Origin of the sequence: Phyllobacterium trifolii (assembly GCF_014192095.1) — a bacterium.
Lineage (GTDB): Bacteria > Pseudomonadota > Alphaproteobacteria > Rhizobiales > Rhizobiaceae > Phyllobacterium > Phyllobacterium trifolii.
The window spans coordinates 57,672-113,838 of sequence record NZ_JACHXN010000019.1; the positions used below are offsets into that span (position 1 = coordinate 57,672).

Genomic DNA, 56,167 nt, shown 5'->3' on the forward strand with positions numbered 1-56,167 from the left:
CACCACTGTAGCTGTTATTGGCGGCCAGGATCGTGACGCCGCTGCCGATCTGTTCGAGCGTGCCGGTGCCTGAGATCAAGCCGGCAAAAGTGTAGCTGTCATTCCGATCGAAGGCGAGCGTGCCATCATTGACCACGTCGCCGGTAATCGAGCCCGATGCCCCGCCGTTGCCAAGCTTTAGCATCCCGGACTCGATCATCGTACCGCCGGCATAACTGTTTGTATTTGTGAGCGTCAGGACACCGCCGCCGTCCTTGGTGAGCCCACCCGCTCCGCTGACCGTGTTTGCCAGCGTCAGCGCTGTCCCATTGTCCGTGTCGAAGGTCCCGCCGCCGGCATTGAGGGTTACGTTGCGCGCGGCGGTGAAGGTGGCGGTGCTGTGCAGCGTGCCGCCATTGAAGGTGAGCGGGCCGCTCGCATTGCCGAGATTGGCGTTGGCCGAGACCTCGACCGTGCCAGCGTTGACGATGGTGCCACCAGCGTAAGTGTTGGCACCGTTCAGCACCAGCGTGCCGGTGCCCGACTTGGTTAGCACGCCCGTGCCGCCGACCGCGCCGTTCAGGGTGAGATCAGCGAAGGTCTCGAAGTTACCGCCGCCGGCGTTGAGCGTTACGCCACGGCCTGAAGTGAAGGCCGCTGTGTTGCGCAACGTGGCACCGCCGAAAATCAGCGCACCCGTTGTATCGCCGAGGTTCGAATCACTCGAGACCTGAAGCGTACCATCATCGATAAAGGTGCCGCCCGTGTAGGTGTTGGTGCCGCCAAGCACCAGCGTGCCGAGATCGGACTTCACCAGCTGTGTGTTACCGGTCAGGTTGGCATCAATCGTCGCGACATAGGCCGCACCTGCCCCCGAGCCGTCGCCCACACGCACTGTCGATTGCGGGCCAACGAGAGTAATGTCATCTCCCTGCACCAGATACCCGCCGGTGGCGAATTGCATGCCCGCGGCCTGCACCAGGCCGTTCGTGTCATCGACGGTCACCGCGCCGGCAGCGCCAGCAAAGATGGCGAAGCTGGCATTGGCGAAGGGCGCTGCAAAGACGCCGGTGTCATCGGTCCAGTTCTGGTCGCCTGCCGCCCGCCAGGTGCCGCTGCCGCCATTGACGATGCTGTTGGAATGCGGCCCGGCTTCGCCGTCCCAGTAGCTCAAGGTCAGGCCCGCCGAATTGACCAGATTGACCTGGTTGGCGATCGAGGTCTGGACGAAATAGTCGGGCGACGCAACGTTGAGCCCGTTATTGGTAAGCGCACCGCCGTAGTTCATGACGCGATAGAGGCCCGGGCCGAGCGTGCCGCCAGGCGTCTGCGTGATGTTCAGCGTGCCGTCGAGCGTCAGATTGCCGCCGACATTGATAAGGTCGTTGAACGCGCCGCCGGTCACATTAGCCTGGCCGAAATTGTAGTTGAGAGTCGAATTGTTGTTGAGCGCCAGACTGCCGTTGATCGTCAGGGATCCGGCGGCATTGCCGACGCCGCCAGGATTGATGGCGCCGCCGTCGGCAACCGTGACACTACCGCCGATGATGCCGATGCCGCCCAGCGTGGCGCCGATACCGACCGAGGTCGGCCCGGTCGCGGCCGACTGGTTGCCGTTGACAAGCAGCGTGCCGGCATTGACGTTGGTCGCGCCGGTGTAGCTGTTGGTGCCGGTGAGCGTCGTCACCCCGGTGCCCAGCTTGTTCACCACACCGCTGCCCGAGATCGCACCGGCAAAAGTGTAGGCGCTGTCGAGGTTGAAGGCGAGCGTGGCGTTGTTCGCCACACTTGGCGTCGTCAGTGCGCCGACCGTGGCGCCATTGCCGACCTGCAGCGTGCCGGCCTGGATTGTCGTGCCGGTGCTGTAGCTGTGATTGCCAGCCAGGATCAGCGCGCCCGCGCCCTGCTTGTCCAGACTCTCGAAGCTTGTAACGTTGGCGCCGTCGAGGGTACGCCCTGCCGCGGTCACCACTTGCAGCCTGTCGCCCGTGCCTGTCTCGCCGCCGGTGCCGGCATTGACACCGGTGCCGCCGAATACGGCGGTGTCATTGAGCAAAAGCGTGTCGTTTCCGGCGCCGAGGTTCAGCGTGGCGGCGCCCGTGTTGAGGGTGCCACCCACATTGACGACATCGTTGCCGCCACCGAGGTCACCATTGGCCCGCAACGTGCCACCCGCATTGACGTTGATCGTGCTCGCACCGGCGTCGCCCGTAATCGTGGACGTGGCAGCAGTGGGCCCCTGCACCGTACCATTCACCGTCAGCGTGCCGGCACCGTTCATGGCGATGGTCGAGGTGGTCAGGCCGCCGTTCACCTGCAGTGTGCCGGCACTGATGCTGGTCGCGCCGATGGCGTTGCCTGCCGCGGTGAGCACGGTTGTTCCGGTGCCGACCTGCGCAATGCTGCCGGGGCCGCTCAGCGTTCCCGTGAAGTTGAAAGAGTCGCTGCGATTGAACGACAGCGTCGAGGTCGGGGAATTGACGATCACGTTGCCAGCACCGGCATTGCCTGATGTGCCACCATTGCCGATCATCAGATTGCCATTGTTGATAACGGTGTTGCCGGTGAAGGTGTTGTTGCCAGTCAGCACCCAGGTGCCGGTGTCGTTCTTGGCCAGCGTTGTGACGCCAGCGCCGGCATTGCCGATCGATCCGGCGAGCGTGTTGTTGCCTGTGTTGGTGCCTCCGAGCGCGATCGTGCGCGCCTGGTTGGTGCCCGCCAGGGTCACCGGTCCCGTGTCGGTGAAGACCACTGCGCCAGTGCCTGACGATTCGACGAAGGTGGTGCCAGCCGAAAGTGTGAACAACCGGTTGGTGGTATCGCCCGCGCCGGAGTAGCGTAGTGTCGAGCCATTGCCGATCACCAGATTGGACGCCGCGGCCGACGACCCACCGATGCTGCTCGCGATACCGCCATTGGAGAGCTTGTCGACTCCGAGCACGCCGCCATTAATGGTGGTGGCGCCGGTATAGGTGCTGTTCGCGTTGTTGAGAATCCAGGTGCCGGGACCGTCCTTGGAGAGTGATGTCACGCCCGTCCCATTGTTGGTCATCTGTGCGGCCAGGCTGTTATTGCCGGTATTGGTACCGCCGAGCGTGAGCGTCTGACTGGTGTTGGGAGTAGAGAACCCGATCGGCCCGGTGCCGGTAAACGCGATCGCCCCTGTACCGGAAGCCTCCAGCCTGTTTGCAGCTGAGCCCCCGAGCGTGAACAGGCGATTGGTGCTGCCAGCCGCGCCGGTGTAGAGCAGGGTTCCGCCATTGAGGACCAGATTGCTTGCGCTGGCGCTGGAAGCGCCAATCGCACTGTTGCTGCCGCCGTTGGCCAGGCATGAAACCCCGAGTACGCCGCCATTGATTGTGGTGCGGCCGGTATAGCTGCTGTTACAACCCGTGAGAGCTTGGGTGTAGCCCCCATTCTTGATGAGGCCGCCGCTGCCGCTGATAGCGCCGGCGTAGCCGGCGGCTCCGGAAGCGCCGTTCAGCGTCAGCGTTGCCGTGCGGAGTGTAATGTTGCCCCCGAGCGGACCACCACCATTTAGAGAGCCGACGCTGTTGCTGAAGTCGGCAAGATCTAATGTGACACCAGCGGCGTTTGCGAGCGTGACCGGTCCCGTCCAGAAGGCATTGATCCTGCCGGCGCGCAAGATGCCGCCGGTGACCGACGTTCCGCCAGTGTAGCTGTTAACACCGGACAGGACGAGCGTACCCGCGCCGTCTTTCCGAACGATTCCCGCCCCTACGACCGCGCCTCTGAATTCAAGCACGGTGGCGGCATTGGCGACGTTGATGGCGCCGGTTGCGGCGGTCGTGAATCCGCGATCGATACTCGTGCTGTCGCCGGTATAGGTGAGAACGCTGTTGTTCAGGACGAGATTGGCGGACGCGCTGCCCGATGCGCCGATGCCGCTGGCAAGCCCGCCATTGGCGAGGCAATTCACGGACAGGGCCGCGCCGACAAGCGACGTTGCGCCGGTGTAATTGTTGTTACAGCCGAGCATCACCTGGGTGCCGCCACCGCTGCGGGTGAAGCCGCCGCTGCCGCTGATCGTGCCGGTAAAGGTACCGTTGATGCCGCCTGCGGTCAGCGTGGCCGAACCCAGGATGACGTTACCGCCGCCATTGAGCGCGCCGACGGTGTTGGCAAAACCGGCAAGATCCAACGTCGCGCCTGTGGCGACATCCATCAGCGCGGTCTGATTGCCGAAGGCCTGAACGGAGCCGGCGCGCAGCGTGCCGGCACTGACCGTCGTTCCACCCTGATAGAGATTGGTACCGGACAGCACCAGCGTGCCGTCGCCTTGCTTGACCAGGCCGCCGGCGCCTGTCGCCACGCCGCTCATCGTCAGCGCGGTCGCAGCGTTACTGACATCGATCCGGCCATTGCCCGTTCCCAGCGTGAAGCCGCGATCGGTGCTGGCCGTTCCGCCGGTATATTGCAGTCCGCCCGTGCTCTGGAGCACGAGGTTCGTGGAATCCGCAGTCGACGCGCCGAGGCCGCTCGCCACGCCGCCGTTTGCCAGCGTATTGACCGAGAGGGTGCCTGCCGACACAGTCGTGACGCCCGGTAAAAATATTGGCGGCGTTCGCCAGCGTCAGCGTGCCCGCGCCGGACTTGATCAGGCTGGCGTCATCGGAGCCGACGACCACACCGCCGAAGCTCAGGTTGGCGCTGCTGTTGTTGACCTGGATCGTTCGGGATGGACCGCCGTTCGTAAGCGTGAAGCCGCGATCGGTCGTCCCCGCACCTATACCTGTATATTCCAGCGTGCCGCTCTCGATCACCAGATTCGCGGAATCCGCCGTCGAGGCGCCGATACTGCTTGCAACGCCGGCATTGGCGACGCTGGCAATGGCGAGCGTGCCGCCGCTGAGCGTCGTTCCGCCGGTGTAGGTGTTGGCACCGGTCAGCGCGACTTTACCGGTGCCGCCCTTGATGAAGCTGGTGGCGCCGCCATTGTTGACGATCGTCGATGCGATCGTGAACGTGCCGGTGCCCGTACCGTTGTGGAGGACGCCGAAGGGGCTGCCGCCGGCGCCGCCGGTGAGCGTTCCGCCAGTGATCGTCTGGCTGGCATTGCCAACGCTGGAAGCGACTATGATCGTGCCGCCCACGCCGAGCGTGTTGCCGCCGCCAATGGTGACCGTGGAATTGGTCGCGGCGGTATATTTGAGGCCGCCGAGCTGCACGTTGCCGGTGACGGTGTTGAAGAAAGCGGTATTGGCCGCCCCTCCGGCGTCACTGACGACATCTCCGGTCAGCCAGGTGCTCGCATCGTCTTTGTTCGCATAGCTAGTGAAAGCGGTGATGGTGCCCGCTAGCACTTGCGCATAGTCCATGCCATTGACTGTTGCCCACCCAAGGGCTCCGTCGCCATTGGTCGTGGTGATCGCGCCGCTGGCGGGCAGCGTGAAATCCATCAGGCCGCCCGAGTGCGTGAGCGCGCCAAGGTTCAGCGTCATGCTGCCGCCGGCGCCCGAAGTCGCAGTGATGCGGTTGTTGCCAGCGGTCACGTTCAGTCCGTTGAAGGTCTGGCTGTTCGCCACGCCCGCACCGGTGACGGTGAGCGTGCCCCCGGCCATGTTCAGTGTAGACGTGCCCGAGAGGATGTTGTTGGCCGGTGCTCCGGCCGCCGCGAAATTCAGCCCCAGCGTGCCGCCGTTGATCGTCGTGGCGCCAGTATAGTTGTTTTGCCCGATGAGCGTAAGCGTGCCGGTGCCCCGCTTCACGAGGCTGCCGTTGCCGGTGATACTGCCGCCATAAGTCGTGCTGGCGGCGCCGTTGACCGTCAGGTCGCCGCCGTTCAGCGCCACGCTGCCGCCGGTCCCCGCAAGCGAGGTAATAGTGATATCGTAGGTGTTGAGATCGAGCGTGCCGCCATTGACGGTCACAGCGTTGGGTGCGCCAAAGGCCTGATCGCTGCCGGCCTGCAGGGTGCCGCCCATGACGGTGGTCGCCCCGTTATAGGTGTTGGCCCCGCTGAGCAGCCAGACATTCCCCGCGGCGCCGTTCATGATCACGCCGCCATTGCCGGAAATCACGCCCGACAATGTGTTGTTGCCCGCAAAGCTGCCGCCAAGGGTGAGGCTGTCGGCCGGGGCTGCGGCATTGAATGCCACTGTGCCACTGAGGGCGAACGCGCCGGTACCGTCGTTGAGGACACTGTTGGCGCCGTTGAGCCACAGCCCGCGATTGGTGCCGCCGCCCGTGCCGGTATAGGCGAGCGCGCCGTTGGCGAGCGAGATTGTCGCGGCACCGGCACCCGTTCCCAGTGAACTGGCGGTGCCTTAGTTGGCCAACGAGTTCGCCCTTACGGTAACGCTCTGGATCGTGACGGCGCCACCAAAGGTGTTGGCACTATTCAATGTAATGTTGCGGTTTGTCCCGCCGCCCATGAATACGAACGGTCGAGCTGGAAGGTTGCTGCTGATGACGCCCAGCAGCGCCAAATCTGCGGTCTGCGCATCCAAAATGACGGACGCTGCATACCCTCCTCCTGCGGTTATGTCTCCAGTTACCGTTAGCGTGCCGCTTCCCTGATTTCTCAGAGCGGAGGAGCCGGTGAAGGGCGCCATGCTCCAGCCACGGTTTGATGTATCGCCGCTACCGATATAGATGGCGGAAGCGTTGCGGACGTAAACTGCGCCGTTGGCCGCCGTGGTCGCCGCTCCCAGGGCGCTCGCCTCGCCAAGATTGCGGATCGATGTAAAGATCAAGTGGGAGCCATCGGTACCTACCGGACCGGTGAAATCGTTGGTGTCGTCGCTCAGCGTTGTCTGCGCGACCAGGGAAAAGCCGCCGGTCCCAGTGATGTGGGCAGAGCCGACACCCCCACCAATGTAGGAGGAGCCGGAGAGCAGTGTGACAACGCGACTGCTGGCCAGCGCGCCGGTGCTCTGCAGGGCTGCCCCCGAAGACAGATTGATGGTGTTGCTCGCGGCGCCGAGCGACGAATCGCCGCTGACGTTCAGGGTCCCCCCGGTGACGTTGATGCCGCCGGCGAAGGTGTTGGCACCGGTGAGGTTCAGGGCGGCTGCGCCCGCCTTGGTCAGCCCCGCGCTCCCGGCTATCATCGAGTTGACCGTGGCGGTGCCGTTGGTGGTGATCGTCGGTGTCGCGCCTCCGAGCGTCAGGGTGCTTCCGGTGAGTGTATATGTCGTGCTGGTATCAAAGGTCAGGTTGTGGACAGTGATCGGCACTCCCAGGTTCACCGTGCCGGCGGCGGCCCCGCCGAAGAAGGCGTCGTCCAGTGCGCCATTGCTCCAGGCGCCATAGGGGCCGCTGACGCCATCCCCGTTGGGGCTCCAGAAAGACGAGCTTGTATCCCATGTGCCCGTACCGCCGCGGTTGGCTGCGGTGCCGTTAGGATCCCAATATCTGTCGGCAGCACTCGCCGAACTTGCCGCAAGAGCCAGAAGCATTGCGGCCGGCAGAAGCCGGGCGCTCCACCTGCGTGCGACAGACGAGACAAGGTGCGCCACGTTCGGCGCAAAGCTGGCGGCCTCGCCCTTGGACTTGGTCATGCGACCACCGCGCATGACGCGCCAGTCGAAGGCCGGGGCATTCGAGCGTCCTGCCGATGCGCCTAGCCCGTTCGTGCGAGCCTGTGTTTCACTTTTCTTGTTCTGCCGAATTTTACACATGTCGCCTCTGAGGTCTCCCTTGGTCGTCGGGCATATAACCTTGAGCACAACGAGGCTGGTCGATTGTGATTAGTTCCACATGCGCAACGGTGTCTGAAACGCCGATCGCGGTGTCACCTGAAATGTTATTTGTGGATGAGGCGCAGTCGACATCGGCGTACAAAATAAATGTACCAGTTTCCCGTTTCGCGCCACGCCTCATGGTCGGTTGCGGGCGGACGCTCATGATCGGGTTTCCACGACCAAGCCGACCCGCCAAAAGCGCTGACCGAAAAAGTTTAATTGAGCTTGCCGATGAAAGTATCCGATTGCCGTTGAAGAAAAATCCGGCAACAACTTATATGAGTCGGCGTACGACTTCATCGGATACGAGGTTCATGGGCTTTGGATCGTGGCTTTGGCGACCAAAACGACAGCGCCGATCGCCGCGACACACAGCAAGCTGAGTCAAATCTAGTGAAGTCCCGCCGCGACATAAGAACCCCCGATTCTCACTGTAAGGATTAGACCAAAATAATATGGGTATGCAACCAGAAATTGTATATTGGGGTCATTCGCCACTGTTCTCAGTTGAAGCCAACCATATTTACGGAATCGCGCTTGAAGGCGCCTCGTTCAGACGCCCCGAACACTGAAGCGTCCTGACCATTTGAGTATTGCATTTGGTTAACACTAAGATGACAAAAACTATCAGGTTTGGCTTGCCGATCAGCAACTATTCCAAAGAGCTCACCCGGCTTAACTGCGCTAATGCAATTAATGGCTTCGATTTGGTCCTAAACATTTGCATTTGCCTCCGACGTACCAAATTGGCAATCGGCTATATGTCAGCATTCGATGCTGATTCACACATATCTTGCCAGACCCGAACTCACCTTTCGGACCAGGTACCAATTAGCATATGGAGGAATCGCTCTGCAGCCGGCGACAAGGTCCCTCCGCGACGCCTCACCACGCCTATTGTTCTTGAAATTGCCGGATTGCGTATCGGGCGGCTGATGAGAAAAGGGTGTTCCCCTTGGGGCGTGGCCATCTGCGGCAGCACAGATATGCCGAGCCCGGCTTCGACAAGACCAAGGGACGTCGAAAGGTGCGTGACTTCATAGAACCATCGAAGCTTGATATTCGACTTCGCTAAAGCCGCATCGAGAAGTGTGCGGTTCGCACTTGACCGGTGAACCGTGATCAAATGGTAAGGTTCCAGGTCAGCCCACCCCACTTCCTCTTTCTCCGCAAGCGGATGATCCTTCCGCGCCGCGAGAACGAACGGATCTTCGACAAGACGCTCGAACGTCAAATCTGGATCGGACGTACCCATGATGTTGATGCCGAACTCCACCTCACCCCGCGCAACGGCCTGCAAACCCTCGGTCGCAGGCAAATCAAGGATACGGAAACGGATATTCGGATGTTCTTCATTGAACTGCCGGATGACCGTCGGCAGGAAGTAAAACGCAGCTGTGGGAAGGCAGGCAATCGTGACCAGACCGCCCCGATTGACGCCGACATCGCGGACCGCAAACAGCGAACCGTCGAATTCTTCCAACATGCGGCGAACGAGTGGGAGTAATTCCGTCCCCAAAGCTGTCAAAGAGACGTGCCGTGTCGTCCGCTCCAGTAACGGAGCGCCGATCGCCATTTCCAGCTTCTGGATGCGCCGACTGAGCGCGGGCTGAGAGAGATTAAGCGCCTCGGCAGCCCGATGAAAACTCACCAGTTCCACGACACCCAAAAAGGCTCGCAGGTCAAGTATCTCACAATTGATGTTCATAACACATCAATCCTCCGAATCTTCGCATTTCACATATCAATCACTTTACCGCAAAAAGTGCAAGAAATCGACAGATTGATCTGTCAGGCGCATGAATAAAAGAGCGGCAAATCATGAATGACCTCATTCGTATCCCCTGTGTCTTGATGAGAGGCGGCACGTCCAAAGGCCCGTTTTTTCTGGCGTCGGACCTCCCTTCAGATCCGCGCCGACGCGACCAGATTCTGTTATCCGTAATGGGTTCCGGTCATCCGCTACAAATCGACGGCATCGGCGGCGGCAATCCCGTCACGAGCAAAGTCGCCATTGTTGGACCGGCGACTGTATTGGGGGCGGATGTCGATTATCTCTTTGCCCAGGTGCGCATCGATCAGCAAATGGTCGACACATCGCCCAATTGCGGCAACATGCTCGCCGCTGTCGGTCCCTTCGCTATCGAAGCCGGCCTCGTCAAGGTAACCGGACCGATGACGCGGGTGCGGATATACAATGTGAATACGGGCAAGCTCATCGAGGCGGAGGTTCCAACGCCAGAGGGCCAAGTCGCCTATCTTGGCGATGCCTCGATTGACGGCGTTCCCGGCCACGCCGCGCCGATCGCCTTGACATTCATGGATGCCGCCGGTGCTCGTACTGGCAGGCTCTTCCCCACCGGACAGCCACGCGAGACGATCGACGGCATAGAGGTGACCTGTATCGATTGCGCCATGCCGATGATAATCCTTGAGGCCGCGGCCATCGGGGCAAGCGGTTATGAAACGGCGGCGGAGCTCAATGCAAACAGTGCTCTCCTCGAGCGTCTGGAAAAATTGAGGCTGCAGGCGGGCCAGCGTATGGGCATGGGCGACGTAAGGACACAGGTTGCCCCGAAACCGGTACTGATCTCGAAGCCAAAAGCCGGCGGCGATCTGAATGTGCGCTATTTCATGCCGCATCAGTGTCATCCCTCGCTCGCCACGACAGGGGCCGTCGGCATTGCTACGGCCTGCATCAGCGACAACACCGTTGCGTCCAGACTGGTTGGCGGACGCAAGCCCCCGGTCGTTCTCGTTCTCGAACATCCAAGCGGACGCTTGGAGGTAAAGTTGGACTCCCGGGACGGCAAGACAGTCGCAGGCATTCTGCGTACGGCCCGCCGTCTGTTCGAGGGCCAGGTCTTTGCAAAACCTATCGCGCAAATGGTTTGCGCGGCATAATTGAAAGCGGTGGCCGGGAGGGCGCTGCACATCAGGGAGGAAATACCATGCGCAAACTTATGCTCTCGTTCGCGGCTACTGTTGTATTCGCCGGATCGGCTTTTGCGGATCCCGTCAGAATCAGCGTCGGCTCTTACAATCTAAACAATTTGCCCTTCCCAGTAGCATCGGGCCTTGGTCTTTATGAAAAGGAAGGGCTCGAAGTCACCGTCGAGAATTTCGCCTCGGGCGGATCCAAGACCTTGCAGGCGCTTGTGGCAGGCTCCACAGACATCGCCGTCGGCTTCTACGATCATACGATCCAGATGCAGGCACAAAGGAAGGACGTCGTGGGTATTGTGTTACTAGCGCGCAATTCCGGTCTTGTACTTGCGGGCGGCAAGAACTCGACATTTGATCCGGCAAAGCCTGAGACCATCAAGGGCGCGAAAATCGGCATTACTGCCCCGGGCTCCTCATCGGATTTCTTCGTTCGCTATTATTTGCAGCGCCACAAGCTTTCGGCAGACGATGTTTCGCTGATCGGCGTCGGCTCCGGTTCGGCGGCGGTCGCCGCCCTCGAACAGGGAAAAGTTGATCTGCTTGTCAACTATGATCCCGCCGCCACATTCATCGAAGCCAAGGGCGTGGGCAAAATCCTGATTGATGCGCGCAGCGATGAAGGCGCAAAGGAGATTTACGGCGGCATTTATCCGACCTCCGTTCTCTATGCCACGCAAGCCTATATTGATGAGCATCCGGAAACGATCCAGAAGGTCGTCAACGCGACGGTTAAGGCGCTGGAATGGATGAACAGCAGCTCACCTGAGGAGATTGTTCAAAAACTACCCGAAGCCTTCATTTCCGGTGACCGCGAGACTTACGTGAAGGCTGTCGCAAATGCCAAGCCGATCTTCTCCGTGGATGGGCGCTTCAACGAAGCCGAGGTTCAAACACCGCTCGCTGTTCTGAGAAGTTTCAACGACAAGGTTGCCGCAACGGAAATCGATCTGAAGAAAACATACACCAACGCTTTCGTCGACAAAGCGCCGCGCAAAAGCACGAACTGAGGAGGAAGCCATGGCCCTGGCAGTGGTAAAACCGGTGGTGGAGGAAACCGCCCCGCAACAAAAGAAGGCGATGGTTGCCATCGACTCCGTGACAATGTCCTTCGGAACTTTTGTTGCGGTGGAGGACGTCAATCTGACGGTGGCGGACGGAGAATTCCTTGCCATCGTCGGGCCGACGGGATGCGGCAAGAGCACGATACTGAACGCAATTGCCGGGCTGCTCAAACCGACTAGCGGCAGCGTCTCGATCGATGGCAACCGCGTCTCTGGTATTCAGAATGATATCGGCTACCTATTCCAACAGGATGCGCTGTTGCCGTGGAAGACGGCCATCGAGAATGTCGAACTCGGCCTGCTGTTTCGGGGCGTAGGCACGTCGGAACGGCGCGAGCGATCGACCGCGTGGCTCGCCAAGGTGGGTCTCAAGGGCTTCGAACAGCGATATCCCCATCAGCTTTCCGGCGGTCAGCGAAAGCGTGTCCAGATGGCCCAGGCATTGATCAGCGGTCCAAAGGTCATTTTGATGGATGAACCGTTTTCGGCGCTCGATATCCATACTCGCCATCTGATGCAAAACGAGCTTTTGCGCTTGTGGCAGGAAGAACGCAGGGCCGTGGTCATGATCACGCATGATCTGGAGGAAGCGATTGCCCTCGGCGACCGGGTGGCGGTGTTGGCTGCCGGACCGCGCAGCCGGGTTATCAACAGCTTCCCTGTCGATCTTGAGCGTCCCCGCGACGTTGCCGAAATCAAACTGGATCCGCGCTTCATGGATCTGTACCGCAATATCTGGGCGTCGCTGCGCGGCGAAGTGGAGAAAAGTTATGAACGTCGCGACTGAACGATTTATCCAACTGGGTTTGCTTGTTGTCATCCTTGGCGGATGGCAGCTCGGGGTTTCCATTGGCGTCATCGATGTTTTCTTTTTCCCTGCGCCTATGGACATCTTCAACCAGATCATCAGTTGGGTCCTGGATCCCAATTTCTATCGCCATGTGACGATCACGCTGACGGAAACCGTGCTGGGCTATGTGATCGGAACGGGTCTGGGTGTCGCTGCCGGCGTCTGGCTTGGCCTCAGCCGAAGTGCAGCCCGCATTCTTGATCCCTTTATCAAAGGCCTGAACGCCATCCCGCGCGTCGTGCTTGCTCCGATTTTCGTGCTATGGCTCGGTCTTGGCCTATGGTCGAAAGTTGCACTCGCTGTGACGCTGGTTTTCTTCATCACATTCTTCAACGCGATGCAGGGTGTGCGTGAAGTCAATCCGGTGGTGCTGGCAAACGCGCGTATTCTTGGCGCCAAGCGTTCAGAGCTCTTGCGCCACGTCTATTTCCCGGCAGCGGCAAGTTGGATCCTGTCTTCCTTAAGAACGTCGGTCGGATTCGCAGTCGTAGGCGCCATTATCGGCGAATATCTTGGCGCGTCGGCGGGGCTTGGCTACCTGATTGCCCAGGCAGAAGGCAATTTCGATGCAGTCGGCGTCTTCGCCGGCATTATTATCCTGGCAGTGTTCGTCCTCGCGATCGACCGAATACTGGATGTGGTAGAAAATCGCCTTATCAAATGGCGGCCCAATGCCGCGGAAGAACGGACGGCGTAGTTGGAATATCAGAGCTTTAACAGGTGGTCGCCACAAGAAGCGGCCATCTGCGTATGAGTGACGCGGATAAGCATCAGAGCCGTCCTTCCCAATAAGCACTCCGTGCCAAGACGGAGGGAGTTTCGGAAGGTGCGGGCGCCGATTGGCGGCGGCGTGCGTTCGATGCGCATCGCGCAGCGGGCAGTAGTCCTCTGTTCTACAATTTTGTTCTTCACGAGCAGGGTCTGTGCCATGATAAACCCTTAGCAGTTAATGGAGCTAGACAAGTTTTGCTATGCAGCGATTTCAACTCGGATCAATTGACCTTAATCTTCTCAAGGTGGTCTACGCGCTCGTCGTGAAAGGCAACATGACCAGCGCCGGTGAATATATTGGTCTCTCTCAACCTGCCATGAGCCATGCATTGAAGCGCGCCCGTGCGATAACTGGAGACGATCTGTTCAAAAAAACCTCGGGCGGCTTTGTGATGACGCGCTTTTGCACAGAGATATTTCCTGCCGTGCGGCGCATCATGGAGGACACGGAATCTGTCATGCTGTCGCGCCTCAACTTCGACCCAACCACATCGCACCGCGCCTTTAGAATTGGCATGAACGATTATTTTTCTGTCGTTCTGATGCCGCTCCTTGTCGAACGTGTGCGCGCCAAGGCGGAGCACTGCGTCCTTGAGGTTATTCATATGCCGCGCACCGGCGTTGCCAACAACCGAAACTATCTGCCGGTGGTGCAAGAGCACCTCGACGAGGGTTCAATCGATGTCGCGGTGATGACGGCGGACAATTTTCCAGCCCGTTATCGCTGTACGTCGCTGTTCACAGAAAGAAGGGTCTGCATCATGTCAGCCCATAATCCGGCGGCGGAAAAGCCTTTGACTCTCGACTCGCTGTTATCCATGGGACACGTGAAAGTGACGTCAGCGCCCAGCCGGCGCGGCTGGATCGATGAACGGCTCGATGCCATGGGGCTGGAGCGCAGCGTGGTTGCCGTGGTGCCGCATTTTTCCGCCGCAGTTGCAATCATCGCACGCAGCGACCTCGTCGCCATCATGCCGGAAAGTGTTGCCAAGCTGTTTGAACGCTCGCATGAACTATTGCTGCTGGAATCCCCGTTTGCAGAAGAAAAACAGTCAACCAGCATGATCTGGCTTGCCGAAAAAGAACGCGATCCGGCAAGCTATTGGTTGCGAGAGCAGATATCTTCCTGTTTCATTGAAGGCACGCCCTGAAAGGAGACGTGTCCTGTAGGACCGTCGATCAGGCAGCGCTCAGTTTTGCGTTGATAAGAAGATCGGCCACACTCAGGAAATCTTCCATGGTGACTGCTGCCAGTTCCTCCTTGAAGCTACCGTCATTGCGCGCAATGGCGAGCTCGTCAGGGAGCGCTCTGCGGTTAACGAACACCATGTCGAGCGCTGGCAGGCCCAAAATGAATTGGCCGAAATGGCCCGCGGCGACGAAAGCTCCCCGCCACTCAGGCGTATCGTTCGTGACGACCGGGATCCACCAGAGATAACTGTAGCCCGCAATTCTGGATTTTACGCTCTCATTCATCCGATCCGCAGGAACATGGACACGTGTGCTTTCAAAAACCCAGTCGGCTGGAACCACTTGATTATCACCCCAACGGCCTTTTCGCGCCATCGTCAGACCCAGCCGCGCCATATCCCGCGCAGAGAGGAAGAAGTGGTATGCCAGGTACCGGGATGCGTCTTCATACCCCATCATGCGCTGTCGAGAAGGATCGAAATCCTGCATCGCCATTGGGCCTGCGAAATCCTCTTCAAAGGCTTTGAAGACGCTTCGGCCAGTCAGTTGCTCGAAGGCGGCTCCGAGAACATTGAAGTCCCAGTTGTTGTAGTGGAAATAGGATCCAGGCGTCTTTGATCCGCGCGCTGGAATATTCTTGGTGTTGCTGCCGGGGCTTCCTGGCTGGTGGTAGACACCAGAACTGCTGACGAGGAGATCGCGCAAGGTCGCAGTTTTCTCGATGGGCAGGAGACCGTGATCCTCATCGATATTCAGATCTGCCATGGTGAGATCGAGGTCGATTTTTCCTTCGGCAACGGCTTTGCCCATGAGCATGGAGAGAATGCTCTTACGCGTCGAGGCGAGATAACTCACCTCGGCAATGTTGCCGTAGTTGTAGAGAATATCTCCTCCGACAACCGCCAGGAAAGAGGTGGTGGGCAAACCGTCCAGCGCGACTTCGATTTTCGAGCGGACATCGGCAGTAAGACCGTGCTGTTCCGGGGCCGTAACCATCTCCCAGTCCTGCGCGGGAAATTTATTACTGGAGTGTGCAAGCAAATGTTCCAGAGGTGCTGAAACGGGCATAGTTCATCCTTCTGAGATTTAAGATTATCAACTGCCGGAGTTCAGTCGTTCAAGTGACACGCACTGGTGTGGTGGGCGCCAACTGAACGAAGCTCCGGTCGTTCAGTTCGACAGCGTTCCATCGCAAATGGACAGCGAGGGTGGAAATGACATCCCGTAGGCGGTGAAAGGGGGCTCGGAATTTCGCCCTCGATTGCCGAAAAAAGCCGCTGTACAGGATCAAGGCTAGGTCTTCCTTGAAGGAGCGCGCGGGTGTAGGGGTGATTGGGATGAGAAAACAACTCGCCAACCGGCGCTTCCTCCACAACTCGTCCCAAATACATGACGACCACGCGGTCAGAGATATGTTCTACAACGGAAAGGTCGTGACTGATAAACATGTAGGTCAGGTCGAGATGTTCTCTCAGATCCAGAAACAGGTTCAAAATCTGGGCCTGGATTGATACATCAAGAGCTGCAACGGACTCGTCGCAGATCAACATATCCGGCTGGACAGCAAGCGCGCGCGCAATCCCGATGCGCTGGCGTTGTCCTCCACTAAACTGATGCGGAAAACGGGTTGACGTTGAAGGGTCAAGTCCACACCGTTCCATCTGTTGGCTTACATAGCCATCGAGTTCCCACGCTGTAGTCAGTCCGTGATGAAGTGGCGCTGCGCCAATAATTTCTCGTACACGCTGCCGAGGATTGAGAGACGATGAAGGGTCCTGAAAAATCATCTGAACTTGCAAACGCGCATCTTCAGCGTCTTTGTCTGTCATTTCGTCAAGCCGCTTGCCCCGGAACAATACTGAACCTTCCGATGCCTGCAAAAGACCAGCCACGACGCGACCCAAAGTTGACTTTCCGCAGCCAGACTCTCCGACAATACCGACAACCTCGCCCTGCGAGACGCTCAGGCTCACGTCGTCCAGAGCGCGTACAACCGGATTTTTCGCCTTCAGACCAATGTATTCGGCCCCGCGTTCCACAACGCCGGACTTCCGGCTGAAGCGCTTGCTGACGTTTCGAATTTCCAGTCGATTGGTCACAACGGCGCTCCTGCCGTGACGGGGTGAAAACAACGAAGAAGTCGACCGTCTATCGGCTCCAGCGGCGGGCGGCTGAGACAGAGTTGTGTTGCCGAGGAACAGCGCGGATGAAATGCGCATCCACTTGGCATACTGGCAACAGATGGTGTCGTGCCGTTTATCTGCTTCAGCCTCGAACCGCGCTTATTATGAGCGGGAAGGCTTGCGATCAGCCCGTTGGTATAGGGATGCATGGGGTGGCGAAGCAGATCGGCGGTCAAACCCTGCTCTACAATCCGGCCCCCATACATGACGGATAGCTTTTCGGCCAAACCGGCGACAACCGAAAGATCGTGGGTAATCCAGATCAAAGTCGTTCCCTTTTCACGAGCCAGCTTCTGCACAATCGAAAGAATTTGGGCCTGAATCGTTACATCGAGAGCTGTTGTCGGTTCGTCTGCGATAATGAGGTCGGGTGACATCAAAAGAGCGATCGCGATGGCAACTCGTTGTCGCATCCCACCAGAGAATTGGTGTGGATACGCGCTTAACCTTTCATCCGGACTCGGAATTCCAACCATTCCAAGAGCGTCCCGCGCCCGCTCGCGTGCTGCCTGTTTGCTTACGGCCTCATGTGCGTGGACCGCTTCCATCATCTGCGTATCTATCCGCAGGACTGGATTGAGCGTGGACATCGGGTCCTGAAATATCATGGCGACCCGGTTGCCACGGATAGATCGTATCTTACGTTCCGAGAGCTTGCGCAGGTCTTGGCCTTTGAAGAGTATTTGGCCACCTGTCACCTGCGCCGGATTATCGACAAGGCCCATTATGGACAAGCCGGTCACAGACTTTCCGGAACCGGATTCCCCGACGAGTCCCATGACTTCACCAGCGGCTAAGGTCAGATTGACATCGTCTATGAGTGTGACGCGGCCATCTGAAGTCACGACTTCCGTCTTCAGGCCTTTGATTTCAAGCAGAGCGGTCATTTCTGTGCAGCCTTCGGATCAAGTAGTTGCCGCAAACGATCCCCGACGAGGTTGATTGCAAAGATGGTCACAAGCAGCGCAATTCCCGGGAAAAGAGCGATCCAGTAGGTGCCCGAGAGCATGAACTCATATCCGCTCGAGATCAAAAGCCCGAGCGATGGCTCTGTTACCGGTACACCCAGACCGAGAAAGCTCAACGTTGCCTCAAGCGTGATTGCACGGGCAACTTGCATTGTCAGGAGTACGACCAAGGGAGAGAGACAGTTTGGTAGGAGCTGACGGAACAGAATATTGCGATGGGGAAGGCGTAGCGATCTGGCGGCCTCCACATATTCACGACGAAGCTCGGTTAGAGCTGCACCGCGCGCCGTCCGGGCATAGGTTGCCCATTCCACCAGAACGATTGCGAACACAACGTTTCCGACGCTTTTGCCAAGCAGTGCAAGGATGAGAAGCGCTGATAGAATTGTGGGGAAGGAAAGCTGAAGATCAACGATCCGCATCATCGTTGTCTCGATCTTACCGCCGACATAGGCAGCCGTCAGACCAAAGGCCGTGCCGATAATGAACGCTAGGGCTGCTGAGCCCAATCCCACGATCAGACTTATTCGCAAGCCATAGAAGATGGCCGACAGCATGTCGCGCCCCTGATCGTCGGACCCAATTATGAACGTAAAGCCAGCAGATGATTGGGTGCCTGGTGCCATACGCCCATCCATGATGTCCAACTGCATGAGGTCATAAGGGTTTTGCGGTGATATGAATGGCGCAAAGATTGCCAGCAGAACAATCAGGATGATGAGCACCAGACCGGCGAGTGCAATCGGTGACTGTGCGAACTGGCGGATGAATCTCATGCCGGAGCGGAATTTTGTTGGGCTAAGAATGGCTTGCACGTCATTCTCCCTGAAGGCGGATGCGTGGATCCAGCAGCCTGTAGGTGACATCCACGACGAGATTGATAATGACGAACATGATGACCACGAGCATGAGATATGCCACGATCACCGGGCGGTCGAGTGCGCTAATGCTGTCGATGATGATCTTGCCAACGCCAGGCCAAGCAAAGATGGTTTCTGTTACGACGGAGAACGCTATCGTCTGGCCAATATCCAGGCCAACTACGGTGACGACCGGGATCATGACGTTCTTCAAAATATGAACGCTGAGGATACGCCACGGGGCAAGGCCCTTGGCTTTGGCAAAACGGACATACTCACTGGACATTGCTTCGCGAACTCCTGCCTCCGTCAGACGTGTGACCATGGAAATGTTGAATAGGGAAAGACTGACGGCGGGCAGGAGCATGTGCTTGAGACCATCCAGCGTGATGAATGACCACGGTATTCCCAATATGGTGTTAATCGCCCCACGACCCGAGCTGGGAAGCCAACCGAGTTGAACGCTGAATATCATGATCAGAAGAATGGCGATCCAGAAGATTGGCAGGCTGAACCCGAAAATCGAACCGATCATGATGGTTCGTGAGAAGCGGCTTTCTGGCTTCCAGCCAGCGGCAAGGCCAAGCGGCACGCCAAGGATGAGCGAAAGCAGGACTGCTGCGAAGGCAAGTTCCAGGGTTGCGGGCAGGCGCGAAAGTATCAGGTCGACGGCTGGCTCCTTGTAGACGTAACTTGTCCCAAGATTGCCCTGCACAACACCCTTCAGAAACAGAAAGAATTGCTGATACAGCGGCCGATCTAGACCGAGGTCCGCGATCAAGCGAAGCCGATCTTCGTGAGTTGCTTCAGGAAGAAGAAGCGTTTCAATTGGGCTCCCAATCAGATGAAGACCAATGAATACGATTGCGGCCATTGCCAAGGCGACCAGTATTGCTTGCAGCAGACGCTGGATAATCCATAGGGTCATGAAGCCCTCTTGCTATTGATGATGGACTGCCGCTCTCGCGTTTTCTTGTGCGAGAGATGTACGATATGGCGTCGTTTCAAGCTATCGTAGCATGATGCGGCCGCTTCTGAGATGTCGCGACACCGCATGCCGAGGCCAGACTGGCCAGCGATGTATTTCGCCAGCCAGCTTCATTACCTACTCCGAGATGTCCTTGGCCAAAGTACGTTCGTCAATACGCGGAGCGTAAGACAGGCCCTTGCGAGTGACCCAGGCGTTGCTCTGCTGATAAAGCGGGATAATGGCTCCATCATTTACCGCAATCTTGACTGCCTCGATAAGCGCCGTTTCGCGTGCCTTATCGTCGTAGATCGTCATTGCGTTGGCGACAATTTCATCAAGAGCTGGATTGGAGTAGCCGCTATCATTGGCAGCGCCCAGTCCGCGCTTCGGATCGACAGTGCCAAGCACATTGACCAGCATCGAACTCGCATCATAGGTCGCGTTTCCTAGGCCGAGCAGCTTCATAGCAAATTCCGATTTGCGTGAAGAGAACGTCGTCCATGGGAGAGCTTCCACGTTGGTCTTCACGCCAATTCTTGTCCACATCTGAGCGACCGCCTGTACCACCGCTGGAGCGTTGGGATAGCGATCATTGGGAACGTGAACGGTCAATTGAAAGCCGTTGGGAAACCCGGCGTCTGCAAGCATCTTCTTTGCGGCGACAGCATCGGGCTTGGGCGGCTGGATATCTGCAGAATAAGAGAAGGCACCCTTGGGCAACCATTGCCCGGAGGCAGTTGCGGTGCCTTCCATGATCTTGTCTACGATACCTTCGCGATTGATAGCCGCGGAAAGCGCATTGCGGACACGTGGATCTGCAAGAGGATTTGCCTCCAGCGCTTCCCCGTTAGAACCCTTCACATTGGCTTTCCATGCATCCCCGGACGTGGACGGAGCTAGATAAATCACCCGCAAGCCGGGGGTGCTGACAAATGCGAGCTTTTCGGTTGACTTGAAGCGCGCGATATCCGTTGCGGCTGGAGCATCCACAATGTCGACGTCGCCTGCAAGGATGGCGGTGGTACGGGCACTAGCGCTGGAAATCATGCGATATTTTGCATGGTCCCACACAACCTTCTTGCCCCACCAATCGGGATTACGTTCGAGCCCGACCTCGATACCCTGCCGGAAAGTCGAGAAACGAAAGGCTCCGGTACCGATCGCGGCCTCTCCGGAATTGTAGTCCGCCGTGTCGGCACCCTCGCCTGCGTGTCGAGACACGATCGCAATGTTCGCGAGCTCCCCCGGAAGAGTGGGCGCAGGTGCTTTCGTGGTGATGACAACTGCCAGATCACCATCCGCCTTGACCGAGGCGATATTTCTCATGAAACCGCCGAAGCCGCCGGGACTATTGGGAACACTGCCGGCGCGCCCGAGCGTGAACACAACGTCATCGGCGGTGAAGGTCTTGCCATCGTGCCATTTTACGCCTTCGCGAAGCGTAAGGCGCCATGTAGTTTCTTCAACCGCTTCCCACTTGGTGGCCAGTCCTGCGACCAGTTGCCCCTCGGCCGTGCGCTCGGTAAGCCTGTCAAATACCTGCATTGCAATGCTGTTATTGGGCGACGCATTATAAAAATGCGGATCAAGCGAAGTAACCGTTCCGCTGAGACCAATCGTCAGGTCTTTGCCAACCACCGGATGAGAAACCAAGCTCAATGCACTCGCCAGTGCAAACACATAAACTCTCAAAGTCATATTGTTCCCTTTTTTGTCCTGCGTGTACTCCAACACACGCAGAATGAAACGTTTCCTGATACTGACTACCGCCTTCGATTTATCAAATGAATTTTTTTTCCTTCGTCATTCGTCAGACGAATAATCCGCTAAAAACGACGCTGAAGATAACAACTTTGTTCGATGAGGCGTCACCTGTTTCACACGGACCATAACACCGCACGTGTTACGATGTAGCGATCAGCTTTGTCTCGAATGAGTCAGCAGCTCTCGCGGTCGCGGCTGATGTAGAAGCTTTTGGACGCCGGCCGTTACCTATGCGGGCAGACAGCGCGGATCCAGATCAGGTCAATCAGCTGTTCACCGCCATCGACCGGAAGTTCGGCCGGATCGATCGGCTGGAGGATCTCGAACTCGAGCGAATGCGGCGCATCTCCTGTCTCGCTCGCGAAACAGGAGCGCGCCTGTCGCGGTAACAGCTTCCGGCATGTCGATACGAGCTGCGCAGCCGCACCGATCGCGACATCAATCGGAAGATCACAAGATTCGAAATGCCTTGCGCTCACATCCCCCGAGAGCTTGTAATGGCCTCGAAGAGCGCGCTTGGGAAGATGACAGAGTTGGCCAATTTTCCCGCGGAAGTCGCGAACGGGCCGCCGACGTTTGCGGTATAAATACCTCGAAAAGAGAATTCAAAGTCTCCGTCGATAAGCGCATATCGCCCAGCACCACCAACACCCAGCCGGCAACGCGGCCTCCAGGTGGTGACGTCCGATTAGATTATGTGCTCTCGGCTACCGCGCCGGGAGCAAGTGGTTGATCAATCGCGCCATCTCATATCTGCAGCTAATTCGGTGGTGCAGACTCAGCTCGACCTGCTGGCACCTTCGTTGCAAACTCCTTGCTGATGAGACTACGCGGATCGTACGGTGCGGCTGGCATATTCGTTGTGGAGGCGCTGTTGATTCAAAGCATCCTGTTTGGGCGCGACGCCAAAGGTTCTTGAATATTCTCGGCTGAATTGCGACGCGCTCTCGTACCCGACCTTATAGGCCGCTTCGGCAACATTGGCAGCCTGCGTGACCATGAGGCGGCGCGCCTCCAGCAGGCGGAGTTGCTTCTGGAACTGAAGCGGAGTCATCGAGGTCAGCGCCTTGAAGTGCTGATGAAACGACGACGGGCTCATCCGCGCCACATCAGCGAGCTGATCGACGCGTAAAGTATCCGCGAAGTTGGTATGAAGCATCGAAACGGCCCTTACCACACGTTCGATGTTTGATTCGGGGCAGGCAAGTTTGCAGATCTCACCTCCATGCGGGCCGCTCAGCAGCCAATAGCAAATCTCGCGCACGATCGAAGGGGCCAGAATCGGTATCGCCTTTGGGGTTGCCAGCAGTCGGACCAGGCGGAGAATACAATCGGCTAGTGGTTGGTCCACTTTAGCGACAAAAGCGCAAGGACCGGTCGTGTCCGACTGCGCTGGTGGTGTATCCAATTGTTCGAGAACTTCCCGCACAGTTGCCACGTCGAAGTCGACCATGACGCCGACATAAGGCGTTGCAGCACTGGCCTCCACGATCCTTCCGGTTGCCGGGACCCCGACACTGACGACCAAGCACTCCATGGTGCGGTAGTTGAGATGTTCGTCGCCAAACTGCAACTCCTTCGCACCCTCCAGCACCACGCATAGCGATGGCCGATAGATGTTTCGCATGGGCATCATCGACTGAAACGAGCGGACGATGTTGAAGCCTTCTATGGCCGTCGGGAACAGGCCCTGCCCGCCACCCTGGTCTTCGATGTAGGCCGTTACGGCAGAGAGCAATGACGTATTCAAGCGGGGCTCCGGTTGTTTCAGGGGCCACGGCAATACGTGGCTCCTCGCCGGCATCATCGCCTCTCCTGCAGGAATAGGCAAGTTTCTTGAAGGTTCGGGCATTCTTGTCATTGGACACTCCATCTAGCTTAAGGGTGCAACCAAGCGAGGAGTGACCTCAAGATGACAGAAATTGTCGCCCGGTCAATAGACCCTTCAGAGACACGAGCGCCGCCCGCTGCGTCCAGCGGGCAATACGTAAAAGGCCTCCGAATGGCCGCCATATGCATCGTGCTTCTGCTGATCAACGCGTTCTCGCAGATCGATCGAATACTGCCGTTCATCCTGGCGGAAAAGATCAAAGCCGACCTGTCGCTGACCGACACCCAGATGGGGCTCCTCACTGGGCTCGCGTTTGCGGTTTGCTACGCACTTCTCTCATTACCGCTTGCCCGCGCGGCAGATCGGGGATCTCCACGGCTCGTACTGGTGTCCTGCGTCCTGATCTGGAGCGTCATGACGACACTCGGCGGTTTTGCGGCCAGTTTCATGTTCCTCGCACTCACACGCTTCGGCGTCGCATTCGGCGAGGCTGGCGCAGTCCCGGCAGGCCATGCTCTCATCGTCCGCAAAATTGGGACCGAGCGACGCGGTCTTGCAATCGGTCTTTTCGCAATGGGCATCCCATTAGGCACGATGGTGGGATTTGCGGCAGGCGGCGCGATTGCAGACGTATTTGGCTGGCGTATCGTTTTGATGGGTGCTGGAGCCATCGGCATCTTGATCGGTTTGTTGACCATGCTTGTTGCCGGCCCCACCCCTCCGCTTCCAAATACGGTCTTTCGCGACGAACCCTTTCTGCGGACCAGCTTTGACTTGTTGTCGTCCCCGGCGTTCCGCTGGTTGTTCACGGGCGCCGTTTTCCTGGGCTTCGCAGGAGCGCCATTTTATGCTTTCTCCATACCGTTTCTGATCCGCACCTATGGTTTTACCGCGACAGAGGTCGGCGTTTCGTTCGGCATGTTGCAGGGGTTGATGGGGATCATCGGGACTTTGGGCGGTGGACGCTGGTTCGATCACGCCGTTCGTTCAGGCACCGGCAAGGTGCTCGGTCCCCCGGCAATTCTGTTTCTGATCGCCAGTGTAACGACGACTGCGGCGCTGTTTGCACCGACTGGCTGGATGTCCATCGCACTCTTTGTGCCCGGAATGCTGTCATTTTCGTTCATGTTGCCATGGGGCTTCGGAGCCGCGCATCTGATCGCCGGTCCCGGACGTCAGGCGCAGGCGACCAGTCTCGTCATGATCGGAAGCGGCCTCCTCGGGCCTGCACTAGGCCCTCTGATCGTTGGCATTGTCAGCGATGCTGCAAGCGCCGCCGATATTTCAAACGGCCTCGGCCTCGGCTTGTTGATTGTGCCTTTATCGGCCGTCCTAGCCGGCATCACCCTCCTGATCGCTAACCAAAGGATTGGCGCCTTCCTTCGCCAACGCTGACCGCAACCGCCGCTGCAGGCTGAAACATTCGAAACTTCTTAGGAGACTTCCAATGTCAAACACAGACAATTCCCGACGCACGTTCCTCGCCCTCGCGGCGGCCGTGCCATCCGCTATTGCCATGAGCGGCATTGCATCGGCCCAGTCGTCCGATACTGGCGTTGTCGCTCAACCGGGTGACAAACGCGGCGCGGTCGTCACTGGGTCTTCCCGCGGCATTGGCGCGGCCACCGCCCGGCGTCTGGCGCGGGACGGTTTCGCCGTGACCGTGAACTACCTTACCAATCGCGGATTGGCCGAACAGGTTGTTCGCGATATCGAGGCCGCCGGCGGCCGTGCCATCGCTCGCCGGGCAGATGTGGCGGATCCGGCGGCGGTCAAAGCTCTTTTCGACGCCAACGACGAAGCCTTCGGCGGCGCCGACATTGTCGTCAATAATGCCGGCATCATGAACGTCGGTCCCTTCAGTCAGATGACCGACGAGGCCTTTGACCGGATGATGGCCACCAACGTCAAAGGGAGCTTTAATGTGCTGCGCGAGGCGTCAAAACGCGTTCGCGATGGTGGCCGGATCATCAGCCTAAGTTCAAGTATTATCAAAATGAGCCCTCCCGGCACGGCAGCCTACGCCGCAACCAAGGCGGCGCAGGAGATCTACTCGAGCGTTCTTGCCAAGGAGTTGGGCGGTCGCAACATTTCGGTCAATGCGATATCGCCGGGGGCCGTCGATACCCAACTCTTGCGCCAGCATGGGGAAGACGCGCTTCGCGGCATACCGGAAGCGACCCCGCTTCGTCGGCTGGGCCAACCAGAAGATATCGCCAATGTCATAGGCCTTCTCTGCTCACAGGACGGGGCGTGGATCGATGGTCAAAACGTCTTCGCGAATGGCGGTATCGCCTGATGAATACTCGCCGCGGCGTACATGCGCCGCAGCAGGTTCACAACCGGACCCTTATAGGACACCCTTGTCATGAAATACAACACACTGGGAAACACGGGCCTCTTTGTCTCTGAGCTCTGCCTCGGCACGATGACATTTGGGGGCAAAGGGGTCTGGGCCAATATGGGCAACGCTCAACAGGACGGCGCTCAGGCTCTGATCGCCCGCGTACTCGAGCACGGGATCAACTTCATCGACACCGCCGACATCTATTCGAGTGGCACATCGGAAGAGATGGTCGGCCAGTCACTTAAGACCCTTGGTGTCCGGCGGGAGGACGTCGTCATCGCAACCAAGGTCCTCGGCCCGATGGGCCAGGGCCCGAACGACGCCGGCAATTCCCGCGGCCACATCTTCGATAGCGTCAAGGCCAGTCTGAAGCGACTGCAGATCGATCACATCGATCTGTACCAGCTCCATAACGTCGACAACGTAACGCCGATCGAGGAAAGCCTTGCCGCATTGGACGCCCTGGTCCAGCAGGGTCTGGTTCGTTATGTCGGCGTGTCGTACTGGTCGGCCTGGCAAATGGCGAGGGCGCTGGGCCACAGCGAACGCCTTCAGATCGCAAAGATCGCCACCTCGCAAAACTACTACACGCTCGCAGGTCGCGATATCGAGCGGGAGATCGTTCCGCTCATCAAGGCCGAAATACTCGGTCTTCTGGTTTGGAGCCCGCTTGCCGGCGGGCTGCTTAGCGGCAAGTTCGGCCGCGACAAGCAGGGCGAGGAAGGCAGCCGCCGGACCATTTTTGATTTTCCGCCGGTCGCTTTGGATCGAGCTTACGACGTGATCGATGTGATGGAACGCATTGGTGTCAGCGTTGCGAGGATTGCGCTGGCGTGGCTGCTGCATCAGGCGCACGTCACAAGCGTCATCGTCGGTGCGAAGACGGTCGCGCAGCTCGACGACAGCGCCGGGGCGTCAGAGGTCACGCTCAGTGCGGATGAGGTCGCCGAATTGGAAGCCGTCAGCAGGATCGCTCCCGAATATCCGGCGTGGATGCAGCGAACGCGCGAGGTCGCGCCTAGGCCGCCCCTCGGCAAGCCGATCAACGCAATCGAACAGGCTCGGATCCGGAACCGCCCCGTTGCGGATCCGCGAAAAGGTCGCCTCACCCCATGGCGACCTTCCGTCCGCCGAAGACGTCCCCCGGAACAATGCGTCTTCGGCGGACAATTTCGCCCCAACAGAAACAGAAAGGACTGACGATGCCGAAATCGTGGACACTCGATGATATGCCGTCTCAAAAGGGCCGAACGATCCTGATCACCGGAACCGGTGGCCTCGGCTTCGAAGATGGACTTGCGCTGGCCCAAGCCGGTGGCGACGTAATCATCGCAGGGCGCAACCCGATAAAGGGTGCTGACGCTGTCCGGCGCATCAAGGAAAAAGCGCCGCAGGCATCGGTCACTCTGGAGGTCGTCGACCTCGCAAGCCTCACCTCGATCGAGGCGCTTGCAAAACGACTAAAAGAGACACGCGACCATATCGACGTGCTCATCAACAACGCCGGCGTCATGACGCCACCAACGCGCGAGACGACCAAAGACGGTTTCGAACTGCAGTTCGGCACCAACTATCTCGGCCACTTTGCCCTGACGGGCCATCTCCTGCCGCTGCTCATGCGGGCACGAGCCTCACGCGTCGTCACGCTTTCCAGCATTGCTGTTCGAAGCGCAAACGTCGCCATTAACTTCAATGACCTGCAAGCGGAGCGCGGCTATAAGCCGATGCCTGTCTACAGTCAGTCCAAGCTGGCGTGTCTGATGTTTGCTTTCGAACTGCAGCGGCGAAGTGAGGAAGCAGGATGGGGTGTCACCAGTATCGCGGCGCATCCCGGGATATCGCGCACGGATCTGCTTCACAACGGTCCAGGTCGCAGCAGCGTTCAGGGCCTTCTCAGGTCGTTCACGTGGTTTCTGTTCCAGCCTGTGGCGCAGGGCGCGCTGCCGACATTGTTCGCGGCTACATCTCCAAGCGCCCGAGGCGGCGCCTATTATGGCCCCGATAGACTTGGCGAGACCCGGGGACACCCGACCGAAGCGCAGATCCCGCGACAGGCTATGGAGAAGCATGTGGCCCACAGGCTGTGGGAGACTTCTGAAGCACTGACGGGGATTTCGTTCAATGCGCAGGTTTCCCCGTCTGAACTTACTGGTCTGAATCCGACAACTATCCGACGGGAGGGGTGAGATTATGGATCCGCTCGGAAACCTTGTCGACTGGATTGCGGTCTACGGCATATTCGGCTTGTTTGCGATCGGGCTGGCGGAACGCTTTTTGCCTGCCCTGCCCTCCTATGGGGTCCTCGTTGCCATAGGCATTGCGGCCGAGGACGACGTCTGGGCCCTCCACACCGCTGTCATCGCGACGACGGTCGGTAGTTTTATGGGCGCCCTCGGTCTCTACCTTCTTGTACGTGCAGTCGGGAAAAAGCGGTCCGCAACGTTTCTCTACTCGATCGGCGGATGGGTGGGTCTATCGCAGCCACGTATCGACTGGACATTGTCCTCCCTGCGGGATCGGGAACGAGCGCTTACGATCCTGTCGCAACTCATTCCCACCGTGCGGTTGATTTCGCCCGTAGCGGCCGGGCTTTTAGGTACGAATACGCTGCGGTTCGTATCCGGCATAACGGTCGGCATCGTTCTGTGGAACGGCCTGTTCATCGCCGCAGGTTACCTGGCCGTGCTGGCCATTCCTGGCATCAATTCGTCCGCGCTCGCGCTGAAAATACTGGTCCTGCTTGTTGTCGCGGAACTACTCACAGCCTTCGTGTGGCGGCTTCAGCGACGATATTCGATGCGCGTGAATGCCGGAGCAAGCAAATGATGACAAATAAAACTGCTGATGCGCTTTTGTTTTTTCGGGCGTGGCTTTCCGCTCCGCTCCGGGTCGCCTCCGTTACCCCGTCTGGGCGCGCGTTGTCTTCTCTTATGACAGCCGAGATTTCCGCCAAGACGGGCACGGTCATCGAATTAGGTCCGGGGACGGGCGTTTTTACAGAGGCATTGCTGCAGCAAGGTGTCGCTGAAGAAAACCTTGTGCTGATCGAATATGGCGAGGATTTCGCGGCCGAGCTCAGCCTCCGTTTTCCAACCGCAAGAACCATCCAGATGGATGCTGCCAAATTGCGCAAGTTGCCGCTTCAACCATCTGCTCCCGTCGGCGCCGTCGTCAGTGGCCTTCCTCTACTGTCGATGCCGATCCGTAAGGTGCATGCCATTCTGGAGGGCGCATTCTCGCATCTTCGCCATAATGGAGCATTTTACCAATTCACTTACGGTCCACGTTGCCCGATCGCCAGACCCTTGCTCGACCGCCTCGGCCTGAAGGCGAAATATATCGGCTACACCCTCGCCAATATTCCACCCGCGGCCGTCTATCGCATCAGCCGACGACGACCGCGCAGGGTTTCCGATCGGACGCATCAGGATCTGTCGTTTTAGTCAGCATCAGCCCGACCCGCATGGCTCCTTTGTTCCGGGTGAGGCCGTTCGTCCCGGGACATGCCATCACAGCCCGACGCGGTCCTTCAGCACCCGGCCAAGCTAATCTGAGAGATCGAACATGCATCAAGCATTTTCCTACGTTTTGCTTGCCGCTGTTTCGTCGGTGTGCCTTTCGCTGCTATTTTTCCACGCATTGACGAGGGTACCGTCTTGGCCGCTGGCAGAATCGGAAGCAGCCGATGTCGTTGCTCTCTTGCGCGACGCGACCCTTCGTCGCTCGGCTATGATTTACGATCTGGGGTGTGGATGGGGCTCGCTCCTGATCGCACTCGCTAAAGCTTTTCCCGACATGCACGTGAAAGGCGTGGAGATCTCGCCTTTCCCGTGCTTCGTCGCCAAGATGCGGACCCAGGCGCCTCCCTAACGTCTCGGTCGTGAGAAAGAACTTTTATAAATGCGATCTGGCGGATGCCGACGCGGTATCGTGTTATCTCATGCCCAGCGCAATGCCGCGGTTATCGAAGTTCCTGGACGAGAGCGTGCGCCCGGGCACCGCCGTCATCACAGTCACATTCTGGTTTCGGGGAAGGTGGCCTGAGACGATAAAGACGGTCCTGGTTTGCGCGGTGCTGTTGCCTTGTATGTCTGGCCAGCGATATCTGCTCCAGACCACACCGGGTAATTTTCCCCACTTTGGATTCGCAACGACTGGGCAGCGCAGCCCTTGATACGGACACGAATCCCACGGTGCCTGGCAAGGCACCGAAGCCCCAAAAGTATCAGCCGTGGAGGATCAGGCACATAATTTGAGGTTTTCGACATTCTACAGCGGACGCCCCGGCCTTAGTTTTTCTCCGTAAGCGAAAAAGGAGGTCGATGTGCTGAAATCGAAAATCAGGAAGTTCTCACTGGCAGTCATGGTTACGGCTGGATTGACCGGATTACAAATCACCGCGGCTCTCGCTCAAGCTTCGTCGCCAAGCGAAATCGAGGGCGTTTGGGAAACAGAGGAAGGCAACTTCAAGTTCGAAGTGTTTGACGCTGGCGGGAGCTTTGCGGCGCGGGTCATTTATGGCGATCGGCTGATGGAAACGGACGGCAAGACTTTCAAGAAAGACACCCACAATCCTGACCCCAAGCTTAGGAGCCGGTCGCTCGAGGGCATCACCTTCCTCACCGATCTGAAATGGGATCCACAAGATCGCCGTTGGGAAGACGGCAACTTCTACGATGGATCGTCGGGGCGCACTTATTCAGGGCGGGCATCGATGCGAGATGGTGCGCTCGAACTGCGAGGATATGCGGGGACGCCACTCCTCGGACGGACTATGGTTTTGTATCGCGTACAATGACGGCCATCCCTAGGAACAGTCGCAGTTTTCACAGTCTGGCCGCGAGCTGGAGTGCAGGATTGCTTGTGGCGGTGAGTTGGCTGAGCGGCGTTATATTCGCCGCGTACATCATTGCCTTTTTCGGCGGAACCATCGTTGGCGGCGACGCCTATCGATGGAACGAAGCGTTGCCCGGTCTGTACGATCCGTCATCGCGACTCTCGACGAGCGCCATCGGCGCCCACAACGATCTTGCCGAATATGTCGTACCGGTCAACGCCGACATAGGCGCCATCGATGTCGATTTCATCGACCAACCGGACTTCAAGCTCAACCCATCGGGCGTCAAGGGTCTGGGAGAAGTCGCTATGGTCGGAGCGACCGCAGCCGTAGTCAATGCCGTCTACAATGCGACCGGCAGACGGATCCGGCATCTGCCAATTCGCATTGAAGATCTGCTGTAGCAGCCATTCCCAAACGGCAAGGCATGCGGGATCTAGAGGGCAAACAAAGCCCGAAAGCCTTTCGGTTCAAATGCCGAAGTGCCTCCGCCCTCAGAGCCTCATGATGTTGATTGGCTGCAGCACTGCCTCTTCCAGGGCCGACATCCGGATCGGATCGGCAACGGCGTAGGCAGGGTCGGCAATCATATCGACGAAAGCTGTCCGCTTCGGGTAGCGCACCAGCGCCACCGCGTCCCAGGATTGACCGGGTTCGGCGCACAGCGCTGGCGCGCCGTCGCCGGCGAAAAGGATATCAGCGCCATATCGGGCGACGATCGGTGCCGCCATGGCGAGGTAGTCGAGATAGCGCTGGCGTCCCCCATCTGCCTTGAACCGAAGCAGATTGAGCATGACGATGGGCTGGTCATCGTCTTCGGCGAGAAAGCGGTCAACATCAGCGGCGGTGACTTTAATCATCATAATTCTCCAGTAATGGGGCCACAGCCTCGTTCAGTCTTCCGGCAAATTATGCTATCGCGTCTGCACGTTCCATAACGCAAACCCCAGGATACTTTATCTAAAGCCCAAGAATGGATCCCTTCCTTGATATTATCCGACTGCTGCGGCCGCGCGCCGCCCTTCTGGGTCGCGGCATGGACGCCGCCGGTGACTGGGGCCTGAGCTTTCCAGCGCTGGGAGACCTGTTGTTTTGCTGGATAGAAGACGGCACTTGCCAGTTGATACGACCTGGTTGCGATCTGCTGTCGCTGGAAAAGGGCGACTTCGTGCTGCTGCGGACAACGCTTTCCTTTACGCTGACCTCAAATAGGGAAGTAGAGCCATTGGACAGCGTCGCGGCGGTGGCCGCCAAACAGGAGGGACGGTTGAAGCTGGGCTCCGGCCAGGAAAGACCGATTTCGCTCCACATGGGCAAATTTCTGTTTTCGACAGCCAACGAGAATCTCCTGACGGGGCTTCTCCCGCCCATCGTTCAGATCCCCTCTCGTTCACCCAAACTCCACCGCCTTCACAACCTGCTCACGCTGATGGAATCCGAAGGCCGCGATCCTGGACCGGCCAGCGAGTTCATCATCATCCGTCTCGTCGAACTGGCACTGGTCGAAATTCTCAGGATGCCGGCGTCGGATTTTCCGGAACAAAGTGTCGACCCCGCCAGCCGCGGTCTGCTCTCCGGCCTTCGTGATCCCGTCACGGCCAAAGCTATTCGGGCCATGCACGAAAATGTCGGGCAAGAATGGACGGTCGAGTCTCTGGCGAGGCTTTGCGGTGTCTCGCGGTCCGCCTTCGCCACACGCTTTCGTGCCGTCGTCGGGATCGGCCCGATCTCGTACCTGTTGCGGTGGCGCATGGCGCTTGCCAAGGAGGCGCTCACGTCCGGAACGGCAAGGATGGAGGAAATCGCCTTTTCGATTGGTTACAAGTCGGCGAGCGCGTTCAGCACCGCCTTCACACGTGCTGTCGGCTGCTCACCGAGCCGCTTCACAGAAAGCTCGTCCCGCTCCCCATAAGGGAGGAGCCTTGAAGCCCGCTACTGTTCTGATTGGCCTTCACTGCAAAGGGTCAGGCTTACTCTGCATGCTGTGATCGATGCTGCCGGTGATATTGTCCCAGCCGGAAAGCGCAATTTCCGCCACAGCATGCAGTTCGGCGCGATCCGCTCCATCGCGGGCGCGGATCGCCATGCCGCTCTGGACGGTCTGCACGAACCTCGCCAGTTTGGTCGTGTCTGCCGTGGCCTCAAGGTCACCATCGCTCTTCGCTCTGTCGAAGCGCGCCTTGAGGAGATCGAAGCCACCCGCACGAGTCGCTCGCATGAGTTCACCCAGTTCGGAGTGTCCTTCGCCGCCCACAGTGGCGAGCGTCGCCATGCAGCCATGCGGCAGATCGCAATCTCCACCGGTCATGGCGATCGCGGAATCCTGAAGAAATGCCAGCGCTGCCTCTCTCGCGGTCGAAGCCGCCCTGAAGCGCGCCCAGACCAACCCCTCGTAGGTCGTGTAGTAGTATTGGAGCGCTTCCGCATAGAGCGCGTCCTTCGAGCTGAAGGCTGCGTAAAGGCTCTTGGTTCCAATTCCCATTACGTCCGTCAGGTCGGCGATCGAGGTCGCTTCGTATCCCCTGATCCAGAACAGCCTTGTCGCGGCGGCAAGCGCAGTCTGGCGATCAAATTCCCGCGGCCGACCGCGTGACGGACGACTCGACGGTGAACTGGCTGTGGGCATCGGAAAACTATTTTTCATCGATCACTGCATAAATCAGTTGACGGCAGTTTGCAACGGCTCTACCTATTTATACATCGATCACTGCATAAAAGGAAAGAACATGGAATTGCTTGGAAAACGCGCCCTGGTGAACGGCGGCTCCCGCGGAATAGGGGCCGCGATCGCCATTGCGCTGGCCGAGAATGGTGCCGATGTCGCATTCACCTATCAGCGCTCGGCAGACAGGGCTGCATCGGTGGTTCAGACTATCGAGGAAAAAGGCCGGCGCGGGCTTGCCATTCAGGCCAACAGTGCCGACCCGGACGCCATCCGTTGCGTCGTCAGCCAGACGGTCGACACACTTGGAGGCCTGGATATCCTGGTGAACAGCGCGGGTATCGGAACCGCTGGCATGACCGCGGATCTGGCACTCGCCGACCTGCAATCCATGCTGGATATCAACGTTCGGGCCCCTGTCCTGTTCGCACAGGCATCGATCCCGCACCTCTCATCCGGCGGCCGAATTATCTCGATTGGATCCTCTCTGGCGGAGCGTGTGCCTTTCCCGGGCGTGACGGCCTATGCCATGTCGAAGTCGGCGCTTCTGTCGTTCACGCGGGGCCTTTCGCGCGAACTCGGGCCTCGAGGCATCACGGTCAATCTTGTTCTCCCTGGTTCAACTGACACAGAAATGAACCCCGCCAATGGCGAGAATGCTGATTATCAGCGGAGCCTCACATCGCTCGGCCGTTTTGGCGAGCCTCGTGAAGTTGCCAGCGCAGTCGCGTTCCTGGCGGGTCCAGCTGCAAGTCTGATTACCGGCGCAGTTCTCAATGTAGACGCCGGCTTCAACGCCTGATTTGATCCTCCGCCTTGTTCGGACGTCGTACTTCACGGCGTCCGATAGCCTCGAATCACGGATTGATTGCTGTCGGAAAGGGCTCACAGCCAGTCGATGCTCGGCTTAACACCTGATAAGCACAATCGGTTGAAGAGAGCTCAGCGGGAAGAGAGCATGGTTACCATCGACCGTGAACCGCCGAACGGAAAATTGCCGCCGTCGACAAAGCGATCGCTCCGCCTCCATGGCATGCTCATGCACGTTGCCGCCAAGTCAGTCGACGAAACGATCAGCTCCGAGCAAGGCGCTAATGCGATGTTCAGGCGCAGAATGACTCAAGGGAATCATATGAAGCTTGTAGCAGATAGTTCCAGGATCCCCCTGCTTCTGCAGTCAACCTCCCGCTTGTCGGGACAAGACACAATCCGGGAAGCACAGGAAGGAAAGGTAAGCAGAAACGTCCCCACCGTCTCTCTAGATTCCCGACATGGCTCTAAGCTTGCAGACGCCCTATGGTCGATGGAGAGCAACGGCGTTGTGTTGGACCAGAAGCCGAATTGCACCGCGCTCCATAAGGACGAGAAACCCGATGCAGCTGACGAGTTTCTGAAGGTGTCTAATATGACCCCGGCTGAACGCATTCGCTACTTTTTCCTGAAGTACCGAGAGCTGGCTGCAATGAGCCAGCAAGACAAAGAGGCGATCGAAGAACAAATCCGCCAGATCATCCTTGAACGCCTTGGGCTGGAAAATGAAGACGGGAAGTCCGGCGAAGACGCCGTTACGCCAGCACCTGAGGAAGATTCCGTACCCTCGGATGCGAGATCGTAAAGCCTAGTTAAGTTGAAATTATTTGCCATGCGGTTGCCTGAATGATTCGACGACGGCTGAAGGCAGCACCGCAGATGGTCGCTCGATAGTTAACCTGAGCAAACGTCACCTGCCGAAGGGTGGGCCTTTTGGACCGTTTGTTCGAGGACGGCAATGACCCGTTGTAGACAGCGAACGCGCCGCACGCGTTTCAAAAGTTTCCGTGGGTGTGCCCGCACGGTGGTAATCAAAGTTGATTGCTTCGATCGGTCGTAAGCGCGATTTCCAATAGAGGCCTGGAGACGCGCGCACCAGTTTGTATCGGTCATTCAGGTTCTTCAAATGCACACAATGCACGTCGAATCAAAATAAGAAACTGCCAGGGCGACTGAACCTTCCCGCTATAGACGCCATCCTTCGTCAGACTACGAAATCAAACCGTCCGAACTTTCCGTCACGGGTTTGCTTGATATCCAGGAGGAGTGCCTCGTGAAACAGCCTGTCTCCAGCATTTCTGGGCTCTCCGGGAAAGTAGAGTTGGGTTGTGAGGACGCGCCCACCGGGGCGCTGGACCTTGAAATGGAAATGACGCGTCCGGCCGGGATAAAGCGCGGGCACGATGGTGTTGAACCACCAGCGCCCTTGGGCGTCGGTGAACTGGTGGCCCCGCAGGCGGAAACCCACGCTGTCATAGTCGCCGTTTTCGTCCGCATGCCAAATCTCGACGAGGCTGCCACCAAGAGGCCGGCAGCGATTGTCGAGCACGGAACCGGCGAGCGTTATTCGCTCGCCTCCGGGCGCGTCAGGATACAGATCGCGTTCGAGCGGGGAGTTAAGCCTGAGGAAGGGGCCGGCTTCCCGTTCGAGGGTCAGTTCGTTTCCATCGTCACATGCAAGGGTCAGCTGCAGGTCGGGAGCAGCCTGCGCGAACGCCTTCATTCTCGCCACGTCGATGAGAGGCAGCGTTAGAAAGACCGTAAGAAGCGACCGTCTGGTGGAGGGCAAAGTCGGTCTCCCAGTGATTTGTTCTACGGTGACTACGAGATAGTCGAGGGGGCCTTACCGCAGGCGCTGTGCCGCATGCGCCTGTGCCTCTCGGATAAGGCCGGAATACATATTCTCTTTGCCGGGATACCAGGGCATCGTGCCGATGGAGCCGAAGCCGGGAATCGTTTCCATATGTGCGACCATGCGGGCACGCATGCGCTCGTCCGGAAGCGGGCCTGTCATCGCCTGGACATTGTCACTCACGTGGTCCGGGTTAGAAGTGCCGCAGAGCACGCTTGTGACGGCCGGGTGCGCCATGACCCATTTGAGGAAGAACTGCGCCCAGCTGGTGGCCCCGAACTCCTGCGCGAAGCCGGGGAGCGGCCGCCCCTCGACCACCTTCATCAATCGTGCCTTTTCAAGCGGCAAATTGATAAGGACGCCAGCGCCCTTGTCGGCAGCGGCAGGTAGCAGGCGGCGCTCGGCATCGCGGTTGAAGATCGAATAGTTCGTCTGGATGAAGTCGACATCGTCGCGTTGGACGATCGCCAATAGCTGGTCCTGCGCCGCCGACTCGTGATGGGTCACGCCGACATGGCGTATGAGGCCTTCCTTCTTCCATGCCTTCATCAACGGAATGACGACAGGCGCGTTGGTAATGCTGTGGCATTGCATGAGATTGATCGTTTCACGCCATGTCCGCATGCGCGATTGCCGGAAGCTTTCAACGGCGTGGCTTTCGTCTCCGAGATACTCTCCTGTCGACCAGACCTTGTTGGCGAGGAACATCTCGTCGGATCCTTGAAACTCTCCCATGAACTGGCCGACACTGACTTCCGCCGAGCCGTAGAGGGGCGACGTATCGACCACGCCGCCGCCTGCGGCCACGTACCGTTCGAAGACCTGGCGCAGAGCGTCGCGGCGATCCCCCGGCTTCAGGTCGAACGTCAGGAAAGTGCCGAGCCCCAGGGCTGTAACCCTTTCGCCGGTACGTGGCAAGGTGCGGGTCAGTACGTCCGGGCTTGATCCAGTGGCTGGCGACGCAGCATTCGTCCCCGGGGTCTGCGCCGTAGCGTTGGTGGCGAGTGCCAGCCCTGTTGCCGCCGCACCCATCGTGCCGAGGAAACCGCGTCTGTTGATTTTTGACTGGTCCATGAGATCTCTCCTTTTTTCCTTGACCGTCAGAACTGCCAGTGGGCGGGAACCCAGGCGTAGCCGCTATCGGTCTTCAGCATCCGGCCAAGACCGGGAAATGGATAGTGGAAGCCAAGTACGGGCATGCGCTCGGCAGCCGCCCTATCGAAGATGCGCCGGCGGGAGGAAAGGGCCGTCTCCTTGTCGCGGTCTGGGCCCGGAAGCCAGGGCCTGTCGACGTTGACAACAGGGTGATAGGCAAGGTCTGCCGTCAGCAGCAACTGGTCGTTCTCGGAATGGACAAGGAAGGTCGCCATGCCCGGCGTGTGCCCGGAGGCGGCGATCGTCGTCAGGCCAGGCACGATTTCGGCACCGGCTTCATAGAGCTCGATATCGTTCATGAACGGCTCGAGGCTGTTCTTGATGTTCGCCGCGAAGCGCAGACGGAATTCCTCCGGCACCGGCATGTAGGAAAGATCCGGATCGGTGCGGACGAAGAAATCCCAGTCTGCCTTAGGAACGAAGACCGTGGCGCGGGGAAAGGCCTTGCCGCCGTCTGCGGTTCTTAGATTGCCGACATGGTCGGGGTGGGTGTGGGAGATGACGATCGCGTCGATGTCCGCGGCATCGAGACCGATCGCCGCGAGATTATCAAAGATGCGTCCGCCATTCGGGCCCATGGTCTTGCCGGCTCCGGCTTCGATCAGGATCCGCCGGCCGCCGGTCTCGATCAGCAGCGTGTTGAGGTTGAGCGTCATGTGGTCGGTCGGCAGAAATGCTTCGCGCAGGACCTCCTGAAGCTCAGCCTCGGGTGCGTCGCTTGCATAGACGCGAGGCGGGCCACCGATCACGCCGTCGCTCAAGACAGTCGCGCTTATTTCGCCGACGCGGAAACGGTAGTGACCAGCATTGCCGGTCACCGGAGACGCGGCCTGTGCGTTGGCGCTGCCAGAGCCACCCAGACTTGGAATGAGCATGCTTGATGCGCCTGCGACGGCCGATAGCATGATTGCACGTCTGTTGAGAGTGAAGGCATTCATCGGTCTTCCCTTCTGCGTTGGGCACTCTTTCGCTTCATCCACTTGCACGGGAAGTACCCGGGCTAAGTAAGCAAAACGGCGCGGTATTAAGCTCTAGGCTAACCATGACATGGGCCGATTGATCTGATAAGCTGCGTTAAGTTTATCACCTTGATTAGAGATACTTCTCAATGGGCCCTATTCGTCTGGACAGCTTCGATGTATTCGTGGCCATCGTGCGCTGTGGCGGTTTCCGTGCAGCAGCACTCGAGCGAGGGGTCTCTTCATCGGCCTTGAGCCAAACGATGAACACCCTGGAGGAGGCCCTCGGCATCCGGCTCCTCAATCGAACGACGAGGAGCGTGTTTCCTACGGAGGCAGGACAGCGCCTTCTTGAACGTCTGGCACCTGCGTTGAGCGACATCAGGCTCGCTATCGCAGAGGTAGACGAATTGCGCGATAGCCCATCCGGAACTCTCAGGATTAACGCGCCGGCACCGGCTGTCGATCATTTTCTCTGCCCGCTGGTATTCGACTTTATGGATGCTTATCCCGAGGTGAAGATCGAGATCATCAGCGATGCGGCGGTCATCGATATCGTGGAACAGGGGTTCGATGCCGGCGTCAGGTTCGGCAAACAGCTCGCGCAGGACATGATTGCGCTGCCGCTTGGACCTGCACTTCGTTATGCAATCGTAGCTTCACCTGACTATATCAAGAGGTGCGGGCCGCCGCAGACGCCGCACGAACTCGTTGGTCACGACTGTATAAGACGTCGTTTCCCTGGTGGCACCCTCGTCACCTGGCGGTTTGCCGAGGGAAGCGAAGATATCGAAGTCACTCCCACGGGCCGCCTGACTGTCAGTTCTGCGCACAATGAACTGCAAGCTGCACTGGCGGGCAGAGGAATTGCTCATGTCTTCGATGACTACGCCAAACCATATGTCCAAAGCGGCCGGCTGGTAGAACTTCTCTCTGACTGGAGCCCCACCTTGCCACACTGGTTTTTATACTACCCGAGCCGCCGCCTCCCGAGCGCCGCCATGCGTGCGTTTCTTGATTACATGAGGAGCTACGATTGGCAGGCCAGGGACTGACGCCGTCCCGGCCGGCGTCAGATCAGGAATTGATGGCTCACCGGCACGAAGCGAAAGCCCGTATCCAACGTCTCGACATAGCCAGCCGACGGATGAGGCATGTGATAGCCGATAAACGGGATTTTCTCGGCAGCCAGCATACCGAATATCCTTCTGCGACTGCTGGCAGCGGCGCCTTTGTCCATGTCGAAAGAAACTTCCCAATCCGGTTTTTGCAGGGAAGCAACAAAATGGTTTGCCGTATCGCCGGTCAGCAGCAGGCTGCGCCCTGCCGATTCCAACAGGAACGCCATGTGACCGGGTGTGTGTCCGGCGGCCACCATGCTTGTCACGCCCGGCGCAATCGATGCACCGGCGCTGATGAAGGCCATTTTCTCCCTGAGAGGCAGGACCTTTCTCTGAATAAACGTCGCATGCATGGCGGCCGGCGTTCCTGTAAAATCGGTTGAATTCCAGAAGGCCCATTCCGCTTGGCCAACGACATATCGTGCCTGGCTGAACGCTGGACGATCGCCGTCCGTGAGCCCGTTGATGTGATCGGTATGAAGATGAGAAATCGCCACGATTGTCACATCGGATGACGCATAACCCGATGCTGCGATACGGCTCGCCAATTGCCCGGTGCCGAACTCCCTGCCCTCCGGCCCGTTGGTCGAAGGGCGGACGCTCGGCGAGGTCGAGACCTTATGTAGTAGACCGCCCTTACGCGCCTCATTTGACCCGCTGAAATTCGATCCTGATTTCAGTGCCTTCCGGCCTGCGGAATTTTTCAATCATGCGGTCACCAGTCACGACTAGCGTGAGATCATCACGTGTTCGCACGCTGCCAATCCAATTCGGAAAAGTCGCCCCTTCAACAATATTGCCGCTAAATTCTCCTTTTTCATCAACGGTGTAGGTTCCGAAAAATGCGATACTGCGCGACATGGCCATACGATTTTCATCATCCGTTCCCTCACCGCGAGCATTGGAAGCAAACCGAGGAATGTCGGCGTCGGTAAGGACTTCAACGAAATGCATGTCGGGGGTGAAGACGAGAAGACCGTCGGGGTTTTCTCCATAGGCGGGAATATTTTTGCCGCCGGGATCGATCGTCGCCGAAATCATCCGCCAAGTGCCCACTACCTGGTTTTCTGCGGCGGTTTGCGCAAAGGCAGAAGATGAAAAGCTAAGGGCGAAAGCCAATATGATTGGTCGAATGGACATGTTGTTTCCTTTCCTGTTCATTAGGTCTGTGTTTCCAGGCCGCTGTCGCGCGGTTCACAGATCCTGCCGGTCGGCGGAATTCGCCACTCCCCGCTGCGCCTCAAGGGCAGCGAGGCGTGCGGAAAGCGCCTGTGAGATAGAGGAATAGGCCGTGCTACCCAGTGCCAGCCGCAATGGCGGTGTTTCGCTCTCGGCGGCTGATATGATTGCGGCTACGGTGCGCGCCGCATCTCCCTTGATCTCGAAGCTGCCCTCAGTGATCGCCCGGCGGACGGCGCCGGCAGGGGTTTCATGGTAGGCATCCATCGGTTTCGCGCGGACGAGATTGGCTCCGAAATTTGTGCCGGTCGGTCCCGGCTCGGCGATAATGAAGTCGATGCCGAAGGGACCCACTTCCTGTGCGACGGACTCGACGAAGCCTTCGATACCCCACTTGGTTGCGTGATAGAGGCTGAAGCCCGGATAGGCGATCTGCCCTCCTTCGGATGAGACCTGGACGATCCGTCCCCCGCCTTGCTTTCGAAGAAGGGGCAGTGCGGCACGGATCAGTTGGATGGATCCAGTAAGGTTGGTGGCGATTTGCCGGTCGATCTCTCCATTCGTGAGCTCTTCCGCAGCACCGAACAGGCCGTAGCCGGCATTGCTGACGATCACGTCGATGCGGTCGTGACGCTCGAATGCGCGCTTGACGGCCGAGCTTATACTCTCCTGCTTGACCAGATCGAGCGGAACGACATCGAGGCGTTCGCCGAAAGCCTGCTTGAGTTGCGTCAGCGCCTCCGCGCGGCGGATCGTTGCGACTACCTTGTGTCCCTGGGTGAGCAGCTGTTGCGTCATCTCGAGACCGAGTCCCGAGGAAGCGCCGGTAATAAACCATGTCTTTGGCATGTGAACTCCTTCTGTCCATGCGAATGTAAAACATCAACATTGGTGATATAAGATCCTCAATTTGAGATGAGATGGTGAGGATATTTCACGAATGGTGCGCCCTAGTTTGAACGATCTCGCCGCCTTTGCGGCGGTGGCCAGTCACCAGAGCTTTCGTCGAGCGGCCGACATAATGGGCGTTTCGCGCTCGGCACTCAGCCACGCGATCATCGCTCTGGAGGCAAAGCTGGGCGTGCGGCTCTTCAACCGGACGACACGCAGCGTGTCGCTGACCCAGGCCGGCGCTCGCCTGCTCGCACGCCTCGATCCGGTTCTTCAGGATCTCGATCAGGCACTCGATACCCTCTCGGAGGAACGCGGCACCCCAAGTGGCTCTCTTCGGATCAATGCGAACAAGAGCGGTGCCCGCATCCTGCTTGCTGACGTCGTTCCACGCTTTCTCGATCTTTATCCCGATGTCGAGCTTGATCTGGTTTCGGAAGGTCGGCTCGTCGATATCGTCGAACAGGGTTTCGATGCCGGCATACGCCTGCTGGAAACCGTCCCGAAAGACATGATCGCAGTGAAGTTCGGTGGCGACGTGCGTTTCATCGCCGTGGCGGCGCCATCCTATCTCGACGGCAAGGCAAGACCGCAAACACCCGACGATCTTCATGCGCATTGCTGCGTTCGCCAACGTTTGCCGAGCGGAAAGCGCTATCGCTGGGAGTTTTCCCAACGCGGCGCCGAAGTCGCGATCGATGTGCCGGGTAGCCTCACACTCGATGACAATGATCTTCTCGTGCAGGCGGCGGCGAACGGGCGCGGTATCGCCTATGTCCCGGAATACTTCGCCCAGCCGTTTCTGGGGTCCGGCCAGTTGGTGACCGTGCTTGATGACTGGTGCCCGCCGACCCCTGGTCTGGCCCTCTATTACCCGCGCAGCCGACACGTCCCATCCCCGCTTCGGGCCTTCATCGACCTCTTGCGAGAGGTGGACAGAACACGATGACGGGGCGACGGGAAATGGCATCCGACCCTGTCAGATGGATGAGGAAGACCTGCGGCACCCATTGCTTTGAGCTGTTTTCGCATCGCGAATGCCCTCTGGTATGTCAGGGCGTCGCTGGCTTGCGACGCAAGATCATGCCGCCATGGTGCAGTGTGTTGGCATCGACGAAATCGCCGTCGGCAGTGAAGCCCGTGTCGTCCCAGTACTCGATATGCGTCCCGTCGACTTCGTAGCGGCCCTCATAGGCTCGCTCACGCTGACCGCGGGCCTCGACATAACGTCCGCCCGGGAGAAGTTCATGGCGAACTCGGTTGTCGTCGGTGACCCACATGCCAACATAGGGATGGTTCGGCTGCAAGTTGGTCTCCTGTGCATCCACGGGTTGGATCGAAAGGGTGGCCGCTGTGATGAGTGCTGCAAATGGCTGTCGCATGGTCGGGCTCCGTTAAGCGTTAGTGTTCTCGGTATGGAGGCGATCGCGCATGTGCGCGCGGTGTCGGTTCGGCAGACACTCAGTTCTGCCGAAACCGCGGGCGTCGGTCATTGGGAACGTGGGGCGTTGTTGTCGACGACCTGCTGATAGGCAACGAGGTCCAGGAAGGCTTCCGCATTGACGACGAGGCCGTCCTTCATCTTGAATATCCAGACAAACTGGTTGCGATAAGGCGCGCCCGACGTCGTGGTCGCCGTTCCGTCGAAGCGGATGATGATCGTGTCGCGGTCGGCAAAAATGTCATGCACCTCCGGCACGACCGGCGTCGCAAGGCGGCTGGTCAGGGGACGTGATGCCTGTTCGATGAAGTCCTTCTGGTTGCGATAGGTGCCGGCGACCGACCCGGAGCCATGGATCGTCCACACGACGTCGGGAGCGAGAAGTTCCGCGAAGACGTAGGTGCCCCCGCGCCATTTTTCGAAGGCGGCTTCGACGATCGCCCTGTTCTGCCGTTCGATCGCGGCACTGTCCGGAGCCTGCACCTGCGTTGCCGCGGTGGTGGCAATGGCTGCGCCCGGCAGGGCGAGCGACAGCAATACCAGTGTGATCAGAGCTGTTCGGCTCGCACCGGCGACCCAATGTGTTGCCGGGAGAATGGTCATGGTATTTATCCTTTCCTGTTGCTGAGGGCTTGCCAGGCCTATCGACCTGCCATGAAGCTGCGGTCAGTTGCGGCGTTCGACTGCGGCACCGCCGAAGATTAGTTGCTGGACGAGGGGGCGTTGCGTGAAGCGACCGGGAAAGACGGGGCTCGGTGCGCTGATCCGGTTCAGTCGATCCAGTTGTTCCGGTGCAAGCACCAGATCCAGAGCTCCGAGATTGTCCTCGGCCTGGGCGAGCGTGCGGGCGCCGATGATGGGGGAGACGACGGTCGGATTGGCCAGCGTCCAGGCAAGCGCCACGCGCGATGGTGTGGAGTTGGCCTCCTCGGCGACGGCTCGAACCTCGTCCGCAATTTCGATCGCACGTTCGTTCAGATGCCCGGACGGAGCTATGACACCCTTTCGGCTGGCAGCTGTCGCCTCTCGCGAATCCTCGACGTCGGCAAGGGAGTATTTGCCCGTGAGCACGCCACCGCCGAGCGGCGACCAGGGCAGCACTCCCAAGCCCAAAGCCGCAGCCGCCGGCAGGAGCTCGTGCTCAACGGTCCTCTCCACGAGGCTGTATTCGATCTGCAGCGCCACGAAAGGAGACCGGCCGCGGATGTCTGCGAGCGTTTGCATTTGTGCGACGCGCCATGCAGGCGTGTTGCAGATGCCGAGATAGAGCACTTTACCGGACCGAACGAGGTCGTCGAGCGCTCGCATGACCTCGTCTGGCCGGGTCGTCATGTCCCATGCATGGAGATAAAGGAGGTCGATGCGATCCGTGCCGAGCTGCGTCAGGCTCTGCTCGACGGAGCGCACCATGTTCAGGCGGTGGTTGCCTCCGGAGTTCGGGTTGCCCGGTTCGCGCGCCATCGTAAATTTCGTTGCAAGGACGATCCGCTCGCGCTTGTCGCCGATGAAGGTCGCGAGCAGGCGTTCGGCGCGGCCATCGGTGTAATTTACCGAAGTGTCCACGAAGTTGCCGCCCCGGTCGACATAGAGATCGAAGATGCGGCGGGCCTCGTCGCCGTCCGCCCCCCATCCCCAATCGGAACCGAAGGTCATCGTACCGAGGCTCAACGGCGAAACTCGCAAGCCCGACTGCCCCAGAAGTTTGTAGTGATCAAGCGTCATATCGGCTGTCTCCTGGTTGTGAGATCCAAGGTAGATGCGTCAATGAGAGCGAACAACTTGCCCAATGATGACCACCGTGGTAACTAATTCTAACCAATGGCAGTCGATCTGAATGGCATTTCTGTTTTCTTGGCAGTCGCCGAAGCGCGAAGCTTTCGCATGGTCGCGGAGAATTTGGGCGTCACACGGCCAGCCGTCAGCCAGGCCATCCGCCGTCTCGAAGATCGGCTGGGTGTCGCGCTCGTACGGCGCACGACGCGCAGTGTCGGTCTCACAGAGGCAGGCGAACAATTGTATCAGAGGGTGGCGCCGGCTATTTCCGAAGTCGGACTGGCGCTCGACGCGACGGCGGACCGCGACAGCGCACCGAGCGGACGGTTGAGGCTGGCAGTGTCATCGATCGCCGAGCAGTTCATCTCCGGTCCGCTTCTGGCGCGTTTCGCGGACACCTTTCCCGCCGTTCAGATCGACGTGACCGTCACGGACAAGGAATTCGACATTGTCGCGGAGGGCTATGACGCGGGGGTACGTTTGGGCGAAGTCATCGATCAGGATATGATTGCGGTTCGGGTGTCGGGCGAGCAGCGTCAGGGCGCCTTCGCCGCGCCGTCCTACATCGAACGCTTCGGCAACCCCGAGCATCCTTCGGAACTTTCTGCCCATCGGTGCATCGGATGGCGTCCGGCGCCACACAGCGCACCCTATCGTTGGGAATTCGGCCAGCATGGACGCGAGTTCGACGTGGCTGTCGACCCCCAAATCACCACCAACGACATGTGGCTTATGATCCGAACAGCATGTGCCGGCGGCGGCATCACCTTCGGGATGGAGGACACCTTCAAACCCTATGTCGAATCCGGTCAGTTGGTCCCCCTCCTTCGGGAGTATTGCCCTCCGTTTGCCGGCTTTTTTCTTTATTACCCCAGCCGGCGTAATCTTGCTCCGAAGCTTCGGGCACTTGTCGACCATGTTAGGCGGTGGCGATAGCGCTCGCCCATGACATCGCTTTCGTGACAGGCACTACGGGCCCGGCCAGGTCGATGCGGGACGCCCCGAGGGCCACGGCTACCTTGAAGCCGTTGCCGCATCGCGGATGGTCGCCTGGATTGCCCGCTCCATCGCATCGCTTTCGTCGAAGACGGCCGTCATCATGCGCAGCTTTCTGGCCCAACATCGCTGACATCACCTCACCTGACCCGGTCTCGTCGGGTCTTGACATTCGTTCGCTACCTTGCAATTATCGTATGGTAGCGAACGAAATGGACGGGCTTTCCCTTGCGCGATCAGGCGGATACCAAAAAAATCTCCGTGGGAGCATGGACGAAGCGGTGTTACTTCGCCGGCCGGGCGCTCATGGATGAGCGCCTGCGGCCCTTCGATCTGGGATCCACGCAATGGTATGTTCTCTGGCATCTCGTCAACAACGGCCCGTCCGTCCAGCGTGACCTCGGAAGGGCACTCGAACTCGAACGGGCGACCTTGAGCGGAATAATCGCCACGCTGGTCCGAAAGGACCTGGTCGCGCAGACCGCAAATGGAGGCGATCAACGTCAACGTCTGCTGACGTTGACAGCTGCAGGTGAGGCGCTGTGGCGCAAACTTCCCGATCTTTCTTTCATTCACGACGCTGCATTCGGCGGGATCGACGAGGCCGACCTGGCCACGACCATCCGTGTCCTCAAATCAGCGACCGAACAACTGCAGGCCCTGTTGCGTAAGGATTGAACAAATGACCGTATTGATCACCGGAGCCACCGGGCTCGTTGGCGAGCGACTTCTGCCGCGGCTGGTGGAGGCCGGGTTTGCCTGCCGTGTCCTGCTCCGGGCGGGCAAAGCCTGCCCCAAGGGAATAGAAGCCGTAACGGGCGACATTCTCGACCCTTCAACCCTGACGAACGCCGTCCAGGGAGTTTCCGCTATTGTGCACCTCGCCGCCGTCTTTCGCACGCAGGACGCCGATCTTATCTGGAAGAGCAACCTAGATGGGACACGCAACCTGATTGCCGCCGTGAAGAGCCATGCTCCCGACGCGCGGTTCATCATGTCGAGCACCAGCCATGTCTACAATAAGGACAATCCGCATCCGGGAAGGGAAGACGATCCGGTCGACCCACAGCACGCCTATCCCGCAAGCAAAGTGGCTGCGGAGAAGGAACTGCGCGAAAGCGGTCTGAACTGGTCAATCCTTCGCTTCCCCTTCGTTTATGGCGATGGTGACGGACATCTCGAATCTCTTCCCAAGCACGTCAGCACCTGGCATCCGGCCCAACGCATGAGCACGATCCACCATCGTGACATCGCACAAGCAGTCACGCTGGCGCTGGAGGGTGCTTTCGATCGGCATGTGGTAAACTTGGCCGACGAGGTGCCCTCCTCAATCTACGAACTCGCGAGCATGGTGGGAAACCAGTTGGATCCAAGTTCCGAGCCTCTTGCAAATCCATGGTACCTGCATGTCGACACGTCTCTCGCCCGTAGCCTGGGTTTTCGTCCTAGCATAAGGACCGTATGCCAGGCTTGGCAGGAGGGGCTTTCTTAGCAACTTGGTGTCCCGGCCTGGTTTTTTCGGCCTGTAAGCGTCTGTTGCTTACTCGGTTCGTATGACTGGTTAATTTTTTGCGTAGTGCCTCTTGAACGGATATGAACCCACAACCCGAAAATTGCCGAAATAGCTCAGCGCTGAATACTCGTGATAATGTCCGTTGCTATTCATATAGGACTGGGCATCCTATGGCACGCTGGCCGCTAAACAACGGTCGCACCTGTGCAGGCGCCGCCGTACTTTTGAAAGCTAGCCTTAGACGGATCGATTAATACGTCTGCTCAAACCATGAGGCTATGAGATGTCCGGATCAAATCGGCCGCCCGCTCTCCGATGACGACGCAAGGCGCCATCGTATTGCCGGTGGTGATCCGCGGCAAAATCGAAGAGTCGGCTATGCGAAGACCATCCACACCGTAGACCTTGAGTTCATTATCGACCACCGACATGCTGTCGCGTCCCATCTTGGCTGTGCTCGTCTGATGCCAATAGGTGACCGCAGACCGCCGGATAAAATCGATCATCCCTGACCTATCGCGCGCGCCCGGAGCTGTCTCGCATGTTACCAAGGGGGCGAAGGCATCGCTATTTCCGAGCTCGCGACATAATTCCACCGCAACCAACGCCGCAGCCATGTCTTCCGGCTCACTGAGAGAATTCGGTTCGATCAGCATCGCATCGTTTAGGTCGGGTCCAGAAAGCCGCAACCGGCCGCGGCTTTTTGGCTGGGCGAGACCGTTGAACATGGTCCAGCCGTGCTCCGGCGTCTGAAGCCCTGTTTCTATCGGCGATGGTACCGCAAACTCCAATTGGCACTGGAGAATATCCGGTTGGGAAAGCCGTGCGTCGCTCTTCCAGTAGAGTTTTGCTTCGCAACCGGTCCCGCCTACGGCTTCCGGTTTTCGATATGCCCATGTGCAGCCGAATGCGATATGATCCTGATGATTACGACCAACGCCAGGGAGGTGTTGAACCACAGGAATGCCATGAGCTTTCAGCTCATCCTCCGGGCCGACACCCGATTGCATCAACACTTTTGGCGTGTTGATTGCGCCAAGCGATAATACCGTTTCGCAACGCGCCGTGAACTGGCGCCTCTGGCCATCGACAAGGACCTCGACCCCCGTCGCGCGCTTGCCATTGAAGATGAGGCGTGTGACCAATGCATCTGTAAGCACTGTCAGGTTGGGCTGAGACAGGAGCGGACGGACGTAGGATCCAAACACGGATTCACGCTTTCCATCCCGAATCCGCAGCTCAGCTAGCGACGCGCCGCCCGGACCCTCCATCATTTCACCGTTCGGGCTGTCATAAACAGGAATGCCGATCGTGGATGCCGCACGCAACATAGCCTCTGCGACTGGCTGGGGGGCCGGTGGCTGCGCAACGTAGGCGGGACCTCCCACTCCTCGGCGGGCCGGGTCCGGTGCTCCCTGCCAATTTTCGATCCGGCGATAGTAGCCGAGAATAGACTGGTACCCCCACGCATCGTCACCGGCCTCAGCGGCAAAGTGATCCCAATCGTCCTTATGTCCTCTTGCCCATACCAAGACGTTGATGCTCGAACCACCGCCAAGCCCCTTGCCCATGCTGAGAGGAAGACGTCGCCCATTCAGGCCAGACGCCGGTTCGCCGACAAATCCCCAATCCCGGCTAGTGCCAAGATTAAGTGGCCACTGCGCAGGGTTTGAAACAGTCTCGGCCGCATCGTCGCCCCCGGCCTCAAGCAGGAGAACGCTTGCATTGCCATCTTCCGCCAGTCGCGCAGCAACAACGGAGCCGCTGGAGCCAGAGCCGCAGACGATGAAGTCAAAAACATCTCCAATTTTACCCCGCGGGTTGAGTGAGCTTTCTGGTGCGTATTGGTCATGGGTATCCGGGGTCAAATGATTACCTCCATGAATGGATTTAACAAAAACTAAGAGAGTGCTGCAGAGTCTTGAAACGAAGGTGCGGGGCTGTGATACAGCGATCAGTCGGTCCGTTATGGGCCGCTTCTCTCCTACTCCACCTGGGTCGCAGCAGCGGTTCGCGCCATCGGGACATTGGGGCCTTCCCGATGACCGCGCTGGGTCTCCCACTATTTCTTCGCCGCTACGCCCTTCGCGGCCTCATCGATCGTGTCTGCGACGACATTTGGCTGTGTCATGAACAGGGCGTGGCTTGCCGACACTTTGGTAACCTTTGCCTTGATGCGCTCTGCCATGTGGATCAGCATTGCCTGATCAAATGCCTTGTCTTCAGTGGCGATGACTGCCCAGCTCGGCTTGGTGCGCCAGGCAGCGTTTTCAAGTTTCGTCCCGAACGCCGACATGTTGATCGGCACCTGCGCGTCCCTCATGAACGCAGCATCGGCATCGCTGACGTCATGGGCAAAACCGGCCTTGAACTTTGCCGGGCTGACATATCCGAAACCATCCTTGCTGGTCTCGATGACGAATTCCGATGCGGGAGCAAATCCCTCGTATTGCTGAGCCGTCGTCTCGCCTGCATCGGGGGAGAGAGCGGAGACATAAACGAGCCCTGCGACCTTTGCATCGACACCAGCTTCCGTGATTACTGTGCCGCCCCACGAATGCCCGACGAGAATGACTGGTCCATCTTGCCGCTCCAGCGCACGTTTGGTGGCGGCAACGTCGTCCGCAAGAGAAGTCAGAGGATTTTGGACAATGGTGACGCGATAGCCGCGCTTCGTCAGGATGTCGTAGACACCCTTCCAGCCCGAGCCGTCTGCGAAAGCGCCATGAACAAGTACGACGTTTCTGACCGACTGGTTCTGAGGAATGATATCAGCGGCACTTGCCGGTATTGCGGCAGACAATGCTGCAGCAGCTGCAATGGCGGCAATGGTGGTCGTGGTCTTGCACGTCATAACTTGCTCCTTTGTAATTGCGATAACTATTATCGCAATATCTTTAAGCTGACAGAGTCTGGATTGGACGTCAAGATAATTCTTATCGCGATATTTATTTTTTATTCTGGATTGGTTATATGAAGTTCGACAGGAGCTCAAAATGACCCACCCCCCTAACGACCCGCCTCCCCTGCACGACCAGTTGTGCTACGCAATCTATACGGCCGGCATCGCTATCCAGCGCGCCTACAAGCCTCTTCTCGACGAGTTGGGCCTAACCTATCCGCAGTATCTCGTGCTCAACGTGTTGTGGAGTAGTGACGGGCAAACGGTCGGCGCCATTGCTAATGCCCTTGCCTTGGAATCCAGCACGCTGACGCCGTTGCTGAAGCGGCTCGAGACATCTGGCATGCTGTGCAGGACCAGAAACCTGAGCAACGAGCGGCAGGTGGTTATCGGGTTGACTGACAAAGGACGTGCCTTGCAGCACAAGGCCGGCTGTCTTAGCGATACCTTGCTGGCAGCTTCGACCCAGACGCCACAGGAATTGGCCACCCTGAACCGCGCCGTTCGCCATCTTCGCAATGCGATTTATTCCCAGATCGGCGGGTGGGACACACCCGCCTGACCAAAATGGTGACGTGATATCAGACCGTCGGAACAGTGCCGCCGTCTATGACGAACTCGGCGCCGTGGATCGCAGCAGCTCGATCCGAGGCCAGGTAGGCGATGAGGTCGGCGACCTCATGGGGATCGGCTGGACGCCCAATCGGGATACCGCCCAGGCTGTCAAGAACGACTTGCCGCGCGTCCTCGATCGTACCGCCATTGGCGGCCTGCAGACGTTTGAGCAAGTCCTGGGATGACTCTGTCATGATCCAGCCGGGGGAAACCACATTGACCCGTACGCCTTTCGGCCCAAGCTCCTTGGAGATGGACTTGCTGTAGGTCTTGAGCGCGGCCTTGGCGGAAGCGTAGGCGGTGGTCGCCTCTGGCAGGGGAAGGACGGACTGAATGGAAGTGACGTGCACCACCGCGCCGCTGCCCCGTGCGATCATCTGAGGAATCACCAAACGATCAAGGCGGACCGTGGCCAGAAGGTTTAGGTTTATTTCTGCCAGCCAGTGGTCATCTGTCAGGGCAACGAAACCGCCGCCCGGTGTCGATGATCCGCCAATAACGTGAGCCAGAATATCGATTCCGCCCAAGCGCTCGAGCGCGGCCTTGGCAAGGTTTTCCCCGCCCTCGGCCGTCGTAAGGTCCGCCTGTACGAACTCGACCCCGTCAATGGGTTTCGGTGCTCCCCGAGCGGCGGTGATTACTTGGGCGCCGCCAGCCAGGAAACGGTCCACAGTGGCGCGACCAGCACCTTTGGTGCCACCGCTGATAAGCACGCGCTTTCCTGCAAACTCGGTCGGATCAGCTTTGATGTTCATGCAGTGATCTCCAATGCTTTGATGGTGTCGTTCTCGAGCGTGAACCGGTAGGTGAAGCGGATCGGGCTGCCTTTGAAGTCGCCGTGGGCAGGTCCCTCGACCACGACCTGATCATCCTCGTGACGAACGCTATCCGGCGTAAAGATCGCCTTGGCGGGAATCACTGCCTCTTCGAACAAGGTCCGCAGCCCGGCGTGGCCTTCGTGACGGCCACCGTTGTCCAGGACCACAGTATCGTTAGCGAAAGGCTTCAGCATGCCGTCCACATTGAGCTGTGCATTAGCCTCGACATAGTCCGCTATGGGCTTGGGTAGTCGTAGTGTCATGATCGTCCTCCTTTGCTCGGAATGACATTTAGCACTGGACAATTGTAGGAATAAGGGGGACGAAACGGTATGACGTGATGAATGGAACGGGACAATGGATCAGGCGACACTGAAAGAACTTGAAGCTGCCATTGCGATCGCACGGCGCGGGACATTCCGCGCAGCATCCATCGATCTAGGGTTGTCGACCACGGCCCTGAGCCACACGATCGGCAGGCTCGAGACTGCGCTGGGCGTGCGACTGTTCAATCGCACCACGCGAAGCGTCTCCCTGACGGACGCTGGACGGCTTTTTATGCAGCAGGTCGCTCCATCGCTTCAGGATCTGCATGCAGCACTGGGTTCGGTGCGCGAGCAACGTGAGACGCCTTCAGGCACGATACGGATCAACGCAGCGCCGTTTGCGGCGCGCTCGATCACCAAACCGCTCGTGCTTGAATTCCTGCGCCGCTATCCCGACATGAATGTCGATATCGTCACCGAAGGTAAGATGGTGGATATCGTTAAGGACGGGTTCGATCTGGGCGTTAGAGTGGAAGGCCTTGTTCCTAGCGACATGATTGCCGTTTCGCTCGGCAGGCCTCAACGACATGCTGTCGTCGGATCCCCCGAATACATCGAAAAGCACGGGATACCGATGGTCCCCCCTGATCTTCTCACTCACAGTTGCATTCGTGTTCGTCTGCCTGACGGCTCTCTGTTTCGCTGGCGGTTTGAGAAGGGCGGCGAGCAAGTTCAGATAGACGTTCGGGGGCAGATCACGCTAGATGAGGCCAGCCTCACGCGAACTGCGGTGCTTGATGGCGCCGGCTTGGGCTACCTCTTTGAGCAAGACATTCTTCCAGAGATCGATGTGGGACAGGTCATTCGTGTGTTGGCGGACTGGACGCCGTCTTATCCTGGGCTTTGCCTGTACTATCCGGGACGCCGAAATCTATCGGCCGGCGTGAGAGCTTTTCTGAAGCTAGCTCGTGAGCTTTCGCGTACGGCTGATCCGCGCCCGAAATCCTAAATGATCCGCTCGCCTTGAGCGGAACCGAACCGCAGACCCACTCAAGCAGTTTTCTTAAGCGCGGTTCCCGATGAGACATTATGCGATCTTCGAAGCACAGATCGAGAACATTGCCAGGTGTGTGCGGAAGCTAACTTGGATCACCGTTTCATGATCTATGTTTGTCCCGATGGTCAAGATCCACCCAGTCCCCGTCATCATTGTCGTTGAGACGCCTCATCCTCATGCTCGGAAGTCTGGTCGGACACGATCATCGATCGCACTTTAACTTCAGCCTCATTACTCAGACGTTGCCAGATGCGGGCCAGGTTTTCCGCAGCTTGGCGATATTGCTCATCGACGTCCGTTTGATCCATGATCTGCAGAAGCTCGTCGAAGTCGTGAGCACCTTTTTCAATGACGGCGTGGAGTCGCTCCGCCTGCTCCAGGGTGAGGCTTGGACGGGCGAGTGCCTTGGGAACTTCTTGGACAAGTTTCTGAATCAGGTCGGCATGCCCCTTCAGCCGTGAAATCCATTCAGCTGCCATGTTCGTGATCCTAACGAGATAGTCGTCCATACTATCCCATGAGTGTCGCCTTTTCCAAGGAACGCTCGAGTAAGCATGATAGTCGAAGACGATGACACCGTTCGTAACGTAAAAATGATTTTCCAAAAAGTTTGGAACAATCCGCTCTCCATAAAATCGTTCGAAGGGGCATGCACTATTTCGCATAAGCTGCGATCGTACGTCTTGCCCACCGATATTGATTGAGGCAATCCAAGAACGGAGCGAAGGGCGTCACTGTCGCCCCTCTCACTCCCTTCTCCTCAACCACGGCCGCTTCCTAAGGCCGGGTAAGGATAACCCAAAGTGGGAAACTGGGCGCTTCCGCGCTATCCCGAAGGCCGATATCGCGAAGCATGTGATTTGACAGGTAGGAGATGTGGTTCTTCATTTGATGGCGCCGCCAGACAGCCAGAATCAACGCATACACGGTGTTCCAGACGCCGAATTTTTGGCACAGCTCATCGACTGTTGCCGCCAGAGTATCAACAACTAACGCTTGTGCTTCGCGCATGATTTCTTATCCGGTGCAACGACGCAGCCGGTCCTCTCGAAGGTCAAAAGACGCGCGGATGCGGACGCGGAAAATGCGAATAGTCGCTGTGTCAGCCAGTCACGTCAGGGTAATGGGAAATGCCAACCGGCAGAATTTCTGGGCCTAGAAGCCCTGGTGCCAATATCGGCTTGGTCGAGACGCACATCGCATCGAAGCCAACACAGCCGTTCCACCAGAGAGGCGGGTAAACACGAGAATAGATGCCATTTCACGCCCCCTCTGATTTGATTGCAAGTGGCGTCACGGTACACGACATTGGCCGATAAACAAGCATGCAATTTTTGCTTGCAGACGTGGCGCAGGATTTCGTTGCAGAAGAGCAACACCATTTCAGACCGCGCAAACCTACTCGCTTGGTCCACCCTTAGCATTCAGCCGCCGCTGCAATTGCGAGAAGCGCAGGACCCATCTATACATGGTCGAATGACCGATCGCTCGAAATGACGCCCTTTGGCCTGCAATACCTTCGAGATATGATGGGAAACACATTCTCAGTCAAATTGTTAAAGCATTTGCGCTAGAGTCCCCCTAGGGTAGGCAGTGTAATTGCCAAACGCGCTCTGGCTATCGTCTCCGCCTCTTTTTGACTAAATACTTTGATTTTAACGGCCGAAATGCGAGTTCTCTTTATGACTGATATTGCCCCGACGTCACCAAGGTTTTTATTCAGGGCGACTTTGCCAATTTTTGCCATTGCCATGGCTGTTTGCTTTGCAATTTTCGCGTTGCTCGCATGGTCAAGTCGCATGACTGATCAGATTGCTGTCGAGCGGCAGGAACGGCTGCTCGCCTTGGTACTATCGCAGTCGCAGTTCTCGGTCGCTCATGACCAGGAAAGCGCGACCGTCTGGGATGATGCGGTCCGCCAAGTCAAGAGCCCCGACAGTGCGGAGTGGCTGAACAACAATCTTGGCGGCTGGATGACCACGTATTTTGGTCATGATGTGGTCTATATCCTCGACGGAAAAGACAATGTTCTGTACGCCTTTGCTGATGGCAAGCAGATCGATCGAGCTGCCTATGATAACGTCGAGCCTAGCGTTGCGCCGCTCGCATCAAAGCTCAGGCAATCCTTGCGACATCCCGATCCCAACGGTTATGGCGACCGGGTGTTAAGCGCCGGCGCCTCGGAGATTTTGACATTGGATAGCCGGCCGGCCATCGTCAGCGTCAAACCGATCGTCTCTGACAGCGGCAACATTTTACAGACGGTTGATGAAACCTACCTGCACGTTTCCGTTCGTTATCTGGACAAGAGTTTCATAGAAGACCTTGCGCGGGACTATCTTTTTGCTGGCCTGCGGTATTCCTCACAAGACACGTTGCAAGCCGGCGAGTATAATTATCCACTTCGGTCGACCACCGGGAACACCATCGGATATTTCATCTGGCAGCCCTATCGCCCCGGTTCCACGGTCATGACGCAAATTGGCCCGGCATTTGTCGGCATTGTGCTGTTGATGTTGGCCATCATGGCGATCCTCCTGGCGGTCCTTCGCCTGAGATCCGCCAAGCTGCGCGACAGCGAAGAGCGGATGAACTTTCTCGCACTGCATGATTCCATGACCGGTCTGCCCAACCGGGCAAATTTCAACGATAAGCTCGATGGGGCACTGTCAACCATCAGGAATGCCTCGGTGGCGGTGCTGTATCTTGATCTCGATAGATTCAAGCAGGTCAACGACACACTCGGACATCCGGTGGGTGATGAGCTCATCCGACAGTTCACGAAGCGCCTGAAAGACATTATCAATCAGAAGACTTTCATGGCCCGGGTCGGCGGCGATGAATTCACGATCATTGTTCCCAACTTCGGACCACTTTCGGCGCTCGAAGCGCTTTGCGAGCAAATAATCACCGTTGTGCGGTATCCATTCGATATCGATGGAAATCATATCTTCATCGGCGTAAGCATAGGCGTCGCCACCGCGCCACTAGACGGCACTGAGGGCGACGAGCTTGTCAGAAAAGCCGACATAGCGCTCTATCACGCAAAGACAGCCGGTCGAAGCCGGTTTGCGGTGTTTGGTAAAGAGATGGACGCCATGTTGCAGCAGCGCCGTGCTCTGGAACGCGAGTTGCGTAAGGCCGTGAAGTCGGAAACCCAGATAAAGGTTGAGTATCAACCGCTTTATTCGGCCAAGGACCAGCGTATCACCGGAGTTGAGGCTCTCCTGCGTTGGCAACATCCGGAACGCGGCTGGATTTCGCCGGAAGTGTTCATACCCGTAGCGGAAGAAGCAGGCCTGATCGAAGCGTTGGGCGAACGTGTCCTGCGGCAGGCTTGCTCGGAATCGAGGTCATGGCCAATCCAGACCCTCGCAGTAAACGTGTCGGCAGTCGAATTGAGAAATCCGGCCTATGCGATGAAAGTTGCGAAACTGCTACTGGCAATCGGAATGGATCCTCGCCGGCTCGAGCTGGAGATTACGGAAAGTACTCTTACCGACAGCGCCGGACATTGCGAACACAACATCAGGGCGCTTCGCGCATTGGGTGTGACCATCGCGCTTGATGATTTTGGAACGGGCTTTTCGTCACTGGGACGACTGCAGCAGCTTGAAGTCGATCGCATAAAGATTGATCGAAGCTTTGTTCAGGGCTTCGGCCGCTCGGCCAATGACGAAGATATTGTCAAAGCCATTGTTAATCTTGCCCACGCAAAAGGTCTTCGCACGACAGCAGAAGGCGTGGAAACTACCGAGCAAAGTGACTATCTACGCAAGATCGGCTGCGATGATCTCCAAGGCTTTCTTCTGTCCCGTCCTATGTCTCCGGTGGGTATCGAACGCCTGCTGCGCGTCTCTGGTTCACTTGATGCTCGTGTTCCAACCTCGCAC

General features: G+C 58.3%; 54 protein-coding genes and 2 pseudogenes (2 of these 56 only partly in view). 27 read left to right on the forward strand and 29 right to left on the reverse strand.

Features of this window, described 5'->3' with window-relative positions; translation table 11 throughout:
* The 3 genes and pseudogenes from FHS21_RS23155 to FHS21_RS23170 all read right to left on the reverse strand — a co-directional run.
* Positions 1–2,260: the beginning of an autotransporter outer membrane beta-barrel domain-containing protein gene (locus tag FHS21_RS23155; RefSeq protein ID WP_376772195.1), read on the reverse strand. The gene continues 3,851 nt to the left of window position 1, outside the view; only the first 2,260 of its 6,111 coding nucleotides appear in the window; it begins with the start codon at positions 2,258–2,260; its stop codon lies beyond the left edge, outside the window.
* 6 nt (positions 2,261–2,266) lie between these two features.
* Positions 2,267–7,517, reverse strand: a pseudogene (locus FHS21_RS31620) (beta strand repeat-containing protein); the annotation flags it as partial.
* A 976-nt stretch (positions 7,518–8,493) separates the two neighbouring features.
* Positions 8,494–9,393, reverse strand: coding sequence for a LysR family transcriptional regulator (locus FHS21_RS23170; protein WP_183664174.1), 900 nt, complete (start codon positions 9,391–9,393; stop codon positions 8,494–8,496).
* Between the two features lie 113 nt (positions 9,394–9,506).
* On the opposite strand from FHS21_RS23170, the gene FHS21_RS23175 reads away from it, so the two are divergent.
* From FHS21_RS23175 to FHS21_RS23190, 4 genes are read left to right on the forward strand one after another with little or no spacing between them, the layout of a single operon-like run.
* A complete protein-coding gene (locus FHS21_RS23175) occupies positions 9,507–10,589 on the forward strand; it encodes a 4-oxalomesaconate tautomerase (protein ID WP_183664175.1) in 1,083 nt (360 codons plus the stop codon).
* A gap of 47 nt (positions 10,590–10,636) precedes the next feature.
* Positions 10,637–11,638, forward strand: coding sequence for an ABC transporter substrate-binding protein (locus tag FHS21_RS23180; RefSeq protein WP_183664177.1), 1,002 nt, complete (start codon positions 10,637–10,639; stop codon positions 11,636–11,638).
* A 10-nt stretch (positions 11,639–11,648) separates the two neighbouring features.
* Complete coding sequence (locus FHS21_RS23185) at positions 11,649–12,479, forward strand: ABC transporter ATP-binding protein (RefSeq protein WP_183664179.1); 831 nt, start codon at positions 11,649–11,651, stop codon at positions 12,477–12,479.
* Positions 12,463–13,239 carry an ABC transporter permease gene (locus FHS21_RS23190; protein WP_183664181.1) on the forward strand — a complete coding sequence of 259 codons (777 nt, stop codon included), beginning with the start codon at positions 12,463–12,465 and terminating at the stop codon, positions 13,237–13,239. Before FHS21_RS23185 ends, FHS21_RS23190 begins: the two co-directional genes overlap by 17 nt.
* Before the next feature lie 8 nt (positions 13,240–13,247).
* On the opposite strand, the gene FHS21_RS23195 is transcribed toward FHS21_RS23190, so the two are convergent.
* Positions 13,248–13,472 (reverse strand): hypothetical protein, encoded by a 225-nt coding sequence (locus tag FHS21_RS23195; protein ID WP_183664183.1) that lies wholly within the window; start codon positions 13,470–13,472, stop codon positions 13,248–13,250.
* A 41-nt stretch (positions 13,473–13,513) separates the two neighbouring features.
* Between FHS21_RS23195 and FHS21_RS23200 the strand changes: the two genes are divergently transcribed.
* The gene (locus FHS21_RS23200) at positions 13,514–14,464 is read left to right on the forward strand and encodes a LysR family transcriptional regulator (protein ID WP_183664185.1); all 951 of its coding nucleotides are present in this window, start codon (positions 13,514–13,516) and stop codon (positions 14,462–14,464) included.
* Between the two features lie 28 nt (positions 14,465–14,492).
* On the opposite strand, the gene FHS21_RS23205 is transcribed toward FHS21_RS23200, so the two are convergent.
* The 6 genes from FHS21_RS23205 to FHS21_RS23230 form a co-directional block, all read right to left on the reverse strand.
* Positions 14,493–15,572 carry a serine hydrolase domain-containing protein gene (locus tag FHS21_RS23205; protein WP_183664187.1) on the reverse strand — a complete coding sequence of 360 codons (1,080 nt, stop codon included), beginning with the start codon at positions 15,570–15,572 and terminating at the stop codon, positions 14,493–14,495.
* A gap of 41 nt (positions 15,573–15,613) precedes the next feature.
* Positions 15,614–16,603 carry an ABC transporter ATP-binding protein gene (locus FHS21_RS23210; protein ID WP_210283606.1) on the reverse strand — a complete coding sequence of 330 codons (990 nt, stop codon included), beginning with the start codon at positions 16,601–16,603 and terminating at the stop codon, positions 15,614–15,616.
* Entirely contained in the window at positions 16,600–17,574 is a 975-nt protein-coding gene (locus FHS21_RS23215; RefSeq protein WP_210283600.1) for an ABC transporter ATP-binding protein, read from the reverse strand. Before FHS21_RS23215 ends, FHS21_RS23210 begins: the two co-directional genes overlap by 4 nt.
* Positions 17,571–18,431, reverse strand: coding sequence for an ABC transporter permease (locus FHS21_RS23220; protein ID WP_183664280.1), 861 nt, complete (start codon positions 18,429–18,431; stop codon positions 17,571–17,573). Before FHS21_RS23220 ends, FHS21_RS23215 begins: the two co-directional genes overlap by 4 nt.
* Positions 18,432–18,471: 40 nt before the next feature.
* Positions 18,472–19,443 (reverse strand): ABC transporter permease, encoded by a 972-nt coding sequence (locus FHS21_RS23225; RefSeq protein ID WP_183664191.1) that lies wholly within the window; start codon positions 19,441–19,443, stop codon positions 18,472–18,474.
* A 177-nt stretch (positions 19,444–19,620) separates the two neighbouring features.
* Positions 19,621–21,183, reverse strand: coding sequence for an ABC transporter substrate-binding protein (locus tag FHS21_RS23230; RefSeq protein WP_183664193.1), 1,563 nt, complete (start codon positions 21,181–21,183; stop codon positions 19,621–19,623).
* A 296-nt stretch (positions 21,184–21,479) separates the two neighbouring features.
* Between FHS21_RS23230 and FHS21_RS30865 the strand changes: the two genes are divergently transcribed.
* A complete protein-coding gene (locus FHS21_RS30865) occupies positions 21,480–21,638 on the forward strand; it encodes a hypothetical protein (protein ID WP_246411158.1) in 159 nt (52 codons plus the stop codon).
* A 437-nt stretch (positions 21,639–22,075) separates the two neighbouring features.
* Here the strand turns inward: FHS21_RS30865 and FHS21_RS23240 are convergent, their stop codons facing one another.
* Positions 22,076–22,999 carry an AraC family transcriptional regulator gene (locus FHS21_RS23240; protein WP_183664195.1) on the reverse strand — a complete coding sequence of 308 codons (924 nt, stop codon included), beginning with the start codon at positions 22,997–22,999 and terminating at the stop codon, positions 22,076–22,078.
* Between the two features lie 162 nt (positions 23,000–23,161).
* Between FHS21_RS23240 and FHS21_RS23245 the strand changes: the two genes are divergently transcribed.
* The 10 genes and pseudogenes from FHS21_RS23245 (at position 23,162) to FHS21_RS23285 (ending at position 30,668) form a co-directional block, all read left to right on the forward strand.
* A complete protein-coding gene (locus FHS21_RS23245; protein ID WP_183664197.1) occupies positions 23,162–24,475 on the forward strand; it encodes an MFS transporter in 1,314 nt (437 codons plus the stop codon).
* 52 nt (positions 24,476–24,527) lie between these two features.
* Positions 24,528–25,379 carry an SDR family oxidoreductase gene (locus tag FHS21_RS23250; protein ID WP_183664199.1) on the forward strand — a complete coding sequence of 284 codons (852 nt, stop codon included), beginning with the start codon at positions 24,528–24,530 and terminating at the stop codon, positions 25,377–25,379.
* 69 nt (positions 25,380–25,448) lie between these two features.
* Complete coding sequence (locus FHS21_RS23255) at positions 25,449–26,627, forward strand: aldo/keto reductase (protein WP_183664201.1); 1,179 nt, start codon at positions 25,449–25,451, stop codon at positions 26,625–26,627.
* Positions 26,628–26,629: 2 nt separating this feature from the next.
* Positions 26,630–27,613 carry an SDR family oxidoreductase gene (locus FHS21_RS23260; RefSeq protein ID WP_183664203.1) on the forward strand — a complete coding sequence of 328 codons (984 nt, stop codon included), beginning with the start codon at positions 26,630–26,632 and terminating at the stop codon, positions 27,611–27,613.
* Between the two features lie 4 nt (positions 27,614–27,617).
* A complete protein-coding gene (locus FHS21_RS23265) occupies positions 27,618–28,253 on the forward strand; it encodes a DedA family protein (RefSeq protein ID WP_183664205.1) in 636 nt (211 codons plus the stop codon).
* A complete protein-coding gene (locus FHS21_RS23270; RefSeq protein WP_183664281.1) occupies positions 28,253–28,870 on the forward strand; it encodes a class I SAM-dependent methyltransferase in 618 nt (205 codons plus the stop codon). Before FHS21_RS23265 ends, FHS21_RS23270 begins: the two co-directional genes overlap by 1 nt.
* Before the next feature lie 121 nt (positions 28,871–28,991).
* Positions 28,992–29,297 carry an SAM-dependent methyltransferase gene (locus FHS21_RS23275; protein ID WP_183664207.1) on the forward strand — a complete coding sequence of 102 codons (306 nt, stop codon included), beginning with the start codon at positions 28,992–28,994 and terminating at the stop codon, positions 29,295–29,297.
* Between the two features lies 1 nt (position 29,298).
* Positions 29,299–29,601: pseudogene (locus tag FHS21_RS31835) on the forward strand (hypothetical protein); the annotation flags it as partial.
* A gap of 150 nt (positions 29,602–29,751) precedes the next feature.
* Entirely contained in the window at positions 29,752–30,225 is a 474-nt protein-coding gene (locus FHS21_RS23280) for a DUF2147 domain-containing protein (protein WP_312879916.1), read from the forward strand.
* A 71-nt stretch (positions 30,226–30,296) separates the two neighbouring features.
* Positions 30,297–30,668, forward strand: coding sequence for a xanthine dehydrogenase family protein molybdopterin-binding subunit (locus tag FHS21_RS23285; RefSeq protein WP_210283601.1), 372 nt, complete (start codon positions 30,297–30,299; stop codon positions 30,666–30,668).
* A gap of 90 nt (positions 30,669–30,758) precedes the next feature.
* Here FHS21_RS23285 and FHS21_RS23290 read toward each other — a convergent pair whose 3' ends face one another.
* Positions 30,759–31,127: a DUF1330 domain-containing protein gene (locus tag FHS21_RS23290; protein ID WP_312879917.1), complete on the reverse strand. Its 369-nt coding sequence runs from the start codon at positions 31,125–31,127 to the stop codon at positions 30,759–30,761.
* 110 nt (positions 31,128–31,237) lie between these two features.
* Here FHS21_RS23290 and FHS21_RS23295 point away from each other — a divergent pair, with 110 nt between their 5' ends.
* Positions 31,238–32,176 (forward strand): AraC family transcriptional regulator, encoded by a 939-nt coding sequence (locus FHS21_RS23295; protein ID WP_183664208.1) that lies wholly within the window; start codon positions 31,238–31,240, stop codon positions 32,174–32,176.
* Positions 32,177–32,215: 39 nt separating this feature from the next.
* On the opposite strand, the gene FHS21_RS23300 is transcribed toward FHS21_RS23295, so the two are convergent.
* Entirely contained in the window at positions 32,216–32,908 is a 693-nt protein-coding gene (locus FHS21_RS23300; RefSeq protein ID WP_246411159.1) for a TetR/AcrR family transcriptional regulator, read from the reverse strand.
* Positions 32,909–32,990: 82 nt separating this feature from the next.
* Between FHS21_RS23300 and FHS21_RS23305 the strand changes: the two genes are divergently transcribed.
* A complete protein-coding gene (locus tag FHS21_RS23305; protein ID WP_183664210.1) occupies positions 32,991–33,728 on the forward strand; it encodes an SDR family NAD(P)-dependent oxidoreductase in 738 nt (245 codons plus the stop codon).
* A gap of 156 nt (positions 33,729–33,884) precedes the next feature.
* A complete protein-coding gene (locus FHS21_RS23310; RefSeq protein WP_183664212.1) occupies positions 33,885–34,541 on the forward strand; it encodes a hypothetical protein in 657 nt (218 codons plus the stop codon).
* A 399-nt stretch (positions 34,542–34,940) separates the two neighbouring features.
* Here FHS21_RS23310 and FHS21_RS23315 read toward each other — a convergent pair whose 3' ends face one another.
* The 3 genes from FHS21_RS23315 to FHS21_RS23325 are packed head-to-tail and all read right to left on the reverse strand — an operon-like array spanning position 34,941 to position 37,681.
* On the reverse strand, positions 34,941–35,525 hold the full coding sequence (locus tag FHS21_RS23315) for a dioxygenase family protein (protein WP_183664214.1): 585 nt from the start codon (positions 35,523–35,525) through the stop codon (positions 34,941–34,943).
* Positions 35,526–35,579: 54 nt separating this feature from the next.
* The gene (locus FHS21_RS23320) at positions 35,580–36,662 is read right to left on the reverse strand and encodes an aldo/keto reductase (protein WP_183664216.1); all 1,083 of its coding nucleotides are present in this window, start codon (positions 36,660–36,662) and stop codon (positions 35,580–35,582) included.
* Positions 36,663–36,688: 26 nt separating this feature from the next.
* Positions 36,689–37,681, reverse strand: a complete 993-nt coding sequence (locus FHS21_RS23325) for an MBL fold metallo-hydrolase (protein WP_183664218.1) — start codon at positions 37,679–37,681, stop codon at positions 36,689–36,691.
* 170 nt (positions 37,682–37,851) lie between these two features.
* On the opposite strand from FHS21_RS23325, the gene FHS21_RS23330 reads away from it, so the two are divergent.
* The gene (locus FHS21_RS23330; RefSeq protein ID WP_183664220.1) at positions 37,852–38,757 is read left to right on the forward strand and encodes a LysR family transcriptional regulator; all 906 of its coding nucleotides are present in this window, start codon (positions 37,852–37,854) and stop codon (positions 38,755–38,757) included.
* A 17-nt stretch (positions 38,758–38,774) separates the two neighbouring features.
* Here the strand turns inward: FHS21_RS23330 and FHS21_RS23335 are convergent, their stop codons facing one another.
* From FHS21_RS23335 to FHS21_RS23345, 3 genes are read right to left on the reverse strand one after another with little or no spacing between them, the layout of a single operon-like run.
* Positions 38,775–39,530, reverse strand: coding sequence for an MBL fold metallo-hydrolase (locus tag FHS21_RS23335; RefSeq protein ID WP_183664222.1), 756 nt, complete (start codon positions 39,528–39,530; stop codon positions 38,775–38,777).
* Positions 39,469–39,963, reverse strand: coding sequence for a lipocalin-like domain-containing protein (locus FHS21_RS23340; protein ID WP_183664224.1), 495 nt, complete (start codon positions 39,961–39,963; stop codon positions 39,469–39,471). The genes FHS21_RS23335 and FHS21_RS23340 overlap by 62 nt, the downstream gene beginning before the upstream one ends.
* A gap of 54 nt (positions 39,964–40,017) precedes the next feature.
* Positions 40,018–40,851: an SDR family oxidoreductase gene (locus FHS21_RS23345; protein ID WP_183664226.1), complete on the reverse strand. Its 834-nt coding sequence runs from the start codon at positions 40,849–40,851 to the stop codon at positions 40,018–40,020.
* Between the two features lie 91 nt (positions 40,852–40,942).
* Between FHS21_RS23345 and FHS21_RS23350 the strand changes: the two genes are divergently transcribed.
* The gene (locus tag FHS21_RS23350; protein ID WP_183664228.1) at positions 40,943–41,842 is read left to right on the forward strand and encodes a LysR family transcriptional regulator; all 900 of its coding nucleotides are present in this window, start codon (positions 40,943–40,945) and stop codon (positions 41,840–41,842) included.
* Positions 41,843–41,945: 103 nt separating this feature from the next.
* On the opposite strand, the gene FHS21_RS23355 is transcribed toward FHS21_RS23350, so the two are convergent.
* The 3 genes from FHS21_RS23355 to FHS21_RS23365 form a co-directional block, all read right to left on the reverse strand.
* Positions 41,946–42,275 (reverse strand): Atu4866 domain-containing protein, encoded by a 330-nt coding sequence (locus FHS21_RS23355; protein WP_183664230.1) that lies wholly within the window; start codon positions 42,273–42,275, stop codon positions 41,946–41,948.
* Positions 42,276–42,382: 107 nt separating this feature from the next.
* Entirely contained in the window at positions 42,383–42,937 is a 555-nt protein-coding gene (locus tag FHS21_RS23360) for a nuclear transport factor 2 family protein (protein WP_183664232.1), read from the reverse strand.
* Between the two features lie 63 nt (positions 42,938–43,000).
* On the reverse strand, positions 43,001–44,056 hold the full coding sequence (locus FHS21_RS23365) for an aldo/keto reductase (RefSeq protein WP_183664234.1): 1,056 nt from the start codon (positions 44,054–44,056) through the stop codon (positions 43,001–43,003).
* Positions 44,057–44,152: 96 nt separating this feature from the next.
* On the opposite strand from FHS21_RS23365, the gene FHS21_RS23370 reads away from it, so the two are divergent.
* Positions 44,153–45,043: a LysR family transcriptional regulator gene (locus FHS21_RS23370; RefSeq protein WP_183664236.1), complete on the forward strand. Its 891-nt coding sequence runs from the start codon at positions 44,153–44,155 to the stop codon at positions 45,041–45,043.
* Here the strand turns inward: FHS21_RS23370 and FHS21_RS23375 are convergent.
* Positions 45,027–45,275, reverse strand: a complete 249-nt coding sequence (locus FHS21_RS23375; protein ID WP_183664238.1) for a hypothetical protein — start codon at positions 45,273–45,275, stop codon at positions 45,027–45,029. The genes FHS21_RS23370 and FHS21_RS23375 overlap by 17 nt on opposite strands.
* A 134-nt stretch (positions 45,276–45,409) precedes the next feature.
* On the opposite strand from FHS21_RS23375, the gene FHS21_RS23380 reads away from it, so the two are divergent.
* Both FHS21_RS23380 and FHS21_RS23385 read left to right on the forward strand, forming a co-directional pair.
* A complete protein-coding gene (locus FHS21_RS23380; protein ID WP_246411160.1) occupies positions 45,410–45,781 on the forward strand; it encodes a MarR family winged helix-turn-helix transcriptional regulator in 372 nt (123 codons plus the stop codon).
* Positions 45,782–45,785: 4 nt separating this feature from the next.
* Positions 45,786–46,595, forward strand: a complete 810-nt coding sequence (locus tag FHS21_RS23385; protein WP_183664243.1) for an NAD-dependent epimerase/dehydratase family protein — start codon at positions 45,786–45,788, stop codon at positions 46,593–46,595.
* 284 nt (positions 46,596–46,879) lie between these two features.
* On the opposite strand, the gene FHS21_RS23390 is transcribed toward FHS21_RS23385, so the two are convergent.
* Positions 46,880–48,484, reverse strand: a complete 1,605-nt coding sequence (locus tag FHS21_RS23390) for a GMC family oxidoreductase (protein ID WP_183664245.1) — start codon at positions 48,482–48,484, stop codon at positions 46,880–46,882.
* A gap of 194 nt (positions 48,485–48,678) precedes the next feature.
* Entirely contained in the window at positions 48,679–49,470 is a 792-nt protein-coding gene (locus FHS21_RS23395; protein ID WP_183664247.1) for an alpha/beta fold hydrolase, read from the reverse strand.
* Positions 49,471–49,612: 142 nt separating this feature from the next.
* On the opposite strand from FHS21_RS23395, the gene FHS21_RS23400 reads away from it, so the two are divergent.
* A complete protein-coding gene (locus FHS21_RS23400) occupies positions 49,613–50,080 on the forward strand; it encodes a MarR family winged helix-turn-helix transcriptional regulator (RefSeq protein WP_183664249.1) in 468 nt (155 codons plus the stop codon).
* 19 nt (positions 50,081–50,099) lie between these two features.
* Here FHS21_RS23400 and FHS21_RS23405 read toward each other — a convergent pair whose 3' ends face one another.
* Together FHS21_RS23405 and FHS21_RS23410 are read right to left on the reverse strand one after the other, a co-directional pair.
* Positions 50,100–50,888 (reverse strand): SDR family oxidoreductase, encoded by a 789-nt coding sequence (locus tag FHS21_RS23405; RefSeq protein ID WP_183664251.1) that lies wholly within the window; start codon positions 50,886–50,888, stop codon positions 50,100–50,102.
* A complete protein-coding gene (locus tag FHS21_RS23410; protein ID WP_183664253.1) occupies positions 50,885–51,214 on the reverse strand; it encodes a nuclear transport factor 2 family protein in 330 nt (109 codons plus the stop codon). Before FHS21_RS23410 ends, FHS21_RS23405 begins: the two co-directional genes overlap by 4 nt.
* A gap of 94 nt (positions 51,215–51,308) precedes the next feature.
* On the opposite strand from FHS21_RS23410, the gene FHS21_RS23415 reads away from it, so the two are divergent.
* Positions 51,309–52,226, forward strand: coding sequence for a LysR family transcriptional regulator (locus FHS21_RS23415; RefSeq protein ID WP_183664255.1), 918 nt, complete (start codon positions 51,309–51,311; stop codon positions 52,224–52,226).
* Between the two features lie 197 nt (positions 52,227–52,423).
* Here the strand turns inward: FHS21_RS23415 and FHS21_RS23420 are convergent, their stop codons facing one another.
* Together FHS21_RS23420 and FHS21_RS23425 are read right to left on the reverse strand one after the other, a co-directional pair.
* On the reverse strand, positions 52,424–52,753 hold the full coding sequence (locus FHS21_RS23420; RefSeq protein WP_210283602.1) for a hypothetical protein: 330 nt from the start codon (positions 52,751–52,753) through the stop codon (positions 52,424–52,426).
* A 298-nt stretch (positions 52,754–53,051) separates the two neighbouring features.
* Positions 53,052–53,285: a DUF1127 domain-containing protein gene (locus FHS21_RS23425; RefSeq protein WP_183664258.1), complete on the reverse strand. Its 234-nt coding sequence runs from the start codon at positions 53,283–53,285 to the stop codon at positions 53,052–53,054.
* 788 nt (positions 53,286–54,073) lie between these two features.
* On the opposite strand from FHS21_RS23425, the gene FHS21_RS23430 reads away from it, so the two are divergent.
* Positions 54,074–56,167 carry the 5' portion of a bifunctional diguanylate cyclase/phosphodiesterase gene (locus FHS21_RS23430; RefSeq protein WP_246411161.1) on the forward strand. The gene runs 24 nt beyond the window's last position, so only the first 2,094 of its 2,118 coding nucleotides appear in the window; the start codon lies at positions 54,074–54,076; its stop codon lies off the right edge, out of view.

What these genes read in the sequence shown, in the direction of transcription:
- FHS21_RS23170 (WP_183664174.1), bottom strand. Translation starts at nt 9,393, where the DNA reads ATGAACATCAATTGTGAGATACTTGACCTGCGAGCCTTTTTGGGTGTC.
- FHS21_RS23175 (WP_183664175.1), top strand. Translation starts at nt 9,507, where the DNA reads ATGAATGACCTCATTCGTATCCCCTGTGTCTTGATGAGAGGCGGCACG.
- FHS21_RS23180 (WP_183664177.1), top strand. Translation starts at nt 10,637, where the DNA reads ATGCGCAAACTTATGCTCTCGTTCGCGGCTACTGTTGTATTCGCCGGA.
- FHS21_RS23185 (WP_183664179.1), top strand. Translation starts at nt 11,649, where the DNA reads ATGGCCCTGGCAGTGGTAAAACCGGTGGTGGAGGAAACCGCCCCGCAA.
- FHS21_RS23190 (WP_183664181.1), top strand. Translation starts at nt 12,463, where the DNA reads ATGAACGTCGCGACTGAACGATTTATCCAACTGGGTTTGCTTGTTGTC.
- FHS21_RS23195 (WP_183664183.1), bottom strand. Translation starts at nt 13,472, where the DNA reads ATGGCACAGACCCTGCTCGTGAAGAACAAAATTGTAGAACAGAGGACT.
- FHS21_RS23200 (WP_183664185.1), top strand. Translation starts at nt 13,514, where the DNA reads ATGCAGCGATTTCAACTCGGATCAATTGACCTTAATCTTCTCAAGGTG.
- FHS21_RS23205 (WP_183664187.1), bottom strand. Translation starts at nt 15,572, where the DNA reads ATGCCCGTTTCAGCACCTCTGGAACATTTGCTTGCACACTCCAGTAAT.
- FHS21_RS23215 (WP_210283600.1), bottom strand. Translation starts at nt 17,574, where the DNA reads ATGACCGCTCTGCTTGAAATCAAAGGCCTGAAGACGGAAGTCGTGACT.
- FHS21_RS23220 (WP_183664280.1), bottom strand. Translation starts at nt 18,431, where the DNA reads ATGAGATTCATCCGCCAGTTCGCACAGTCACCGATTGCACTCGCCGGT.
- FHS21_RS23225 (WP_183664191.1), bottom strand. Translation starts at nt 19,443, where the DNA reads ATGACCCTATGGATTATCCAGCGTCTGCTGCAAGCAATACTGGTCGCC.
- FHS21_RS23230 (WP_183664193.1), bottom strand. Translation starts at nt 21,183, where the DNA reads ATGACTTTGAGAGTTTATGTGTTTGCACTGGCGAGTGCATTGAGCTTG.
- FHS21_RS30865 (WP_246411158.1), top strand. Translation starts at nt 21,480, where the DNA reads ATGCGGGCAGACAGCGCGGATCCAGATCAGGTCAATCAGCTGTTCACC.
- FHS21_RS23245 (WP_183664197.1), top strand. Translation starts at nt 23,162, where the DNA reads ATGACAGAAATTGTCGCCCGGTCAATAGACCCTTCAGAGACACGAGCG.
- FHS21_RS23250 (WP_183664199.1), top strand. Translation starts at nt 24,528, where the DNA reads ATGTCAAACACAGACAATTCCCGACGCACGTTCCTCGCCCTCGCGGCG.
- FHS21_RS23255 (WP_183664201.1), top strand. Translation starts at nt 25,449, where the DNA reads ATGAAATACAACACACTGGGAAACACGGGCCTCTTTGTCTCTGAGCTC.
- FHS21_RS23260 (WP_183664203.1), top strand. Translation starts at nt 26,630, where the DNA reads ATGCCGAAATCGTGGACACTCGATGATATGCCGTCTCAAAAGGGCCGA.
- FHS21_RS23265 (WP_183664205.1), top strand. Translation starts at nt 27,618, where the DNA reads ATGGATCCGCTCGGAAACCTTGTCGACTGGATTGCGGTCTACGGCATA.
- FHS21_RS23270 (WP_183664281.1), top strand. Translation starts at nt 28,253, where the DNA reads ATGACAAATAAAACTGCTGATGCGCTTTTGTTTTTTCGGGCGTGGCTT.
- FHS21_RS23275 (WP_183664207.1), top strand. Translation starts at nt 28,992, where the DNA reads ATGCATCAAGCATTTTCCTACGTTTTGCTTGCCGCTGTTTCGTCGGTG.
- FHS21_RS23290 (WP_312879917.1), bottom strand. Translation starts at nt 31,127, where the DNA reads ATGATGATTAAAGTCACCGCCGCTGATGTTGACCGCTTTCTCGCCGAA.
- FHS21_RS23295 (WP_183664208.1), top strand. Translation starts at nt 31,238, where the DNA reads ATGGATCCCTTCCTTGATATTATCCGACTGCTGCGGCCGCGCGCCGCC.
- FHS21_RS23300 (WP_246411159.1), bottom strand. Translation starts at nt 32,908, where the DNA reads ATGAAAAATAGTTTTCCGATGCCCACAGCCAGTTCACCGTCGAGTCGT.
- FHS21_RS23305 (WP_183664210.1), top strand. Translation starts at nt 32,991, where the DNA reads ATGGAATTGCTTGGAAAACGCGCCCTGGTGAACGGCGGCTCCCGCGGA.
- FHS21_RS23310 (WP_183664212.1), top strand. Translation starts at nt 33,885, where the DNA reads ATGGTTACCATCGACCGTGAACCGCCGAACGGAAAATTGCCGCCGTCG.
- FHS21_RS23320 (WP_183664216.1), bottom strand. Translation starts at nt 36,662, where the DNA reads ATGGACCAGTCAAAAATCAACAGACGCGGTTTCCTCGGCACGATGGGT.
- FHS21_RS23325 (WP_183664218.1), bottom strand. Translation starts at nt 37,681, where the DNA reads ATGAATGCCTTCACTCTCAACAGACGTGCAATCATGCTATCGGCCGTC.
- FHS21_RS23330 (WP_183664220.1), top strand. Translation starts at nt 37,852, where the DNA reads ATGGGCCCTATTCGTCTGGACAGCTTCGATGTATTCGTGGCCATCGTG.
- FHS21_RS23340 (WP_183664224.1), bottom strand. Translation starts at nt 39,963, where the DNA reads ATGTCCATTCGACCAATCATATTGGCTTTCGCCCTTAGCTTTTCATCT.
- FHS21_RS23345 (WP_183664226.1), bottom strand. Translation starts at nt 40,851, where the DNA reads ATGCCAAAGACATGGTTTATTACCGGCGCTTCCTCGGGACTCGGTCTC.
- FHS21_RS23350 (WP_183664228.1), top strand. Translation starts at nt 40,943, where the DNA reads ATGGTGCGCCCTAGTTTGAACGATCTCGCCGCCTTTGCGGCGGTGGCC.
- FHS21_RS23355 (WP_183664230.1), bottom strand. Translation starts at nt 42,275, where the DNA reads ATGCGACAGCCATTTGCAGCACTCATCACAGCGGCCACCCTTTCGATC.
- FHS21_RS23360 (WP_183664232.1), bottom strand. Translation starts at nt 42,937, where the DNA reads ATGACCATTCTCCCGGCAACACATTGGGTCGCCGGTGCGAGCCGAACA.
- FHS21_RS23365 (WP_183664234.1), bottom strand. Translation starts at nt 44,056, where the DNA reads ATGACGCTTGATCACTACAAACTTCTGGGGCAGTCGGGCTTGCGAGTT.
- FHS21_RS23370 (WP_183664236.1), top strand. Translation starts at nt 44,153, where the DNA reads ATGGCAGTCGATCTGAATGGCATTTCTGTTTTCTTGGCAGTCGCCGAA.
- FHS21_RS23375 (WP_183664238.1), bottom strand. Translation starts at nt 45,275, where the DNA reads ATGTCAAGACCCGACGAGACCGGGTCAGGTGAGGTGATGTCAGCGATG.
- FHS21_RS23380 (WP_246411160.1), top strand. Translation starts at nt 45,410, where the DNA reads ATGGATGAGCGCCTGCGGCCCTTCGATCTGGGATCCACGCAATGGTAT.
- FHS21_RS23385 (WP_183664243.1), top strand. Translation starts at nt 45,786, where the DNA reads ATGACCGTATTGATCACCGGAGCCACCGGGCTCGTTGGCGAGCGACTT.
- FHS21_RS23395 (WP_183664247.1), bottom strand. Translation starts at nt 49,470, where the DNA reads ATGACGTGCAAGACCACGACCACCATTGCCGCCATTGCAGCTGCTGCA.
- FHS21_RS23400 (WP_183664249.1), top strand. Translation starts at nt 49,613, where the DNA reads ATGACCCACCCCCCTAACGACCCGCCTCCCCTGCACGACCAGTTGTGC.
- FHS21_RS23405 (WP_183664251.1), bottom strand. Translation starts at nt 50,888, where the DNA reads ATGAACATCAAAGCTGATCCGACCGAGTTTGCAGGAAAGCGCGTGCTT.
- FHS21_RS23410 (WP_183664253.1), bottom strand. Translation starts at nt 51,214, where the DNA reads ATGACACTACGACTACCCAAGCCCATAGCGGACTATGTCGAGGCTAAT.
- FHS21_RS23415 (WP_183664255.1), top strand. Translation starts at nt 51,309, where the DNA reads ATGGATCAGGCGACACTGAAAGAACTTGAAGCTGCCATTGCGATCGCA.
- FHS21_RS23420 (WP_210283602.1), bottom strand. Translation starts at nt 52,753, where the DNA reads ATGGCAGCTGAATGGATTTCACGGCTGAAGGGGCATGCCGACCTGATT.
- FHS21_RS23425 (WP_183664258.1), bottom strand. Translation starts at nt 53,285, where the DNA reads ATGCGCGAAGCACAAGCGTTAGTTGTTGATACTCTGGCGGCAACAGTC.